At 70.5% G+C, this 45,670-nt stretch carries 40 protein-coding genes and 2 pseudogenes; 28 read left to right on the forward strand and 14 right to left on the reverse strand.

Annotated elements, in window-relative coordinates:
• From ABZX85_RS02075 to pglZ, 7 genes are all read left to right on the forward strand, one after another.
• On the forward strand, window positions 1-476 hold a 476-nt coding region (locus ABZX85_RS02075), incomplete at its 5' end, for a DUF5753 domain-containing protein (protein WP_355861675.1).
• On the forward strand, window positions 473-676 hold the full coding sequence (locus ABZX85_RS02080; RefSeq protein WP_355861677.1) for a DUF397 domain-containing protein: 204 nt from the start codon (window positions 473-475) through the stop codon (window positions 674-676). The genes ABZX85_RS02075 and ABZX85_RS02080, both read left to right, overlap by 4 nt.
• 66 nt (window positions 677-742) lie before the next feature.
• Complete coding sequence (locus ABZX85_RS02085) at window positions 743-946, forward strand: DUF397 domain-containing protein (RefSeq protein WP_355861679.1); 204 nt, start codon at window positions 743-745, stop codon at window positions 944-946.
• Between the two features lie 128 nt (window positions 947-1,074).
• Entirely contained in the window at window positions 1,075-1,731 is a 657-nt protein-coding gene (locus ABZX85_RS02090) for a DUF433 domain-containing protein (protein WP_355861682.1), read from the forward strand.
• The gene (locus ABZX85_RS02095) at window positions 1,721-2,107 is read left to right on the forward strand and encodes a toxin-antitoxin system, toxin component, PIN family protein (protein WP_355861684.1); all 387 of its coding nucleotides are present in this window, start codon (window positions 1,721-1,723) and stop codon (window positions 2,105-2,107) included. Before ABZX85_RS02090 ends, ABZX85_RS02095 begins: the two co-directional genes overlap by 11 nt.
• A 189-nt stretch (window positions 2,108-2,296) precedes the next feature.
• Window positions 2,297-6,199 carry a phage resistance protein gene (locus ABZX85_RS02100; protein WP_355861686.1) on the forward strand — a complete coding sequence of 1,301 codons (3,903 nt, stop codon included), beginning with the start codon at window positions 2,297-2,299 and terminating at the stop codon, window positions 6,197-6,199.
• Window positions 6,196-9,093: a BREX-2 system phosphatase PglZ gene (pglZ, locus tag ABZX85_RS02105; protein WP_355861688.1), complete on the forward strand. Its 2,898-nt coding sequence runs from the start codon at window positions 6,196-6,198 to the stop codon at window positions 9,091-9,093. Before ABZX85_RS02100 ends, pglZ begins: the two co-directional genes overlap by 4 nt.
• Before the next feature lie 40 nt (window positions 9,094-9,133).
• On the opposite strand, the gene ABZX85_RS02110 is transcribed toward pglZ, so the two are convergent.
• Both ABZX85_RS02110 and ABZX85_RS02115 read right to left on the reverse strand, forming a co-directional pair.
• On the reverse strand, window positions 9,134-10,186 hold the full coding sequence (locus ABZX85_RS02110) for a CBS domain-containing protein (RefSeq protein WP_355861690.1): 1,053 nt from the start codon (window positions 10,184-10,186) through the stop codon (window positions 9,134-9,136).
• A 7-nt stretch (window positions 10,187-10,193) separates the two neighbouring features.
• Window positions 10,194-12,011, reverse strand: a complete 1,818-nt coding sequence (locus tag ABZX85_RS02115) for a DUF262 domain-containing protein (protein ID WP_355861692.1) — start codon at window positions 12,009-12,011, stop codon at window positions 10,194-10,196.
• 168 nt (window positions 12,012-12,179) lie between these two features.
• On the opposite strand from ABZX85_RS02115, the gene brxD reads away from it, so the two are divergent.
• The 3 genes from brxD (at window position 12,180) to ABZX85_RS02130 (ending at window position 16,325) form a co-directional block, all read left to right on the forward strand.
• Entirely contained in the window at window positions 12,180-13,514 is a 1,335-nt protein-coding gene (gene brxD / locus ABZX85_RS02120) for a BREX system ATP-binding protein BrxD (protein ID WP_355861694.1), read from the forward strand.
• The gene (locus tag ABZX85_RS02125; protein WP_355861696.1) at window positions 13,511-15,646 is read left to right on the forward strand and encodes a DEAD/DEAH box helicase; all 2,136 of its coding nucleotides are present in this window, start codon (window positions 13,511-13,513) and stop codon (window positions 15,644-15,646) included. The genes brxD and ABZX85_RS02125 overlap by 4 nt, the downstream gene beginning before the upstream one ends.
• A gap of 232 nt (window positions 15,647-15,878) precedes the next feature.
• Window positions 15,879-16,325, forward strand: a complete 447-nt coding sequence (locus tag ABZX85_RS02130) for a hypothetical protein (protein ID WP_355861698.1) — start codon at window positions 15,879-15,881, stop codon at window positions 16,323-16,325.
• A 317-nt stretch (window positions 16,326-16,642) separates the two neighbouring features.
• Here the strand turns inward: ABZX85_RS02130 and ABZX85_RS02135 are convergent, their stop codons facing one another.
• On the reverse strand, window positions 16,643-17,590 hold the full coding sequence (locus tag ABZX85_RS02135) for a Ku protein (RefSeq protein ID WP_355861700.1): 948 nt from the start codon (window positions 17,588-17,590) through the stop codon (window positions 16,643-16,645).
• Window positions 17,591-17,642: 52 nt separating this feature from the next.
• Here ABZX85_RS02135 and ligD point away from each other — a divergent pair, with 52 nt between their 5' ends.
• Window positions 17,643-18,524, forward strand: a complete 882-nt coding sequence (ligD, locus tag ABZX85_RS02140; RefSeq protein WP_355861702.1) for a non-homologous end-joining DNA ligase — start codon at window positions 17,643-17,645, stop codon at window positions 18,522-18,524.
• A 50-nt stretch (window positions 18,525-18,574) separates the two neighbouring features.
• Here ligD and ABZX85_RS02145 read toward each other — a convergent pair whose 3' ends face one another.
• On the reverse strand, window positions 18,575-19,378 hold the full coding sequence (locus tag ABZX85_RS02145) for a nuclease-related domain-containing protein (RefSeq protein ID WP_355861704.1): 804 nt from the start codon (window positions 19,376-19,378) through the stop codon (window positions 18,575-18,577).
• A gap of 160 nt (window positions 19,379-19,538) precedes the next feature.
• Between ABZX85_RS02145 and ABZX85_RS02150 the strand changes: the two genes are divergently transcribed.
• From ABZX85_RS02150 to ABZX85_RS02185, 8 genes are all read left to right on the forward strand, one after another.
• Window positions 19,539-20,045 carry a dual specificity protein phosphatase family protein gene (locus tag ABZX85_RS02150; protein ID WP_355861706.1) on the forward strand — a complete coding sequence of 169 codons (507 nt, stop codon included), beginning with the start codon at window positions 19,539-19,541 and terminating at the stop codon, window positions 20,043-20,045.
• 156 nt (window positions 20,046-20,201) lie between these two features.
• On the forward strand, window positions 20,202-20,726 hold the full coding sequence (locus ABZX85_RS02155; protein WP_355861708.1) for a hypothetical protein: 525 nt from the start codon (window positions 20,202-20,204) through the stop codon (window positions 20,724-20,726).
• A gap of 150 nt (window positions 20,727-20,876) precedes the next feature.
• A complete protein-coding gene (locus ABZX85_RS02160; RefSeq protein WP_355861710.1) occupies window positions 20,877-21,767 on the forward strand; it encodes a hypothetical protein in 891 nt (296 codons plus the stop codon).
• Window positions 21,764-23,026, forward strand: coding sequence for a HAMP domain-containing sensor histidine kinase (locus tag ABZX85_RS02165; protein WP_355861712.1), 1,263 nt, complete (start codon window positions 21,764-21,766; stop codon window positions 23,024-23,026). The genes ABZX85_RS02160 and ABZX85_RS02165 overlap by 4 nt, the downstream gene beginning before the upstream one ends.
• Before the next feature lie 139 nt (window positions 23,027-23,165).
• Window positions 23,166-23,564: an SH3 domain-containing protein gene (locus ABZX85_RS02170; RefSeq protein WP_355861714.1), complete on the forward strand. Its 399-nt coding sequence runs from the start codon at window positions 23,166-23,168 to the stop codon at window positions 23,562-23,564.
• Between the two features lie 41 nt (window positions 23,565-23,605).
• Complete coding sequence (locus ABZX85_RS02175) at window positions 23,606-24,943, forward strand: FtsW/RodA/SpoVE family cell cycle protein (protein WP_355861716.1); 1,338 nt, start codon at window positions 23,606-23,608, stop codon at window positions 24,941-24,943.
• 35 nt (window positions 24,944-24,978) lie between these two features.
• The gene (locus tag ABZX85_RS02180; protein WP_355861718.1) at window positions 24,979-26,436 is read left to right on the forward strand and encodes a penicillin-binding protein 2; all 1,458 of its coding nucleotides are present in this window, start codon (window positions 24,979-24,981) and stop codon (window positions 26,434-26,436) included.
• Between the two features lie 44 nt (window positions 26,437-26,480).
• A complete protein-coding gene (locus ABZX85_RS02185) occupies window positions 26,481-26,978 on the forward strand; it encodes a DUF3291 domain-containing protein (protein ID WP_355861720.1) in 498 nt (165 codons plus the stop codon).
• A gap of 43 nt (window positions 26,979-27,021) precedes the next feature.
• Here the strand turns inward: ABZX85_RS02185 and ABZX85_RS02190 are convergent, their stop codons facing one another.
• Complete coding sequence (locus ABZX85_RS02190) at window positions 27,022-27,921, reverse strand: proline-rich domain-containing protein (protein ID WP_355861722.1); 900 nt, start codon at window positions 27,919-27,921, stop codon at window positions 27,022-27,024.
• A gap of 87 nt (window positions 27,922-28,008) precedes the next feature.
• Here ABZX85_RS02190 and ABZX85_RS02195 point away from each other — a divergent pair, with 87 nt between their 5' ends.
• The 5 genes from ABZX85_RS02195 (at window position 28,009) to ABZX85_RS02215 (ending at window position 31,686) form a co-directional block, all read left to right on the forward strand.
• On the forward strand, window positions 28,009-28,947 hold the full coding sequence (locus ABZX85_RS02195) for a diiron oxygenase (RefSeq protein ID WP_355861724.1): 939 nt from the start codon (window positions 28,009-28,011) through the stop codon (window positions 28,945-28,947).
• A 57-nt stretch (window positions 28,948-29,004) separates the two neighbouring features.
• Complete coding sequence (locus tag ABZX85_RS02200) at window positions 29,005-29,655, forward strand: TetR/AcrR family transcriptional regulator (protein ID WP_355861726.1); 651 nt, start codon at window positions 29,005-29,007, stop codon at window positions 29,653-29,655.
• 27 nt (window positions 29,656-29,682) lie between these two features.
• Window positions 29,683-30,042: a hypothetical protein gene (locus ABZX85_RS02205; RefSeq protein ID WP_355861728.1), complete on the forward strand. Its 360-nt coding sequence runs from the start codon at window positions 29,683-29,685 to the stop codon at window positions 30,040-30,042.
• A gap of 36 nt (window positions 30,043-30,078) precedes the next feature.
• Window positions 30,079-30,513, forward strand: coding sequence for a VOC family protein (locus ABZX85_RS02210; protein ID WP_355861730.1), 435 nt, complete (start codon window positions 30,079-30,081; stop codon window positions 30,511-30,513).
• Between the two features lie 150 nt (window positions 30,514-30,663).
• Window positions 30,664-31,686, forward strand: coding sequence for an NlpC/P60 family protein (locus ABZX85_RS02215; protein WP_355861732.1), 1,023 nt, complete (start codon window positions 30,664-30,666; stop codon window positions 31,684-31,686).
• Window positions 31,687-31,788: 102 nt separating this feature from the next.
• Here the strand turns inward: ABZX85_RS02215 and ABZX85_RS02220 are convergent, their stop codons facing one another.
• Window positions 31,789-32,148: a MerR family transcriptional regulator gene (locus ABZX85_RS02220; RefSeq protein WP_355861734.1), complete on the reverse strand. Its 360-nt coding sequence runs from the start codon at window positions 32,146-32,148 to the stop codon at window positions 31,789-31,791.
• Window positions 32,149-32,209: 61 nt separating this feature from the next.
• On the opposite strand from ABZX85_RS02220, the gene ABZX85_RS02225 reads away from it, so the two are divergent.
• Window positions 32,210-33,346, forward strand: a complete 1,137-nt coding sequence (locus ABZX85_RS02225) for an alkene reductase (protein WP_355861736.1) — start codon at window positions 32,210-32,212, stop codon at window positions 33,344-33,346.
• Here the strand turns inward: ABZX85_RS02225 and ABZX85_RS02230 are convergent.
• From ABZX85_RS02230 to ABZX85_RS02250, 5 genes and pseudogenes are all read right to left on the reverse strand, one after another.
• Complete coding sequence (locus ABZX85_RS02230; protein ID WP_355861738.1) at window positions 33,301-34,548, reverse strand: styrene monooxygenase/indole monooxygenase family protein; 1,248 nt, start codon at window positions 34,546-34,548, stop codon at window positions 33,301-33,303. The genes ABZX85_RS02225 and ABZX85_RS02230 overlap by 46 nt on opposite strands.
• 15 nt (window positions 34,549-34,563) lie before the next feature.
• Complete coding sequence (locus ABZX85_RS02235; protein WP_355861740.1) at window positions 34,564-35,205, reverse strand: ATP/GTP-binding protein; 642 nt, start codon at window positions 35,203-35,205, stop codon at window positions 34,564-34,566.
• On the reverse strand, window positions 35,186-35,599 hold the full coding sequence (locus ABZX85_RS02240) for a DUF742 domain-containing protein (protein ID WP_355861742.1): 414 nt from the start codon (window positions 35,597-35,599) through the stop codon (window positions 35,186-35,188). Before ABZX85_RS02240 ends, ABZX85_RS02235 begins: the two co-directional genes overlap by 20 nt.
• Window positions 35,596-36,093, reverse strand: a complete 498-nt coding sequence (locus ABZX85_RS02245) for a roadblock/LC7 domain-containing protein (protein WP_355861744.1) — start codon at window positions 36,091-36,093, stop codon at window positions 35,596-35,598. The genes ABZX85_RS02240 and ABZX85_RS02245 overlap by 4 nt, the downstream gene beginning before the upstream one ends.
• A gap of 1,591 nt (window positions 36,094-37,684) precedes the next feature.
• Window positions 37,685-39,877, reverse strand: a pseudogene (locus ABZX85_RS02250) (nitrate- and nitrite sensing domain-containing protein); the annotation flags it as partial.
• A gap of 370 nt (window positions 39,878-40,247) precedes the next feature.
• On the opposite strand from ABZX85_RS02250, the gene ABZX85_RS02255 reads away from it, so the two are divergent.
• The gene (locus tag ABZX85_RS02255; RefSeq protein ID WP_355861746.1) at window positions 40,248-41,036 is read left to right on the forward strand and encodes a protein phosphatase 2C domain-containing protein; all 789 of its coding nucleotides are present in this window, start codon (window positions 40,248-40,250) and stop codon (window positions 41,034-41,036) included.
• A gap of 5 nt (window positions 41,037-41,041) precedes the next feature.
• Here ABZX85_RS02255 and ABZX85_RS02260 read toward each other — a convergent pair whose 3' ends face one another.
• Window positions 41,042-41,509: a MarR family transcriptional regulator gene (locus ABZX85_RS02260; RefSeq protein WP_355861748.1), complete on the reverse strand. Its 468-nt coding sequence runs from the start codon at window positions 41,507-41,509 to the stop codon at window positions 41,042-41,044.
• Between the two features lie 210 nt (window positions 41,510-41,719).
• Entirely contained in the window at window positions 41,720-44,143 is a 2,424-nt protein-coding gene (gene lon / locus ABZX85_RS02265) for an endopeptidase La (RefSeq protein WP_355861750.1), read from the reverse strand.
• A 170-nt stretch (window positions 44,144-44,313) separates the two neighbouring features.
• Here lon and ABZX85_RS02270 point away from each other — a divergent pair.
• Window positions 44,314-44,364 (forward strand): annotated as a pseudogene (locus ABZX85_RS02270) (DUF4259 domain-containing protein); the annotation flags it as partial.
• Window positions 44,365-44,547: 183 nt separating this feature from the next.
• On the opposite strand, the gene ABZX85_RS02275 reads toward ABZX85_RS02270, so the two are convergent.
• On the reverse strand, window positions 44,548-44,808 hold the full coding sequence (locus ABZX85_RS02275) for a hypothetical protein (RefSeq protein ID WP_355862337.1): 261 nt from the start codon (window positions 44,806-44,808) through the stop codon (window positions 44,548-44,550).
• Window positions 44,809-44,990: 182 nt separating this feature from the next.
• Between ABZX85_RS02275 and ABZX85_RS02280 the strand changes: the two genes are divergently transcribed.
• The gene (locus ABZX85_RS02280) at window positions 44,991-45,644 is read left to right on the forward strand and encodes a GNAT family N-acetyltransferase (protein WP_355861752.1); all 654 of its coding nucleotides are present in this window, start codon (window positions 44,991-44,993) and stop codon (window positions 45,642-45,644) included.
• Window positions 45,645-45,670: the final 26 nt, after the last annotated feature.

The raw sequence follows: 45,670 nt of genomic DNA on the forward strand, positions 1-45,670 counted from the left end.
GTACGCGAGCGGTAACGGTGGCCTCAAGGGCCTGGAAGACAGCCGATGAAGTCGATCAGTTCGTCCAGGTACGACTTGCTCGACAGCGACGGCTAACCGACGAGGACCCCATGTCGCTCTGGGCTGTGCTGGCGGAAGGAGTACTCCGCCAGCACGTAGGCGGCCCCGCGGTGATGCACGCCCAGCTGGAACACCTCGCGACTATGGCAGAGCGGCCCAACGTCACCGTCCAGGTGCTGCCGTTCTCGCGTGGCGCGCACTCAGGTATGTTCGGCCCGTACCTGCTGCTGAGCTTTCCCCAAGTGGCTTCACTGGACCTCGTGTTGACGGAGACCCCGACCGGCAATATCTGGATGGAGCAAGAACCGGAAGTCGCGTACTACCGCGCCCTCTTCGACGATGCCCGGACTACAGCACTGCCGCCGACGGAATCGCTCACCCTGATCCGCCGCATCGCCAAGGAGTACAGAGCATGACCCAGGACCACCCGATACGTCCCATTCTCGCGGATGCCGTATGGCGTGCCAGCAGCTACAGCGGCGGGCAAGGGAACTGCGTCGAGGTCGTCAACCAATTCCCCGACCTCGTCCCCGTCCGCGACAGCAAGCGCTCCACCGGCCCTGTAGTCGTCTTCGCCTCCCACGCGTGGCGCAACTTCATCGCCCACCTGAGCTGACCTCCGATTCCACCGTCACATGGAATCCCGCGCCATCATCCGACGCCGCCCCAAGGAGCACAGAGCATGAGCGACACACGCCACGGCACACCGGACTTGTCGGGCGCAATATGGCGCAGCAGTAGCTATAGCGGCGGACAGGGCGATTGCGTAGAAGTCGCTACCAATCTCCCCGCCCTCACCCCCATCCGCGACAGTAAAACCCCCACCGGCCCCCACCTCACCTTCACCCCCCGCGCCTGGCGCACCTTCATCACCCACCTGAGCTGACCCCACCCCGCCCTCGCCCCCCTCACACGCCGTCGAGTGAACCTCCGTTCCCCCAGACCCGATGGCATGCTGAACAGGGAACCACTCACAAGACGCGCACCCCACCCCACCGAAGGGAGGCAAGGATCATGATCGACAGATTCAGTGAAGGTCTGCTGACCCCCACCGAAACCTCCCAGTACCTCCAGATCCCCCGGTCCACTCTGGACACCTGGCTGCACGGAAAAGCCGCCGGCGCTCCGTTGGTCCACCACATCGCCCCCACACGGCGCAGCCAGCCCTCGGTCCCCTTCGTTGCGGTCGCCGAGGCGTACGTCCTGCGCTCTCTGCGTGAACTGGGCCTGCGGATGACCGAGATCCGGGAAGCCGCGGCAGCCGTACGTCGGGCCTTCAACACCCCGTACGGCCTGGTGTCGAAGCGCATCGCGACGGACGGGGTCGACATCTTCATCGACCACGGTCTGGGTGACCTACGCCGAGCCCGTGATGGCCAGGCGCCTATCCATGAGGTCGTGGCGGACTATCTGCGGTACCTCTCCTGGAACAGCGGCGATGAGTTTCCCTCCAGCCTCCGGCTCCGCCAGTACCCGGCGTCCGTTCCCGTGGTCATCGACCCACGCTTCGGCCATGGACTTCCCGTCGTGGCGGCCAACCGCGTCCCCGTAAGAGCCGTAGCCGATCTGTGGGACGCGGGCGAGTCGATCGAAGACATCGCCTACGAGTACGACATGGCCATCGAAGAGGTGGAAGAGCTCTGCCGAGCCGTGGTGCGCCTTGTCGCCTGAGTTCTTCCTCGACCGGAATCTCGGCCGGAGAGTCGCCGAGGAGTTGAGGCAGCGGGGGTGGGTCGTCCACCGTATCGCCGATGCATTTCCCACCGATGCCCAGGATGTTCCTGATGAGGACTGGATCAGGCACGGTCTCGGTCATGGCTGGGTCCCCCTCTCCAAGGACGGCCGGATCAAGACCCGGGACCGGGAGATCGAGCCGATCCGGGAGAGTTCGGCCGTCCTGTTCTATCTCGACAACCAGCAACTGCGGACCATGGACATGGTCGAGCGTCTGCATGCCAACCAGCACCGTATTCAGTCAGCTGTAGCTCGCGGCGGTCCCGCCGCGTATGCCGTCCGGGCGGACCGCATCGAGCGCACCTGGCCTTGACCCAGGGCTGCCCAACAACACCACCCCACCCCCACCCCTCCCCTCACGTTACGATCAGAGACTGGCCGTAGCCATGTGCGTGGCGGCGAACGATGCTTCCAGGTAGCCCCGGACCCGCATCCGCCCCGCCAAAGACCGCACGCGCCGCAGAGACGCAGACGCAGTGACTGAGGGAGACGCGAGACAGAGATGGCCCCGACCGCCGCCACGGCCCCCCTTCTTCGCGATGTCATCGACATCAAGACGTCGATCTCCACGTCCGACTTCGTCCTGAAGCTCGCCGAGGCAGTCACCAGTAAGGGCGCCGAGCGGGCGCTGCGTGACTACGTCGTCACCGAGCGCCTGCTCGAGAACTTCGACGAGGCGCTGAGCCTGATCAAGACGGGGCTGGACGGGCAGACGTCGAAGGCCGCGTACCTGCACGGCTCGTTCGGTTCGGGTAAGTCGCACTTCATGGCCGTACTGCACGCGCTACTGCACGGGGACGAGGCGGCCCGCGGCCGGTCGGACTTCGACCCGGTGCTGGCCAAGCACGAGTGGCTGAGCACGGAGGGCAAGCGGTTTCTGCTCGTGCCGTACCACATGCTCGGGGCGAAGTCCCTGGAGCAGCGGGTGCTCGGTGGGTACGTCAGTCATGTCAAGGCACTGCGCCCGGAGGCGTCCACGCCGCAGGTCTACCGGACCGACTCCCTCTTCGCGGACATCCAAGCGCTGCGGGAGCGCATGGGGGACGATCAGTTCATCGAGGGGCTAGCCGGGGCCGCGTCCGACGAGGCCGACGCCGTCGAGGGCGACGAGTGGGGTGACTCCTTCGCCTGGACGCCGGCGCTCCTGGAGACCGCTCTCGCCGCCGAGGAGCTGGACGGCGGCGAGGTGAACCTGAACCTCGTCAACCCGACCACCCCGGCCGAGCTGCGCGCCAAGCTGGTGCACGACGCGAGCAGCACCTGGTTCCCGGGGTTCGCGAAGAACGCGGCCGAGGACGAGCACGGGTTCATCTCGCTCGACGCCGGTCTGGCGGTGATCGCCGAGCACGCGAAGTCGCTGAAGTACGACGGACTGATCCTATTCCTGGACGAGCTGATCCTCTGGCTCGCGAACCGCATCCATGACCAGAAGTTCATCTCCCGCGAGACCGACAAGATCACCAACTTCGTGGAGGGTTCCGACTCGCGTCGCGCCATCCCGATCGTGTCGTTCATCGCCCGGCAGCGCGACCTGCGTGAGCTGGTGGGCCAGGAGGTCTCGGGAGCGGCCGAGACGGCGATTCAGGACAGCCTCAACCTGGCCTCCGGGCGCTTCGACCAGATCACCCTGGAGGACAGAAACCTCCCGCAGATCGCGCACGCACGTCTCCTGAAGCCGAAGGACACGGAGGCCGCCGCCAAGCTGGACGAGGCGTTCAAGAAGATCAAGCGGGTCGGGCCGCAGGTGTGGGACGTCCTGCTGGGGTCCGAGGAGGGGACGACCGGTGCCGACGAGGCGTCGTTCCGGCTGACGTACCCCTTCTCCCCCGCCTTCATGGACACCCTGGTCCACATCTCCTCGGCGCTGCAGCGCTCCCGTACGGGTCTGAAGCTGATGGGCCAGCTCCTCGCCGACCACCGCGACGACGCGACGCTGGAGCAGCTCATCCCACTCGGCGACCTGTACCCGGTCATCGCGGACGGCGGCGACAGACCCTTCGTCGACCGTCTGAAGGTGGAGTTCCAGGTCGCGGACAAGCTGTACAACACCAAGCTGCGGCCCTACCTCCTCGCGATGTACGACGTGACCGAGGAGGACATCGAGCGCTACCGCCGCCGTCCCGAAACCATCACCGACCAGGGGCTCCGTCAGCGGTGCAAGGCGTTCGTCGGTGACAACCGGCTGATGTGCACGCTCCTGCTGTCCGCGCTGGCTCCGAGCGTTCCCGCGCTGCGGGACCTGACGATCCGGCGACTCGCCGCGCTCAACCACGGCTCGGTCGTCTCCCCCATCCCCGGCGCCGAGGTCGGGGTGATCCAGTCGAAGGTCGACGAGTGGGCGGCACGGTTCCCGGAGATCAAGCCCACGGGTACCAAGGCCAACCCCGGTGTACGGCTCGAACTGGCCGGTGTGGACGTGGACTCCGTCCTCGCCAACGCCAACGTCAACAACAGCCGTTCCAACCGTCGTGCTCTCGCCAAGCGGCTGCTGGCCGAGGAGCTGGGCCTCGACCTCCAGGAGCGGCTCACGGCCGACGAGCTGAAGTTCGTGTGGCGTGGCTCGCACCGCACGGTGGAGGTCGTCTTCGGCAGCATCGCGGACAGCGACGACCTGCAGGACCACGAGTTCGCTCCCAGCCAGGAGGGGCTGTGGAGGATGATCGTCGCCCTGCCGTACGAAGAGGGCGAGTACGGTCCCCGCGACAACGCCAACCGTCTGGCCGGATTCCGCGACCTTCCCGGAGCTCGTCCCCGGACCGTCGGGTGGATCCCCACCCACCTCTCCGCCGCACGGTTCCAGGACTTCCAGCGGCTCGTCGTCATCCACTACGCCCTCGCCGACCAGCGGCGTTTCGACACCAGCTACGCCCAGCACCTCAACGCCGACAACCGGGCGCGGGCCAAGGCACTGCTGGAAAACCAACATGAAGCGCTAAGTAAAACCGTGAAGGCGGCCTTCAAGCAGGCGTACGGACTCGCGGCGAAGAAGCCCGGTGACGTCAACCCGGACTTCAACGAACACCTGGAACCACTGCCCGACGTACCGGACCTGCGTTTCTCCATCGGACAGTCCCTGCACGACGCCGCACGGAACGCAGCGGGCAAGCTGCTGGCCTACCAATTCCCCGCGCACCCAGACTTCGACCCGGACAGCACAGGAAGCGTCATCAAGCTCTCGGACGCGAAGACCGTGTTCGGGCACATCCGGACCGCCGCCGAAGCCAGTGACCGGCAGGCCGAGATCCCCGCCAAGGAGCGCGGACTCATGCGGCGGATCGCCGCGCCGCTCGGCCTGGGCCAGCAGAAGGAGGCGTACTTCCGGCTCTCCGCCCGCTGGCCGGAGCACTTCGCTCTCGAGGCGCGCAGTGAAGCCGGTATCGGCGACCTGAGCGTCGTCCATCTGAACGAGTGGATCGACCGACCCGTGCCGATGGGTCTTGAGCCGTTCCTAGCGAACCTCGTCATCGCGTCGTACGCGGAGATGGACGACCGAGTGTGGATGCGGGCCGGAGCGCTGCTCGATCCGTCCCCGGAGCTCTCGGCGATCAAGCCGCAGGACGCGCTGCGCTCCCAGCCGCTGCCGGAGGAGCGGGTCTGGGAGGAGGCGGGACGGCGGTTCTGGGAGATCTTCGGTGCCAATCCGCCCACATTGCGCCGAGGACGGATGGTCGGACAGTTCGCACGACGGATCAGCGAGCAGGTCCGGGAGTACCAGCCGCACGCCGTCGATCTGGTGGAGCAGTTGGAGAAGCGTGCGACGCTGCTCGGTCTGGACGGTACCGACGAGTCCGGTCGGCTGGCGATCGCCCGCCGGTCTCGGGACCTGCTGGACGAGTTGCGCGGCCTGGACCGGGGGGCTGCGGGTGGGTCCGCCGCCGCCAAGCAGATCATCTCCGCGTTCGCCGATTTCGACCTCGGCGAGGTGCCTACCAGCCGATACGGGGCATCGGTCAAGCAAGCCGAGGCCGTCGCCGCCGCCTTGGCGACCGCCGCCTGGGACATGCTCAAGCTCGCGCCCAAGTACGGGCCCGAGGGTGAGGCGGTGCTGGAGGAGCTGCGGGGTGCGGCGCGGGTCGACCAGCGCACCAAGGATCTCAAGGACGCACTGGCCGATGCGCGGCAGGCCATCGTCGCCGTCGTGGGCAATCAGGCTCCCCCGGCACCGCCTGTCGCACCGGAGCAGCCTCGCCTCACCCAGCCCGACGGGGTGCGTCTGGGCACGGACATCGGCCGGCCGCCGATCCCCTCGACCCACCCCGGTTCTGAGAGCGGCAAGGCACGTCGGGAGGGCGGGGGTCGGACCAAGGCGTCCCAGGCCCTGGCCGAGTTGCGGGCCGAGCTGGCGGAACTCGCGGCCAGCGAGCCCGACGCGACGATCGAGTTCACCTGGCGGGTCGTGGAATGAGTGTGAGTACAACGACGACGGGGTCGGTCACCGGAAGCGGCATCGGCGCGGCGCATCTCAACGCCGCGACCGTCACTCAGTACCTGGCGTCGGAGCAGGGTCTCGGGCCGGGCAAACGACGGGTCGTGCTGCTGCGTGCGGCGCCTTCCTGGAACGGTCCCGAAGAGGTGTCGTGGGGTGAGCACCGGCGGGCCAGGGTGGCCGCCGCGCCGTCCCCGCTCGGTGTGTACGAGTTGCTCCTCGCGCACCTGAAGCCGTCGGCGGCCGGTCCTGACGTACTGGTGGTGCTGACCGACCGGGAGGAAGCGGAGCTCGGGCCCGACCTGCTGGCCAAGGCGCACCGGCAGCGGGTCAACGCCGTCGACGCCTGGGACGTCGTACGGGAGTCGTTCGGTGCGGGTGCCTGCGACCACCGGCTGTTCGAGGAGAACTGGGCGGCCGAGGCGTTGCTGGACGCGGCTCCGCCGCGCGGAGGCTGGCAGAAGCTGGCGCGCGGTGTCCTGACCCGGCAGAAGGCGCTGACCGCGCTCGCCCAGCGCAGGCTGGGGATCGGCCGCTACGCTCCGGACGCGGAACCCGCCGAAGTCGGCGATGAGTTGGACATCCACACCTTGCTGCGCTGGTCCCTGGCATCCGGCGGACCGGAGAGGCTCCTGGCACTGCGGGTGCCTGAGCGGGCCGGGCTCGTACGGTTCCTCGGCGAGGAGGAGCAGGGGGGGTGGGCCGGACAGGCTCTGCTCGCGCTCGTGATGGCGGAACACGGGTCGGACGCCGTGGCGTTCGGACTGGTCTGCGCCGCGCTGTGGGGGCACACCGGTGCCGAGGCCGACGCGGACGACTACCGGTCCAGGGGGCGGGCCGAGCGCTGGTTCGGGGAGGAGCCGCCGGCTCGAGGCGAGCAACTGGACGCGCTCGCCGCCGCTTTCGGACGGGCGAGCGAGGAATTCGTCTCCGCTCTGCTGCTGGCAGAACGGTCGGAGAGCGACGAGGCGGTGGAGGCCGGGCGGCTGAGCGGTTTCGTGCTGGACCGGGCAGCGGCTCTGGTGCGTCAGTTGGGTGCGGAGCGGGCAGCGGGGACAAGTCCCTTGCTGGCGGCGGGTCTTGAAGCACGGTTCACGGCCGCCGGAGAGGCGCTGCTGAGTGGCGACGCCGAGCGGACCACAGTCGCCGTAGAGGCGCTCGGCGAACACCGGCTGGCCCGGGACCCGGACAACACCGTCCGTATCGGACGCGTGCGGATGGCCGAGCGGCTGGCACGGTGGCTCGCGACCGACCCGCCGGTGGAGACCGGCACGGTGTCGGACGCCGTCACCCGTCACATCGCCGAGACGGGCTGGGTGGACCTGGCGCTGGAGCATATCAAGGCCGGGGGTGATCCCGATGCGGTGCTGCGGTCCGCGTACGACGCCTTGTGCGCCTCGGTACATGAGCGCCGGCGCGCGATCGACCGGCACTTCGCCGGGGTGCTGGCCGCGCGGTCGGCGAGTGATCGTGGTCCGGGTTCGATGCTGACCGTGGAGACGTTCCTCCCTGAGATCGTCGCCCCCGTGGTGCGGGCCGGGGAGCGCCGGGTGCTGCTGCTCGTCCTCGACGGGATGAGCGCCGCCGTCGCCGCCGAGCTGGGCGAGCAACTGCGCGACCACTGGGTCGAGTACGACCCACAGCCCGGAACGAAGGACGCGCCGCAACGGCGCGCGATGGCGGCGGCGCTCCCCACGGTCACCGCCGTGTCCCGGACCTCGCTGTTCGCCGCGCAGTTGATGAAGGGGACGCAGGCCGACGAGAAGCGGCTGTTCCCCGGTCACCGGTTCTGGGGAGGCCAGGCCGTAGCGGTCTTCCACAAGGACGACCTGCGATCCGAGAGCAGTGGTGAGCAGTTCGGGACCGAGCTGCACGACGCTCTCGTCGGTGACCGTACACATGTCGCGGTGGTCCTCAACACCGTGGACGACCGGCTGGCCTCCGAGCGGAAACTCGGGGACGGCGCCTGGCGGCTGTCCGACATAGGGGGGCTGCGGGCGTTGCTGCGTGCCGCCGCCGATCAGGGTCGGGCGGTGATCCTGACCAGCGACCACGGCCATGTCGTGGATCGGCGTGCGATGCGGGTCGACGCTCAGGATGTACGGTCCGCCCGGCACCGGGGGCCCGGTGGTCCGCTCGCCGTGCAGGAGGTCGCGCTGAGCGGTCCGCGTGTCCTCGATCCCGAGCCGGAGAGTGAGATCGTCGCCCTCTGGGATGCCGATGCCCGCTATGTCTCCCGCAGGGCGGGGTATCACGGTGGAGCGGCGCTCGCGGAGTTCGCAATTCCGGTGCTGGCCTTCCTGCCTTTCGGTGCGAGGCCGCCGAGCGGCTGGCGGGAGCTGGCGAGCCAGCAACCGCCGTGGTGGTCGGCGACGTCGCAGGCGCAGGCGCCATGGGTTCCTGCCGCTGTGCCGCTTCCCGCTCCGACTCCCCAGAAACCACCCAAGCGGTCCAAGAACCAGACGGAACTCGCCAAGAGCCACGAGTCGTTGTTCGACGTGGCATTCGTTCCCTCCGACTCGGGGGACGGGACTCTGCTCTCCGCGACCCCCGTATCACCGGACGATGCCTTGGTCGAGGCCCTGCTCAGGTCCGAGGTCATGGCGGATCAGGTGCAACTGCTCGCCCGTAAGCCGGACATGGCACGGGTGGAGAAGGCCGTACGGGCCTTGGTGGACGCGGGAGGAACGCTGCCGGTGACCGCGTTGGCGCAGCGCATCGGACTGCCGGCCAGTCGTCCGGCCGATGGATTCGCGGCTGTGCTGCGGCAGTTGCTCAACTATGACGGTGTGCAGGTGCTGGAGACGTTGCCGGACGGGCGGACGTTGCGGCTGCATGTCGTGCGATTGCGGGATCAGTTCGGGGTGGGGTGACGGGGAGCCGGTCGCTTCGAGGGGACCGGCTCCCGCCCTCTCAGGTCAACTGACGCAACAGCCCGACGAACTGACGCAGTTCCTCGCAGCGCTGCGGTGACAGCGGCTCGGTGTCGAAGTGCGCGATCTGGTTGCGGATGTTGCGCACACGGTCAAGCTGATGGACGAACTGGCTCTGGTTCGCGACAGTCCAGTTGAGGGCCTGCCAGTTCTGGTTCGCCGCCGCGCACCTCGCTTCCAGCCGCTGCCCGTTCTTGTCGCGCTGATCACCGTTGAGCAGCCTCACGTACTGTCCGAACGTCAGGTCCGAGATCTTCCCCGTCTTCTGGTCGTGGCGCTGTACGTCTCGGATGGCGTCCTCGCCGATCTTCGCTCCGAGGCATTTCCGCAGACGGAGCTCGATCTCGCCGACGATGAAGAAGGGCCATGCCGTTGCGTCGAAGCGCTCGGTGACGTCCGCGGCCGTGACGATGCCGCTGATAGCGCCACTGTTGGCTCTGACCAGCACGTAGCCGTGCTCACAGATGGTGGCGAGCATCGCGAAGAAGTTGTCGTGGGCGTGCACGATCGGAGGGTCCGCCACGATCGCGTTGGCCAGGACAGCCTCCTTGCCCGTGCCGTACATCCTGGCCACCGAATGCCAGGTGACGACACCGACCACCGTGTACTGATCTTCCAGCACCGGAATCTGGGAGTAGTTATTCGTGTACATGGCATGCGTCGCCGCGGTGAGGTTCGAGGCGGGCGTGATGGAGTCGAGACCCTCGTTGGCACACGGAAGGTCGCCGATCGTGAAGGGTCGCTGCGGCAGCGTGCCCGGTGGCAGGTCCGACTCGTCTTCCTGCTCCTCGTCGGCTCCCTCGGACTGCTGCTCGGCGACGGTTTCTCGCGCCACGATGTGGATCTCGGAATGCCTGGCGCAGCTGGCGAAGTACGGCTCGGTCGCCAGACCGGCGTCCTTCAGTATCTGGTCGATGTGCAACTCGGCCGGTGTGTCACGCACTCGGGCACCGAAGTACGTCAGCAGCTTTACAAGCGGAATGCGCTGCCCTTTGAGCGCGAGCAGCTCTTCTTCGGAAGGTGTGAGGAACACGGCGGTGTTACCAGCCCTTCGCGTCGGAGTCGCCGCGGAAGACGGTCCGCTTGCCCATGGTGGACACCACAAGCTCCACCAACTGCTTGGCCCGGTTGACGTAGAACGCCTCGAAGTCCTGCGCGTGCAGCGCGACCGGGTCGACGAGGTGAGTGGCGACGATGTCGTCGAACCACTCGGCACGCACACCCGATTCGAGCGCCAGCGTCTTCAGATATCCACCGGGTGATCCGGCCATGCTCTTCGAAGCCCGCAACGACAGCGGCGTCTTGTTGACGATCGAGCTCGCCTTGGAGCTGTACTCACGGCAGTTCTTGTCGATCCACGCCTTGGGGAAGATCTGCCGTACGTCGACGCTGTACTCGTCGAGACGCGCGGCGTTCAGCGGTGCCTCGGTGAAGTACCAGTCCACCGCTCCCTGCTTGACCAGGAGCGCGTAGATCCCCTTGTAGGCGGCGCTGTTGCGCGTGGAGAGGGTGTCGAGCCGGTCCTCGGCAAACGTCGCCTCGGTGATCGTGTCGGGGACCACCTCGGTGTTGCCCTGCAACCGCTCGACGAGCTGCTCGACGTCACGGGTGAAGCGGCTCTCCGTCGATCCTCCGTACATCTCGCCGAGCACTCCGCACCAGTACCACCGGGTGATCAGCTCGTCGGCCATGTCCGTGTCCGTCCCCGCGTCGAGGATGGTCCGGACGGCGGCCAGGGGTACGAGCTGGGTGCGGTAGGGCAGATCGGCGGCGCGCACAATGCACTGCCGCTCCAGGAAGGTCCCCACCCACACGAGCGCCTCGGCCACTCGGGGTGCCAGCCGGACGAAGTCGGCGAGCGGCAGGTCCAGCAGGTCACGGCGTTTGCAGGACACAGCGCTGCGGGGGTTCGACTGCTTGAGTTCCCAGGTACGGACCAGGGCGACGGCCTGGAGGAAGTCGCTGCTGCTCAGTCCGTCCTCGACACCGGCCTCCATGCGGCCGAACACCGGGTAGGAGGAGGTCAGTTTCTTCTTGATGTCGGACCAGACGTCCGGCAGCTTGTAGTAGTCGCCGTTCGCGGCCACGTACTCCCGGTTGCCGGCGTAGGTGGCCGTCAGCAATTCGAAGACGTTGAGCGGCACACCGCCGGTGTTAACCCGCTCGAAGACCGCGCAAACGGCGTCCATGGTGGTGGAGGCGGCAAGTTTGATCATCGGTACCTGGAAGGACCGCATGCGGTCGAGGACATGCTCCTGGAACTCTCCCCACCGGTCCCAGTTGGCGTTGTCGACCCTCACGAACGCCTGGTGCCAGGCGTTCACCCGCTGGATGTCGAAGACGTAGTGCAGCGGGAAGTACCCGGCCGCGCACTCCCCCTCAACAGTGCTCAGGTCGATGGTGTCCCTACGGTTGAAGCCGGTCTTGAGAATCCGGTCCTCGGGCACGGAGACGATGGCCTCGTCACGGTCGGCCGGTGATCCGACGGCCTTGGCGATGTCGACGTAGTACCAGCGGCTGAGCGGCTTGTTGCGGGCGTCCACCGTCTCCACCGGACTGTCGCGGTGAAGCGCCTGGAACAGCGATGTCATGCGCTGCTGTCCATCCAGCAGAAGCAGGTCGGGCACCCGGTTCTCCGCGCTCTCGGCGCCTCGCAACGTCCGCGTCCGGAAGATGGAGGTGCCGTTGGTCTGCAAAGCCATCACCACGCCGAGCGGGTAGTCGAGGGTGACGGTCGCGATGAGCGCCCTGATGCGCTCGTCGTCCCACTTCCATTCACGCTGGAAATCGGGGAGTTGCAGAGTGCCGGTAGCGACGTCCGCGAGAACGTCACTGAGTTTCAGGCTGTCGAGTGCCACGCTGTGTCTTCCCGGGTCAGGTCCGAACGGTGAATCGCCACCGGTCACCGGCGGTGAACAGACAATTGCATCAATCCACTTGTGGGACGTCAAGGAGTAATTCTCTGATCGTCTACCAGGTTCCCTGCGGCGGAGCGTGGCTGTCCGGTCTGATGGGAAACTGTCGAAGTGAGCAAAGACAGCCCCGGTCGAAACGGACCCGTCAGCGCGGCCCGGCGCCGTGACGTGATCGACGCGTTGCGCCGGGGAGCCGTACCCGAAAGAGGGCTGGACCTGCTGGCGACCGGACTGGACCGGTTCCAGGCCGCGCTCGACGCGGAACTCGACGCCGTGGCCTCGGGCGCATCCGTGTTCAAGGCGGTACGCGGCGAGTACGGCTCGGGCAAGACGTTCTTCGCGCGCTGGCTCGGTGAGCGCGCCAAGCGGCGCGGCTTCGCTGTGGCCGAGATCCAGGTCTCGGAGACCGAGACGCCACTGCACAAGCTGGAGACCGTCTACCGCCGCCTCACCGAGCGGCTGACCACCCCCGGCTTTCCGCCCAGCGCGCTGCGGCCGGTCGTGGACGCCTGGTTCTACGAACTGGAGGAGGACGCGTTGGCGGCCGGAGCGTCCGAGGAGGAGCTTCCCCGCGAGGTCGAACGGCTGATGGAGGCCCGGCTCGCTGAAGTGTCCCGGCACGCACCGTCGTTCGCGACGGCGTTGCGGGGTTATCGCGCCGCACTGGCCGGCAGGGACGAAGCCACCGCCTCGGCGGTGATGGCCTGGCTGGGTGGTCAGCCTCATGTGGCAGCCGCCGCCCGCAGGGCGGCCGGAGTGCGCGGCGACCTCGACCACTTCGGAGCTCTCGGCTTCCTCCAAGGGTTGCTGACCGTCCTCCACGACTCCGGACACAAGGGCCTTCTCGTCGTCCTTGACGAGGTCGAGACCCTGCAGCGGGTCCGCTCCGACGCACGGGACAAGGCACTCAACGCACTGCGTCAGCTCATCGACGAGGTGCACTCCGGACGCTTCCCCCGCCTCTACCTGCTGATCACGGGGACTCCAGCGTTCTACGACGGCCGCCAAGGCGTCCAACGGCTGGCACCGTTGGCCCAGCGGCTGGCGACCGACTTCACCACAGACTCCCGCTTCGACAACCCTCGTGCCGTACAGCTACGGCTCCCCGGGTTCACTCTCGATTCGCTGATCGGTCTGGGACTGACCATCCGGGACCTGTACGCGACCGGTGCCGCTGTCCCGGAGCGGGTGAGGCAGGTCGTGGACGATGCGTACGTCGCGGATCTGGCCCAGGCCGTCGGCGGAGCGCTCGGAGGCAAGGTAGGGGTCGCACCCCGGCTGTTCCTCAAGAAACTCGTCGGTGACGTCCTGGACCGGGTCGATCAGTTCGAGGACTTCGATCCCCGCAAGGACTACGCTTTGACGGTCGACGCGGCCGAACTGAACGAGGTCGAGCGCAACGCCGCGGCCGAGAATGCCGACGACATCGACCTGGACCTTCCGTGAGTGAAGGCACGCCCGATCCTCTGGAACAGCTTCATCCCGGGTTGGTCCATCACGTCGTAAACACCCTCGGGTGGCCCGGTCTACGTCCGCTCCAGGCGGAGGCCATCGCACCGCTCACAGCAGGATCAGACGCCATCCTGCTAGCTCCCACCGCCGGCGGGAAGACCGAGGCCGCGTGCTTCCCCCTGCTGTCCCGCATGGCCCAGGAGAAATGGGACGGCACCTCAATCCTCTACGTTTGCCCCCTCAAGGCGCTTCTGAACAACCTGCTGCCACGCCTCGAGATGTACGCCTCCTGGCTCGGGCGTACAGCGGCTCTCTGGCACGGCGACGTCACAGCCGTCCGCCGCAAGCGGATCCTCCGTGAGCGGCCCGATGTCCTGCTGACCACGCCCGAGTCTCTCGAGGCGATGCTGGTCAGCGCGAACGTGGATCATCGCGCGTTCTTCTCCGGGTTGCGTGCGATCGTCGTGGACGAAGTGCACGCGTTCGCCGGTGACGACCGGGGGTGGCATCTGCTGGCTGTGCTCGAGCGGCTGGAGCGGGTGGCCGGACAGGCGGTCCAGCGGGTGGGGCTGTCCGCGACCGTCGGCAATCCCGATGAGTTGCTGACGTGGCTGCAGGGTTCAGCGGCCGGACGGCGTGAAGCGCGGGTGGTCGCTCCCCACCTCCGTGAGAAGACCCCGGAACTTCCTCCTCCCGGTGACATTCAGCTCGACTACGTGGGCTCCCTCGCCAATGCCGCGACCGTGATCGCCGCGCTCCACAGGGGTGAGAAGCGGCTGGTGTTCTGCGAATCGCGCAAGCAGGTCGAGGAATTGGGTTCGGCACTACGCGTCAAGGGCATCACGACATTCCTTTCCCACGCGTCCCTGTCCATGGACGAGCGGCGCCGGGCAGAAGAAGCTTTCGCGGAGGCACGCGACTGTGTGATCGTTTCCACGAGCACGCTGGAACTGGGCATCGACGTCGGTGATCTCGACAGAGTGATCCAGATCGACGCTCCGGGCACTGTCGCCTCCTTCCTGCAGCGACTCGGGCGAACAGGTCGACGGCCGGGCTCTGAGCGCAACTGTCTGTTCCTCACCACGGACGACGCCGGTCTGCTGTCGGCCGCCGCGCTCCTTCTCCTGTGGTCGCGTGGCTGGGTCGAACCGGTCGTCGCTCCTCCGGAACCCCGGCACATCGTCGCTCAACAAGTGCTGGCGCTCTGTCTGCAGGAACATCAGGTGGGCGAGCACCTGTGGCAGGAGTGGTGGGGAGGGCTCGGTCCGTTCGGCCACCCCGCCGAACCGGTAGTGCGCCACCTCGTCACCGAGGGTTACCTGGACCGGGACAACGGAATGCTGTTCATCGGCCCCGAAGCCGAACAGCGCTTCGGATACCGGCACTTCATGGATCTGACCGCCGTGTTCACCGCCGCTCCAGAGTTCACTGTGCTGTCGGGCCGGACGGAGATCGGCACCACGGATCCGGCTCTCCTCACGGACGAGGTCGTGGGACCGCGTCGGCTGTTGCTCGCCGGACGCAGTTGGCAGGTGACCTACATCGACTGGTCTCGCCGCCGCTGTTTCGTGGAGTCCGTCGAGAGGGGTGGCCGGGCCCGGTGGGGTGGCTTCGGCGTCGCCCGAACGGCCTCCTACGAACTCAGTCGGGCCGCACGCGAGGTCCTGCTCGGCGCCACGCCTCCGGTCCGGTGTACGCGGCGCGCGGAAAGCATGCTCACTCAGGTACGCGCGGCCAGCTCCGAACTGGTGTGGCACGAAGGCAACGTCATCGTCCGCGGCGGACGCGACACCAATGTGAGGTGGTGGACGTGGGCGGGGCAGCGCGCTAATACCACGCTGGCCGCGTCGCTCACCTCGATCGCCGACCCTCTGCAACGCCCCACAGACACGTACGTGCGGCTACGGGAGGACGTGACTCCTCAGGAGTGGGGGAAGGCAGTCTCTGATGCGCAGGAGCACCTCTCTTTGCCAATGGTCAATCCCCGCGCCCTCGGTGGGCTGAAATTCGGTGTGGCTCTGCCTCACCGTCTGGCCGAGGCGACACTCGCTGCTCGCTTGGCAGACCTGCACGGTGCTACGGCTGCACTCGGACAATCCGTCAGATTCACGAACTGCGCCGACTGATCCGGACAGGCCGCGCGCTGCCGCGCGCCTCGCCGTCAGCGGGCGGCGTGGTTCTGTCAACTTCTGAACTCCCCTAGGGCGAGACGTCGTTGATGGGTCCGCGCTCACTCGGTTCAGTGACTTCAGTGCCGTTCGGGTAACTGGCTCAGCCTGTCGGGGTTGTCCAGGTGACTGCTCGGGAAATGCGGGTGGAATATTCGGTTGGAGGGATGTAGTGGCAAGGAAGCGTGTGATGCGGATCGTCGCCGGGATCGCCGCAGGGGGTGCGATCGCGTTGGGCATGCCGGGGTCGGCGCATGCCACTGCCGTTGGGGCGACTCCGGTGCGGACGTTCGAGTACAGCGTCGGCGGGATGACCGTGAAGGTGCCGACGGGGTGCATGTTCACGCATGCGATCAAGGGGAGCGGGCGGAGAATCACGTACCAGAACGCCGGGGTGGACTGTGCGTTCGTGGCGGCGCTCAGCAGTGGGTTCTGCAACTGGCGGATCGACTTCACGTACTCCGACACGAACAACAAGGTTTATCGGACGTCACGCGGTGTGACGCACAGTGAGTGCAAGATCGACCCTATGCGGAACAACTCCCCTCAGACACTGCCGCGTTATGGCAAAGCGTGCGCGCATCTGTATGTCAGCGGGGTGCGGAGGGTGAGTCAGTGTCATCACGTGACGAAGTGAGGGGTGTTGTGGGCGAGGGGCAGGAGGGCTGGTTGCGGCGGGTCGGAGTGGCGGGCTTTGTCGCGGGAGTTGTGGTGGGGCTCGTCTTCTTCGCGTTCTTCCCGGGGTTGCCGCATGTCATCGACTGGGGTGCGGTGATCGTGTCGTTGGGGGTGGGGGGTGTGGCCCGGTGGGGGTGTCTGGCGTGGGGGCGTAGGAAGGTTTCCGGTGGGGAGGGGGGTGGGGGGTGATCCCCTCGGGAGGGGGGCCGCTCGAGAGGGGGCCGCTCAGGAGGGGTGGTCGTTCGGGAGGGGTAGCCCGAAGTGACCCTCCGTTGATCACGCCGGCCGCTTCCGGGGCGTCGTCTTCTTCGCGGGTGCCGCCTTCTTCGCTGCCGCCGTCTTCGGGGGCGCTGCCTTCGCGGGCGTCGCCTTCTTCGCCGATGTCCTTCTGCGGGCCGGGAGTTGCTTGACCTCCGCGTCCGCCTCCGCCTCCGTCCCCGCCTCCTCTCCCCTCGACGCCTTCGCCGCGTTCACGCTCTTCTCCAGTGCCGCCATGAGGTCGAGGACCTTGGCGGAGGAGGGGGCCGCGGGGGTCTCGGTGGGGGTCTCGCCGGAGGACTTTGTGGCGATCAACTCCTCCAGCGCCTCCCGGTATTCGTCGTGGAGGTCGGAGAGGTCGACCTCGCCCAGCGTGTCCATCAAAACGTCCGCGAGGTCCAACTCCTCGGGGCGGATGGTGACTTCTGTCTCGGGGGCGACGCCTTCGGGGACGCGGACCTCGTCCGGCCAGAGGAGGCCGTGCATCGCTATCGCGTCACCGACCACGCGGAGCATGCCGAGGCGTTCGCGGCCACGGAGGGCGTATTTCGCGACGGCGACTCTGTTGCTGCGCTTCAGGGCCTCGCGAAGGAGCGTGTACGGCTTCGCCGCGGGGACGCCGGCCGCCGCGAGGTAGTACGCCGTGTCCATCTGAAGGGGGTCGATCCGGTCGGCCGGGACGAAGGCGACGATCTCGATGGTGCGGGCGGTGGGGAGGGGCAGGTGGGAGAGGTCGTCGTCGGTGATGGGGACGATCGTGCCGTCGGCCTCCTCGTACCCCTTGCCGATCTCCGCCGTCGCGACCTCACGGTCCTCCAGCTCACAGACCTTGCGGTAGCGGATACGGCCGCCGTCCTCGGTGTGGATCTGCCGGAAGGAGACGGAGTGGCTCTCGGTGGCGTTGACCAGCTTGATCGGGATGCTGACCAAACCGAAGGAGATGGCGCCGTTCCATATGGATCGCACGGTTGACGTCCCTTCCATCCCGATAGTCACCGTTTTGCGTGATTCTTATCGTATGACGCCTATCATCTCCGTGGACGGGCGGCGGCTCGCGCTCAGCAATCTGGAGAAGGTGCTGTACCCGGCGGACGGGTTCACCAAGGGGGAGGTGCTGCACTACTACGCGACCGTCGCGGACGTCCTGCTGCCGCACCTGCGGGACCGGGCCGTGTCGTTCCTGCGCTATCCGGACGGGCCCGACGGCCAGGTCTTCTTCACCAAGAACGTGCCGCCCGGCACCCCCGAGTGGGTCACGAAAGCGCAGGTCACACGGTCGGACGGGGTCGCGCGGATGGTCGTCGTACAGGATCTCGCGAGCCTGATGTGGGCGGCCAACCTGGTCGCCGAGTTCCACACCCACCAGTGGACGCTCACCCACCCCGACCACGCCGACCGCCTCGTCCTCGACCTCGACCCCGGCCCGCCCGCCGGCGTCGCCGAGTGCTGCCGGGTCGCGCTGTGGCTGCGGGAGCGGCTCGCGGCGGACGGGATCGAGGCGTTCGTGAAGACGTCCGGCGCGAAGGGGCTGCACCTCCTCGCGCCGGTCCGCGACGCGTCACCCGAACAGGTGAGCGAGTACGCCAGGCGGCTCGCCGTCGAGGCGGAGACGGCGCTGCCCGCTCTCGTCGTCCACCGCATGAACCGGGGCCTGCGCCCCGGCAAGGTCTTCCTCGACTGGAGCCAGAACGCCGCCCGCAAGACGACCGCCACCCCCTACACCCTCCGCGCCCGCCCGGAGGCCACGGCTTCCACGCCGGTGCGGTGGGAGGAGATCGCGGAGTGCCGGGACGGCCTCGTGTTCCGCGCGGGGGACGTCGTACCCCGCATCCAGAAGTACGGGGACCTGCTCGCGCCACTGTTCGAGGCGGACCGGGCGGGACGGCTACCTCAGGGGTAGCTCCTGAGCCGTACGACGGCCAGGGCCCCGAGTCGTACCGCTCAGGTACGTCATACCCTCCCCCAGGTCCCCCGGTCCCGGGCCATCGCGTGCAGCGCCTCCACGTCCGCCGGTTTCAGCACCCCGCCCTGCCGTCCCAGCTCCGGCAGCGCGTCGTCCCGTAGTACCCGTACCTCTCGCAGGGGAGCCGTCACCCGTACCTCGCTCGCGCCGACGACCGCGAGGACGGGCCGTACCTCGGCGGTCAGCGCGTACGACGCCCGCGCCGCTTCCGCGCGGAGCCGGTGCAGGAGCGGGCGGCCCTCGCGGCGGCCCAGCGTGACCATCGGGTCGGCGACGAGGACGCGCAGCTTGCGGGCGTACAGCGTGTGGACGGCGTAGAGGCCGGCGGGGCCGATCGCGAGGTGGTGGAGGCGGTCGCCGCCGGGCAGCGGGACGGAGTGGAGGGTGTGCCAGCCGGCGCCGTCGAGTGCGTCCAGCGCGTCGCCGACCGTCTGCTCGGCGGTCAGGGCGCGGCGCCGGGGGTCCGGGCGAAGGCGTGAGCCGGTGGGCGGGGTGCGGTCGAGGGCGACGAGGAGGGCCTCGCCGGGGCGGTTGGGGGCGAGGTCGTCGTCCGGGTGGAGGGCGAGGAGCGCCAGTTCGGCGGGGGTGGGGACGGGGGGCGGGCCGACCGTGACCGGGCCGGTGAGGAAGGGGGCGAGCGCCGTCATGACGTCGGCTCTGCTGTCGTCGCTCAGCAGGTTGACCCTGGCCGCCTCACGGTCGTACCAGGCGATGTTCCGTCCGTCGGTCAGGCAGACGTAGAGCCGTTCCTGGCCGTGGCGCCAGGTCGGTACGACGCGCAGTCCCGTCATGCACCATCACCCCACGGACCATGGGAACAGGAGCGGTACGCCAGGGGCAAGAAGGCGGTTACCTTTGGCGCGAGTTGGGCAGGCCACTGGCAGATCCCTTGCACACGTCCCGTAATACCTCCGAGGCAGATTCCGGTGAGCGCGCGTTCGGGAGGCGTTGTTGCGGACCCGCAGGAAACAGCCCGATGTACCGGCCCCCGACAGCCCGTGGAACGAGATCGTGCCCGGTCTGTGGATGGGCGGTCACGAGTTCCGGGGCCGTTCCGGACATGTGGAACGGGCCGTCGTACGCGATCAGTTCGACCTGGTGCAGACGCTGCTGCGATTACCGGGGTACGGGCCCGACTCCGGCGTCGAGCATCACATCTGGGACATTCCCGACGGGCCGCTCGACGGGACCCAGCTCGCGGGGGTCATCCGGCTCGCCCGCGCGGCGAGCGAGGCGCTCGACGAGGGACGGCGGGTGCTGGTCCGCTGCTTCCACGGCTACAACCGGTCCGGGCTGGTCGTCGCCCACGCGCTGGGACTTCGGGGGTACGGGGCGGAGGAGGCGATCCGGCTGATCCGCGGGCGGCGCTCGCCGTGGGCGCTGCACAACGAGCTGTTCGTCGAGTACCTGCGGGCGGGGCTGCCGACGGCCCGGTTACTGGAGGAGCTGGCCGAGTGAAGGGGTGAGTAATCGTTTCGCCTCGGGGGCGGCGAGGAGCGCTTCGCGGTGGGCAGGGCGAGGAGCGCCTCGCGGTGGGCGGAAAAATGCCGGGCGGGTCACCCCCGGCCCCTCCTACCCTGGCGTCGAACATTCGATCGACCTGGCGGCGGTGGCGTGACAAGGGCGTACAAGGCTTTGCGGGATGCGGAGTTGAGGAAGGCGTTCGACGTGTGGGGCGGGTATCTGGCCGCCCGCACCGGGGAGGACCCGCTGGTCCTGGACCGCCTGAGGTCCCTGCTGGAGTCGGCTCGCGAGAACGCCGCCGAGCAGGATCTCACCTGGGCGCGCGAGCTGGTGGACCGGATGTACGAGGAGGCCCGGGAGGGCGGTCTGCGCTGGGCACCCACGCGACCCCGGCCGCGCGAGGCGGACGCACAGGCACGGGACTACGCCAAGGACGTGCTCCCGGAGATGCTTTCGCGTCAGTTGCGGGATCGGATCGACTCCGTACGCTCCTCGGTGAGCTTCCTGGAACGGCGCTTCCGGGATGCGCCCGGTCTCGACGAGGCCGTCCGGCAGGACGCCCTCTACCTCGCCATCCGGGCCGAGACAGCGCTCGACCTCGTACATCTCCGGCCCGCGGAACGGGAGTTGGAGCGGCTCAGGGCGCTGGCCCGGTGGTGGGGGTTGGTGGACTGAGGGGGGTTGCGGGTGCTGCCCGCTGCGAGGCCGTCTCCGCAGCCCGTACCCCCCTCTTGCCCATCCCTTGGTCCAGTCCGGTACGCAAAAAGGACTTCCGCACGAATAAGGTGAGCGGGATCAGTGTTCCGTGCGGCATGCAGGAGTCCCTTGAGTCCCACCCGGCGTCTTCGTCTCGCGCTCGTCGTCCTGCTGTTGGCGGCGGCGGGGGTGGGGTGCGGTGACGCGGGCGGGCTGAGGGGGGCGGGGCCGACCTCGACGGCGAACAGTCCGGAGCGGCTGTGGCCGCAGATCACGCCGGCGTCGAGCCCGGCGTGGGATCTGGACGAGGCGGAGACGCAGGTGATGCAGGGCATCACCGTCCCGGGGGACGACATCCGCCGGGTGGACCCGGTCGCGGTGGTCCGCGCGGAGATCGCCTCCGACCCGAGCGACTACGCGGGCACGAAGGCGCCGTACCGGGACACCAACCGCCTGATGGACAAGTGCGGGACGGCCGGGAAGGGCGAGTGCCCCGTACTCCAGCCGTACTACCGGGACCTGACCGGCGACGGCAGGCCCGACCTCACGCTCGGGTTCCGGCTGCGCCCCGGCGACCTCACCGCCGTCCGCGTCTACACCGTCGAATCGCACCGGCTCGTGCAGGTCATGGCCTGGGAGGACGCGGTCAGCGCGGTGGAGCTGGCCGGGCGGTCGGTGATCATCCGCTCGCCCTCGGACCTCGCGGACTACGAGTACCGGCTCCAGTGGACCTGGGACCCGGAGCAGAAGGCGATGCTCCTCACCCACGACGAGATGCTCCGCACGGACGGCCGCCGCGAGCCCAGCGGAAAGCGCCGCAGCGCCCCGTCCACCACCCCGAAGCCCTTCCCCTCCGCGACGGCCTCCCCCGCGACGGGCACGTCGTACGTAGTACCCGAGGCGTACGACGAGGAGGCCGCCGCCGCTCCCCCGACGCCCGCCCGGTACGACCCCGAGGTCACCCCCTACACCCCGTACGACCCCGGCCTCACCCCCCACTCCCCCACAGGCCCCGCATGAGCCCTCCGCGTCTCATCCGCAACCCCCGCTGGACCCGCACCCTCGCCTTCAAGGCCGCCGCGTTCATCACGGTGATGTGCTGCGCGCTGGCGACGATGCTCGGCGTCCTCGTGCACGTCCAGGTGACGAACCAGACGGTCGGCCAGTCGAGGGACGTGGCCCTGTCGAGGCTGGCGGAGGCGACGGACGCGTACGAGGCGGGCGACGCGCTGTCGCCGAACGCGGGGGTGGACCCGGCCGGACTCCCCCGGGAGCTGAAGGCGCTGGCGGCGGCGGGCGAGCGCGGCACGATGGTCGCCGACTACCGGGGCCGCCCCCTGATGTGGGCGGCGGGCCCCGCGGCCGGCGGCAAGGCGCTGGCCGTCGCCGTCGAGTACGGCCAGCAGGCCCGCACGATCGAGGCGCTGGACAACGCGATCCTGTGGTCGTCGGGCCTCGCGATCGGCGTGACGCTGCTGGTCGGCGCGGTGGCCGTGGCCCGGGTGACCCGCCGGCTCCAGGCGACCGCGCAGGTCGCCCGCCGGATCAGCGCGGGCGATCTGGACGCCCGGGTGGACGACCCCCTCGCGAAGGAGTCCCGGCAGGACGAGGTCGCCGCGGTGGCGTCGGCACTGGACCGGATGGCGGCGTCGCTCCAGGGCAAGCTGCTGAGCGAGCAGCGCTTCACGGCGGACGTCGCGCACGAGCTGCGCACCCCCCTCACGGGCCTGCACGCGGCGGCGGAACTGCTGCCCCCGGGCCGCCCGACGGAGCTGGTCCGCGACCGGGTAGCCGCCCTCAGGACGCTCACGGAGGACCTGCTGGAGATCTCCCGGCTGGACACCGGCAAGGAGCAACTGGACATCGGCGCCGTGGAGCTGGGCGCACTGGCGCACCGGGTCGTGGCGGCGTCGGGCGCGGCGGCGGACGTCGTCGTCAAGGAGGACCGCGTCGTGGAGACGGACCGACGGCGGCTGGAGCGGGTGCTCGGGAACCTGGTGTCGAACGCGCACCGGCACGGGTCGGAGCCGGTGGTGGTGACGGTGGACGGTCCGGTGGTGTCGGTCCGGGACCACGGCGGGGGGTACCCGGAGTACCTGGTGCTGCACGGGCCGCAGCGGTTCCGTACGGAGGGCGGGGCGCGCGGGCACGGGCTGGGGCTGACGATCGCGGTGGGCCAGGCGGAGGCGCTGGGCGCGCGGCTGGCGTTCGGCAACGCGCTGGAGGGCGGGGCGGTCGCGACCCTGACGCTGCCCTCGGGGTCGTCCCCTAGTACCTGAGAGCTCCGGTACCTGAGAGCTCCGGCACCTCCCCTTGAGGGCATCCCCTAGTGGCGCAACTTAAGGGGCATACCTCACCTTTTCACCCCTAGCGTGGCGGTTAGTCAGTTCCGCACCCCTCTCCCCCGGAGGAACCGCCATGCGCTCCACCCTCGCCCGCCTCGGCATAGCCGGCGCCACCGCCGCCCTCGCGCTCGCCGCCGCCGTCGTACCGGCCGCCGCGAACGACGACTGGGACGGCGGCGACTCCCGGGACAACTGGGGCCAAGGACAAGGTGGTCACCACCACCACGACAACCCCCGCCTCTACAAGGGCGTCGTGACGGCGAACGGCGGTCTCGTGCTGCGCAGCGCGCCGAACCGGGGCAGCCAGGTCATCCGGGTGGCTCCCCAGGGTGAGGTCGTCTCGATCTACTGCAAGACCTCCGGGCAGCCGGTCCAGGGCAACCCCCTCTGGTACCTGCTCACCGACGGCACCTGGGCCTGGGGCGCCGCCCGGTACATCGACAACATCGGTCCGGCGCCGCGCTGGTGCTAGCACCGGGCTCACAAGGAGCACTATTTGGGTAGGTTCCGGACATGACGAGCGCCGGTATCGGAATCGCCGCGGCCGACGCGGCCGTACGGCTTCCCCGGCGCCGTGGCATCGAACTCGCCCTGCTCGTCGTCGCCGTCCTGCTCTGTGTCTCGGGCTACTGCGCCGTGGGGCTCGCGAAGAGCGGTTCCGTCCCGCCCGGCGCCGCCGGTTACGGCGCCGGGCTCGGGGTGCTCGCGCTCTGCGCGCACCTCGCGGTCCGGCTGCGGGCGCCGTACGCGGACCCGCTGCTGCTGCCGATCGGCGTCCTGCTCAACGGCATCGGCCTCGTCCTGATCTACCGGCTGGACCTGGAGACCCCGGGCGACCGCGCGGCGCCCACCCAACTCGTCTGGTCCGCCTTGGGAGTGACCCTCTTCGCGTTCGTGGTCCTGGCCCTGCGCGACCACCGCGTCCTGAAGCGGTACGCGTACGTCAGTGTCGCCGCCGCCCTCGTGCTGCTGACGCTGCCGGTGCTGTTCCCGGCCGTCAACGGCGCCCGGATCTGGATCAGGATCGCCGGATTCTCCATCCAGCCGGGGGAGTTCGCGAAGGTGCTGCTCGCGGTGTTCTTCGCGGCCTACCTCGCGGACAACCGCACGGCGCTCGCCTACGCGGGCCGCCGGATCTGGTTCATGCAGCTCCCGACGGGCCGTGTCCTGGGGCCCATTGTCGCGATCTGGCTGATCAGCGTCGGCGTCCTGATCCTCGAACGCGACCTGGGCACCTCGCTGTTGTTCTTCGGCCTGTTCGTCGTGATGCTGTACGTCGCCACCGGGCGCACCGGCTGGATCGCCGTCGGCCTGCTGCTCGCGGCGTTCGGCGCGGTCGCCGTCAGCGCGCTCGAACCGCACGTCCACAGCCGGGTCGAGGACTGGCTGCACCCGTTCGCGTCGATCGACGCGGGCCTCGGACCGAACCAACTCGCCCAGTCCCTCTTCGCGTTCTCGGCGGGCGGCGTCCTCGGCACCGGCCTCGGCCTCGGCCACTCCGTCCTGATCGGCTTCGCCGCCAAGTCCGACTTCATCCTCGCGACGGCCGGCGAGGAGCTGGGCCTCGCGGGCCTGTCGGCGCTCTTCATCCTCTACGGCCTGCTGGTGGAGCGCGGTTACCGCGCGGGCCTCGCGCTGCGCGACCCGTTCGGGCGGCTGCTGGCGGTCGGCCTGTCGGCGATCGTCGCGCTCCAGGTGTTCGTGATCGCGGGCGGCGTGACCGGGCTGATCCCGCTGACGGGCATGGCGATGCCGTTCCTCGCGCAGGGCGGCTCCTCGGTGGTGACCAACTGGGCGATCGTCGCGCTGCTGATCCGGCTGAGCCACGTGGCGAGAAAAGGGGAACGGTGAAGGGGAACCAGCCGTCGGTGAAGAGCGACCAGCGCATGACCCGGTACATCCGGCACGCCGCCGTCTTCTCCTGCCTCCTCCTGCTGGCCCTGCTGGTCAACGCGGCCCGCGTACAGGTCGTGCAGTCCCCGTCGTACGACGACAACCCCGCCAACCGCCGTGCCGTCATCGCCCGTTACGCCGGCCCGCGCGGCGACATCCTCGTCGGCGGCGCCCCCGTCACCGGCTCCCGGGACAGCGGGGAGCAGCTCCGCTACGAACGGACGTACCGGGACGGCCCGTTGTACGCGCCGGTGACGGGGTTCTCCTCGCAGCAGTACGGCACGACGCTCCTGGAGCACAGCGAGGACCCCGTGCTCTCCGGCACCGAACCGTCGCTGTCGGCGTTCCCGATCCTCAACGACGTGACGCGGGCCCGCCCGCCCGGCGGCCAGGTCGTGACGACCCTGAACCGCCGTGCGCAGCGCGCCGCTTACGAGGGCCTGGGCAACCGGAAGGGCGCGGTCGCGGCCGTCGAGCCGTCCACGGGGCGGGTGTTGGCGCTCGTGTCGACCCCGTCGTACGACCCGGCGGCGCTCTCCGGGAACGGGGCCGGGGTGCGGCGGGCGTGGGCGCGGCTGAACGCCGATCCCGACCAGCCGATGCTCAACAGGGCGGTACGGCAGACGTATCCGCCGGGGTCGACCTTCAAAGTGGTGACCGCGGCTGCCGCGTTGGACGCCGGGGTGATCAACGACCTTGACGCGCCCACGGATTCGCCCGCGCCCTACACGCTGCCGGGGACGACGACGAGTCTCACGAACGAGGGGTCGGGGTGCGAGGACGCGCCGCTGCGGGCCGCCTTCGAGTGGTCCTGCAACACGGTGTTCGCGAAACTCGGGGTGAGGGTGGGGGTGCGGGACATGGTGGCGACGGCGGAGGCGTTCGGGTTCAACGACCCGGGGGTGCGGATTCCGTTCGCGGTGGCGCCGAGCACGTTCGACCGGACCGTGGACCAGGCGCAGTTGGCGCTGTCGTCCATCGGGCAGTACAACACGCGGGCGACGCCGCTCCAGATGGCAACGGTCGCGGCGGCGGTCGCGAACGGGGGGCAGGTGCGGACGCCGTACCTCGTCGAGCGGACGACGCGCAAGGGCGGGGCGACGGTGTCGACGGCCGGGTCGCGTCCGGTGCGGCAGGCGATGCATCCGTCAACCGCCTTGAGAATGCGGGAACTCATGCAGGACGTCGTCCGCGAGGGGACCGGGACCAACGCGGCGATCCCGGGGGCCGTCGTCGGCGGGAAGACCGGGACCGCACAGCACGGCGTGGGCAACTCCGGTACGCCGTACGCCTGGTTCGTGTCCTGGGCGCAGGGGGAACGGGACGTCGAGCCCCGGGTGGCGGTCGCGGTGGTCGTCGAGGACGGGTCGGCCGACCGGGGCGACATCACCGGCGGGGGCGTCGCGGCGCCGATCGCGCGGGCCGTGATGGAGGCCGTGCTCACTCCGTGAGACGGGGGCTGGCCGGGGCCGGGCTCCCGACCTAACGTTCGGTCATGACCTCCTACGAACTCGCCCAGGTGAACCTCGCCCGCCTCAAATTCCCCCTGGACTCACCGGAGTTGAAGGACTTCGTGGACGCGCTGGACCCGGTCAACGCGGACGCGGACGGTGCGCGGGGGTTCGTCTGGAGGCTCCAGTCCGACGCCGGGGACGCCACCGGTATCGAGGTCTTCGGGGACCGCTGGCTCATCATCAACATGTCGGTCTGGCGGGACACGGACGCGCTGACCGCGTTCATGTACCAAGGGCGGCACCGGGAGTTGCTCCAGCGGCGGCGCGAGTGGTTCGAGAAGGTCGCGGAGGCGATGACCGCGCTGTGGTGGGTGCCGGCGGGGCACCGGCCGACCGTCGCGGAGGCGGAGTCGCGGCTGCTGCATCTGCGGACCAACGGGCCGACGCCGTACGCGTTCACGCTGCGGACGTCGTTCGCGCCAGGGGTGCATGAGGCGGTGGCGGGGGAGGTGCCGGAGGGGTTGGGGTGCGGGGTGTGAGGGGCGGCGCCCTGAGAGAGGTACGGGGTCGGAGGGGCGGCGCTCAGATCGGCTGCCGCATCTCCTCCCGCACCTTCAGCGTCGTCCGCGCCGCCGCCTCCATGTCGACGTCCTCCGCCTTCTGGGTGACCGTCTGCGCCGATACCTCGGCGACGGACGCGCCCGTGTTGCCGTCGGCCCAGGCGCAGATGGGGTAGGTCAGCTTGTTGCCGAGCTGCTCCTGGACGACGACCTCGCAGGTGATCGTGGTGTCGGCGCCGGGCAGGTCGTAGTCCTTGGGGGCTACCGCGACGGACGCGCTCTCGGCCTCGCCCGCACCCTTCATCATGCCCTCGCGCGAGGCGGCGGTGTCCTTGAAGCGCCCGTACATCCCGGAGATGATCAGGCTGCCCTTGGTCTGGCCGCCGCCCACGTCGTACCGGCCGACCGTCGCCTTGAGGTCACGCGCGTTCCAGGCGCCGCTCTCGGCCTCGATCTGCTTGCCGAGGGTGCCGGACATGTCCTGGGCGAACCGGTACTTCCCGTCGAGCAGCGTCTTCGGCAGCGTCAGCTTGTACCTGGCCTCGGGGAACCCCTTGTCGGAGCCGCCGATGACGGCCAGCGAGACGACGGCGACGACGAGCAGGACGAGGACGGAGCCGACGATCCCGAGGACGAGCCCGAGGCGCCGCTTGGGCGGGGGCGGCGGGAGAGGGGCACCCCAGGGCTGGCCGTAAGGGGGCTGCCCGTAAGGGGGCTGCCCGTAAGGGGGTTGGCCGTATGGAGGCTGGCCCTGCGGGGGCGGGCCGTAGGGCGCCTGCGCCCCGTAGGGGGTCTGCTGCGGCTGCCCGTAGGGGGCGCCTCCGTAGGCGGGCGGCTGCCCGTAGGGTCCCGGAGCGGCGGGCTGCTGCCCGTAGGGGTTCGGCGGCCCATAGGGACCCTGGGGCGACGGAGGCGTGGACACCCCGGAACCGTACTCCAGACGGGGGACGACGACGAAGTTCCGCCCAGGGGATTGACGGCCTTGCTGACAGGCAGTCTCATAAGTGCCATGACGACCCTGACCGATACCGACGCCGTTGACGGTCTGCGGGACGCGCTCGGCCTGCTCAAGGACCGCGAGCAGGTGGCCGAACGGCTCCTGGCCTCCTCCGCGAAGCACTCGTTCGACCCGGACAAGGAGCTGGACTGGGACGCGCCCTTCGAGGACGGCAAGTGGTTCTGGCCGCCGGAGCTGCTGTCCCTGTACGACACCCCGATGTGGCGGCGGATGAGCGAGGAGCAGCGCATCCTGCTCTCCCGGCACGAGGCCGCCGCCCTCGCCTCGCTCGGCATCTGGTTCGAGCTGATCCTCATGCAGCTGCTGGTCCGGCACATCTACGACAAGGCGGCGACGAGCGCGCACGTGCGGTACGCGCTCACCGAGATCGAGGACGAGTGCCGGCACTCCAAGATGTTCGCCCGCCTCGTCACCCGGGGGGACACCCCCTGGTACCCGGTGAGCCGCGCGCACCACAACCTGGGGCGGGTCTTCAAGACGATCTCGACGACGCCGGGCTCGTTCACGGCGACGCTCCTCGGTGAGGAGGTCCTCGACTGGATGCAGCGCCTCACGTTCCCGGACGAGCGCGTCCAGCCGCTGGTCCGCGGGGTGACGCGCATCCACGTCGTCGAGGAGGCCCGGCATGTGCGGTACGCCCGCGAGGAGCTGCGCCGCCAGATGCTCACCGCGCCGCGCTGGTCGCAGGAGTTCACACGCGTGACGTCCGGGGAGTTCGCGCGGGTGTTCTCCGTCGCCTTCGTCAACCCCGAGGTGTACACGAACGTCGGTCTCGACCGGCGGGAGGCGGTGGCGCAGGTCCAGGCGAGCGGGCACCGGCGGGAGGTCATGCAGAAGGGCGCCGGTCGGCTGACCGAGTTCCTCGACGACATCGGGGTACTACGGGGTGTGGGCCGCCGGCTGTGGAAGTCGTCGGGGCTGCTGGCCTGAGGGATACCCGTAGTACCGGAGGGCCACCGCCCCGTCCGAGCGGTTACGCTGCACGTCATGCCGCCCCCCGCCGTCCCCGCGTACCGCCGTCTCAGTGTCGAGGAGCGGCGCAGTCAGCTCCTCGACTCCGCGCTCGGTCTCTTCGCGCACCGCGCCCCCGAGGACGTCTCGCTCGACGACGTCGCGGAGGCGGCGGGGGTCTCCCGGCCGCTGGTCTACCGGTACTTCCCGGGCGGGAAGCAGCAACTGTACGAGGCGGCGCTGCGGTCGGCCGCGGAGGAGCTGCGGCACTGCTTCGACGAGCCGCGCGACGGCCCGCTCCTGACCCGCCTCGGCCGCGCCCTGGACCGCTACCTCCGCTTCGTCGACGAGCACGACGCCGGGTTCAGCGCGCTGCTCCAGGGCGGCAGCGTCGTCGAGACGTCCCGGACGACGGCGACGGTCGACGGGGTGCGCCGGGCCGCCGCCGAGCACATCTACAGCCATCTCGACGTCGCCGACCCGGGCCCCCGGCTGCGGATGACCGTCCGGATGTGGATCACCGCCGTCGAGGCGTCCTCCCTGATCTGGCTCGACGAGGGGAAGCAGCCGCCCGCCGAGGAGCTGCGGGACTGGCTGATCGAGCAGTTCGCGGCGATCCTCACCGTCACCGCGGGCCGTGACCCCCAGACGGCGGGCCTGCTCAGCGCGCTGGCGGCGCGTGCCTGAGTCCGGCGCGTGCCCGAGACTGGTCCCGTGAAGAGCCAGCAGACCCCCTTCGAGGGCGGCCCCATGGACGGCCGCACCCTCCCCGTCCTCCTCGGCCCGACCGGGCATCCCCCGAAGACGTACCGCATCCCCGTCCCCGACGGCGCGGGCGGCCCGCCGACGGTCCTCGTCTACCGGCGGGTCCCGCGCGGCCACAGCAAGCGGCTCGGCGTCCCGACGGGCTGGAAGTACGAATTCGACCCCGACGGCAAGGGCGGCCCGGCGAAACCGCGCTGGCCCTGGTCGAAGCCGCAGCCTTCGCAGCCCGAGTCGTCGTCGCAGCCCGAGTCGTCGTCGCAGCCCGAGTCGTCGCCGCGGCCCCGTGCGGACGGCGGCCCGGAAAACTAGCTGATCATCGGCGCGGCCCCTTGCTAGGGTGCGCCGGTGTCAACGATCAGACAGTTCCAGGTGACCTTCGACTGCGCGGACCCCGAGCGCGTCGCCCGCTTCTGGTGCGAGGTACTGGGGTATGTCGTACCGCCCCCACCTGAGGGCCACGCCTCCTGGACCGACTACGACCGGACGCTCCCGGCCGACCGCCAGGGCGCCTCGTTCGCCTGCTCCGACCCCACCGGGGTGGGCCCCAGGATGTACTTCCAGCGGGTCCCCGAGGGCAAGGTCGTCAAGAACCGGGTCCATCTCGACGTCCGGGTCGGCACCGGTCTCGTCGGCGAGGAGCGCCTCGCCGCGCTCACTGCGGAGCGCGACCGGCTGACGGCGCTCGGCGCGGTGTGCGACCGCGTGCTGGTCGCCGACGAGTTCAACGAGTCGTGCATCGGGATGCGGGACGTCGAGGGCAACGAGTTCTGCCTCGACTGAACACCAGCCGCCACGCCGACGCCCACCCCGTGTGACGCGCACGAGTGACGCCGTTGCGCCGGACCGCCCACGCCCGGCGCGCGCGCCGCTCCCCCGCCCCTGATGCTCGCCCTGCGGGACGGACCCACCGTCCCCGGCGGAGGTGATGGCATGTCAGGACGGTTGCTGCGGCTGGTGTGCACGACGGCCCTGGCGGCGCAGGTGGCACTGGCGCCGTCGGCCGCGGTGGGCGTCCCCGAGCCCACCGAACGGCCCGTCGCCGAGCTGCTGACGGAGCTTCAGCGGCTGTACCGGGAGGCGGAGTCGGCCACCGAGGCGTACAACGCGACCGAGGAACGCCTCAAGGCGAAACGCGGGGAAGTCGCCCGCCTCGACACCGAGTTGACGCGGGCCCGGCTCGCGCTCGACGACAGCCGGGACACCGCCGGACGGCTCGCCCGCCAGCAGTACCAGTCCCACACCGACATCTCCCCCTACGTCCGGCTGCTCCTCGCCAAGGACCCCCAACACGCCCTGGACGAGGGCCACGTGATCGGACAGCTCGCCCGCGACCGTGCCTCCGTGACGACCCGGCTCGCCCAGGACGAGCACCGCCGCGACACCCTGACGCGCGGCGCCCGTACCGCGCTCGACGCCCAACTCGCCCTCACCGCCCGTAAGAAGAAGGCCCTGGACGACGTACGGCGCCGCCTCGACGACGTCCAGAAGCTCCTCGTCTCCCTCACCCCGGAGCAGCTCGCCCGGCTCGCCCTCCTGGAACGCGACCAAGTCGACCGGCGCCAGCGGGAGTTCCTCGACTCCGACGCCCTCCCCGCCACCGACCTCCCCGCCTCCCCGGCGGGCGAACAGGCGGTGCGCTACGCCCTGGACCAGGTGGGCAAGCCGTACGAGACGGGGGCGGCCGGGCCGGCGTCGTACGACAACTCGGGGCTGGCGGCGGGGGCTTGGCGGCGGACCGTCCCGCGCACGGCGAAGGAGCAGTGGGCGCGGCTGCCGAAGGTGCCGCTGGGTCGGCTGCGCCCGGGGGACCTCGTGCTGTACCGCCCGGACGCGACGCACGTGGCGGTGTACGTGGGGAAGGGGAAGGTGGTGCAGGCGCCGGGGCCGGGGGGCCGGGTGAAGGTCACGCCGATCGCGGCGGACCCGGTGCTGGGGGCCGTGCGACCGGCCTAGGGGCGCGGGGCCGTCAATCGGCGGCCACCGCCGCGCGGGCGCGGCAAGCCGCATCGACGCCGCACCCGCCCACAGCCCCGCAACCCTGCGGCGCGTATCCCCTCACTCCCCCGAAGCCGCCCCGATCGCCTCGTCCAACACCTCGCGGGTCAGGGCGAGTTCGGCGATCAGGCGGTCGATCCTCGCCCGCTCCGCGACGAGTTCCTCGACCAGCTTGCCGTCCGCCGCCGCGCTCGGGCCGCCGTCCGTGTCCCGGATGCAGGGGAGCAGGCGGGCGATGGTCGTACTGTTCAGCCCGGCGGCGTACAGGGCCTGTACGCGGATCACCCGGTCCACGGTCCACTCGCCGAACTCCCGGTGCCCGCCCGGGGTCCGGTCGGCGACGAGCAGGCCCTGCTGTTCGTAGTAGCGCAGCGAACGCTCGCTCACCCCGCTGCGCCGGGCCAGTTCCCCGATCCGCATCCGCACCCGCCTCCTCGGCGCACTTGAACCTCACATCGGTGTCAGGTTCTACGGTACCCGCATGACGCCGACCTCACCTCTCCTCACCCCGTCCCACCTGGGAAAACTCCCCCTCCCCCACCGTCTGGTCATGGCCCCGCTGACCCGTAACCGCGCGGAGCCCGACGGCACCCCGTCCGCGATGATGGCCACGTACTATGCGCAGCGCGCCTCCGCCGGGCTGATCATCGCGGAGGCGACGACGCCGAACGCGACCGGGCAGACGTACCCGAACATCCCCGGCATCCACACCCGCCGCCAGATCGAGGGCTGGCGGAGGGTGACGGACGCGGTCCGCGCGGCGGGCGGCCGGATGATCCTGCAACTCCAGCACGGCGGCCGGGTCGGCCACCCGGACACCAGCGGACACGTCCCCGTGGCCCCCTCGCCGATCCCCCTCCCGGACACCGTCCACACCCCCACCGGCCGCCAACCGTCCCTCACCCCGAGGGAGTTGACGGCCGACGGCATCCGCTCCACGGTCGCCGACTTCGCCCGGGCCGCCCGCAACGCGCGGGAGGCCGGCTTCTCCGGCGTCGAGGTCCACTCCGCCAACGGCCACCTCCTCCACCAGTTCCTGGCCGCCAACACCAACCACCGCACGGACTCGTACGGCGGCCCGGTCGCGGGCCGTATCCGGTTCACGGTGGAGGTCACCCGGGCGGTCGCCGAGGCGATCGGCCCGGAGCGGGTGGGCCTGCGGATCTCCCCGGGGAACACCGTCAACGGCATCGAGGAGCACGACACCGACGCCCTCTACCCGGCGCTGATCGAGGCCCTCGCCGGGGACGGTCTCGGCTACCTCCACCTCACGATGATGAACCACGACCACCCCTTCCTCCCCCGGCTGCGCGCCCTGTGGCCGGGCACGCTGATCGGGAACCCGGCGCTCGGCACACCGCTCCCCGCCGACGGGGGCCGGGCGGCGGCTGAGCAACTCCTCGCCGCCGGAGCCGACTTGGTGGCCCTCGGCCGGGCCTTCCTCGCCAACCCCGATCTGGTCGCCCGGATACGGGAGGGCGCCCCGCTCAACGAGGTGCGGGACGCCCTGATGATGTACACGGGCGGCGAGAAGGGGTATCTCGACTACCCGACAATGGATCTGACGGACACTCAGGCCAGCGACGCCAGGTACGCGGCCGTCCGTTCCGGCTCGTAGAAGAAGTTCTCGAAGTCGGCGGGGTTGTCGAAGCCGTTGGCGAACCGGTCGGCGGCCGGCTGCAACTGGCCTGCCGCGCCGAGCAGGTCGACGATGTGCTCCGGCGGCGGCGCGAGCATCGCGTTGGTCCACTTCGTGACGTGCCGGGCGGTGTCCCAGTACAGCTCGAAGGTGGCCCGCATCCACTCCTCGTCGAACTCCTTCTCGCCGTGGTCGAGGATGGAGGTGAGGTACGAAGCGGCGCATTTCGCGGCGGAGTTGGAGCCCTGGCCGGTGATCGGGTCGTTCGCGACGACGACGTCGGCGACCCCGAGGACCAGCCCGCCGCCCGGGAGCCGGCCGACGGGGTTGCGGACGGTCGGGGCGTAGCGGCCGGCCAACGTGGCGCCCGCGTCGGTGAGTTCGGCGCCCTTGGCGCGGTCGTACTCCCAGGGCAGGAACCTCTTCATCAACTCCAGGGTGAGGGCGAGGTGTTCGGCGGGGTCCTTGACGCCGGTGAAGGCGTCGACGGGGCCGCCGGGGAGGCCCTCCCAGAAGAGGATGTCCGCGCGGCCGGACGTGGTGAGCGTCGGCATGACGAACAACTCCCCCACGCCGGGCACCAGGTTGCAGCGGACGGCCTCCGTCCCGGGGTGCTCGGGGCGGGGGCCCAGGCCGTGGACGTAGGAGACGGCGAGGGCGCGCTGCGGGGCGTCGTACGGGGAGCGTTCGGGGTCGCGGGCGAACATCGACACCAGTTCGCCCTTGCCGGCGGCGACCAGGACGAGGTCGTACGTACGGGAGAAGTAGTCGAGGTCGCCCACCGCCGCGCCGTGGATGACGAGTTGGCCGCCGCGCTGGGCGAACGTCTCCATCCAGCCGGCCATCTTGACGCGCTGGTCCACCGACTGGGCGTGGCCGTCGAGGCGGCCGAGCCAGTCGATCGCGCGCTGGGAGGGGCCGGGGTCGAAGGAGCCGGGGGCAGCGAGGGAGACGCCGAGGCCCTCGATCCTGGGAGCCTGACTCTCCCAGAAGTTGATCCCGAGGTCGCGTTCGTGCTGAAGGGCCGTGTGGAACATGCACTGCGTGGACATCACGCGGCCCGAACGGATCTCGTCCGCCGTCCGGTTGGACATCAGGGTGACCTCGTAGCCGTGCTTCTGGAGGCCGAGGGCGAGCTGGAGGCCGGACTGGCCGGCTCCCACGACGAGTATCTTCCGCATGCTGAAGTCAGGCTCCTATTCGGGGGTTTCGTCGAGCGCGTGCGCCACCAGGGAGAGCAGGGTGTCGATGACCGCGATACGGCGGCGGGCGTCCATGACGACGACGGGGACCCGCTGAGGGATCGTCAGGGCCTCGCGCACGTCGTCGGGTTCGTAGCGTTCGGTGCCGTCGAAGTGGTTCACGGCGACGACGTACGGCAGTCCGCAGCTCTCGAAGTAGTCCAGGGCCGGGAAGCAGTCCTTCAGGCGGCGGGTGTCGGCGAGGACGACGGCACCGATCGCGCCGCGCACCAGGTCGTCCCACATGAACCAGAAGCGCTGCTGGCCAGGGGTGCCGAAGAGGTACAGCACGAGGTCGTCGTCGAGCGTGAGGCGGCCGAAGTCCATCGCGACGGTGGTCGTGAGCTTCTGCGGAGTGGCGCTCAGGTCGTCCGTGGCGGCGGACGCCTGGGCCATCAGGGCCTCCGTCTGGAGGGGGGTGATCTCCGAGACGGCCGTGACCAGCGTGGTCTTGCCGACGCCGAAGCCGCCCGCGACGACGATCTTCGTGGCGACGGGGGCGCGGGTGCGGTCCGTCTGCCAGACTTGCGGGTTCTCGTCCGGATCAACTCCCCAGGCCGTCCCGGGGGTTGTGCGATCAGAGACGGCGGAGTCCACTCAGCACCCTTTCCAGCAGAGCGCGGTCGGGGCGGCCCGTACCGTGGGCGGTACCGGTGCCGTACACCCGGATCTTTCCCTGGTCGGCGAGGTCGCTCAGCAGGACGCGGACCACGCCGAGGGGCATGCGCAGGAGGGCGGCGATCTCGGCGACCGTGCGCATGCGGCGGCAGAGTTCGATGATGGCCGCGAGTTCGGGGAGGCCGCGGAGGTCGCCCTGACGGTTCGTCAACTCCTTGTGTTCCTCCGGCGCTTCGAGGGCGGCGACGAAGGTCTCGACGAGGAGGACATGGCCGAAGCGGGTGCGTCCGCCGGTCAGGGAGTAGGGGCGGACGCGGGCGGGGCGGCGGGGCTCGCGGCGTACCGGGAGCTGTTTCCTGTCGTCGGCGGTCACCGGGTGTTCCCTTCCGCCTCCAGCGACTTCCGTAGTTCTGTGCGGAGTTCGGGGGTCAGGACGTGTCCGACGCGGCCGACGAAGAGGGCCATGTGGTAGGCGACGGTGCTCATGTCGCAGTCGGCGGCGCCGTGGACGCCGAGGAGGGAGCCGTCGCTGATCGACATCACGCAGAGGCTGCCGTCGTCCATCGCGACCATCGTGTTCTTCACGCCGCCGAAGTCCATCAGGCCGGCCGCGCCGAGGGTGAGGCTGCCGATGCCGGAGACGATCGTGGCGAGGTCGGCGGCGGAGCCTCGGGGGCCGCTGGGTTTGCTCGAACTCACCTCCTTCGCCTGGGCGTTGAGCCCTGGGTCGGAGGAGAGGAGCAACAGGCCGTCGGAGGAGACGACGGCCACCGACTGGATGCCGGGGACCTCCTCCACCAGGTTGTTCAACAGCCAGTGCAGGTTACGGGCTTCACTGCTCAGGCCGAAGGTACTGGGCGCGGTCAACTGCTTGCCTCCTCGACTGTGCCCCCGTGTCTTCCCCGGCGGTTCCGTGCTGCTCGCGCCGCCCTCGCTGCACGGGCAACTCGGGTTGCCGTGCGGGCAGTTCCGTTTCGCCGGTCCCCTCGGCGAGCTCCGACTCGGCGTCCCGGTAGCCGGCCACGGCCCCCCGCCGGAACCCCCCGAGCCGCTTCCTGAGCGCCTCCGCGTCGACCCCGCCGGCTCTCGGCCGCACCACCTGCTCCGGCGCGCTCACCTTCGGCGTCCGCTTCGGCAGCCCCTTCGCGGTGACCGGCTCCCCGCTCTCGGCGCGGGCGTGCTCCGGGGAGTCGCCGTCGCCCCCGGAGTCCGGACCGGAGACGACGAAGTCATCAGCACCGGCACGCGAGGCGAGACCGGCACGCGGATCGGCACCGGTCCGGCAACCGAGCCCGGGGCCCTCGTCCACGCCGGGACCGTGATCCGGGTCCACAGCCCTCTCGCCCACCTCGTCCCCCCGGCCCGCACGCGGGACCGTTTCCTCTCGCGGGGCGGGCGGGAGGAGGAGGGCCATGGTCGTCTCGGAGGAGACGGGAGGGGCGGTGGGGGCGACAGGGTCGGTGAGGTCGAGGTCACCCTCGCCCTCGCCCTCGTCCGAGGTGTCGGCGGCACGCTCGCCGGTGACGGCCGACGCGGCGCGTACGTCGACGCCGACGGACTCGGCAACGGCGTGCTCGGAGCGGTCCGACCGCGCGTCGGAGCCGAGGGCCCCGGCAACAACGGACGGCCCCGGAGACACCACCGTCGCGGCCACCTCCGGCACCCCCGCCCCGCCGTATTCAGCGCCTTCGAGCAGCGCCCCGGCCTCGGCATCGTCCGCAGACGCAGCGCCCTCGGCCAGTTCCCCACCCGGGGCTTCCGCGCCGACACCACGAGCCACACCCTCAGCGTCGTCCATGGACACAGCCTCGGCCGCCGCCCCGGACTCGGACGCGGACTCGACGGCAGCGTCGCCGGTGGGCGCAGCCTCAGCTCTGTTCCCGGCTCCGGCCTCAACCCGCGACTCGGCCTCGGCCCCGACCTCGGCCACGCCCTTGGACTCGCCGACGGTGTCAGCGCGGGACGCGGTCTCAACCCCGGTCTCGCCCCAGGCCCCGGCCCCGAACTCAGCCTCAGCCCCGGACCCGGCTTCGGTGTCGTCCACGGCCGCAGCCCCGGCCTCAACCCGGAGCTCGGCTTCAGTCTCAGCCCCGGACCGGGCCTCGGGCCCGGACTCAGCAGCCGCCCCGGCCCCGGACTCGACGACGGCGTCAGCGCGGGACGCAGTCTCAGCCCCGGCCTCGGCGTCAGTCTCGGTGCTGGAGGCAGCCTCAACCCGAGACTCGGCCCCGGCACCGGACTCAACGCCGGCCTCGACCCCGGACCCGGCGTCGGCGTCGGTCCTGGAGGCAGCCTCAACCCGAGACTCGGTTTCAGCCCCGGCCCCGGACTCGACGTCGGCCTCGGCCCGGGACACGGCTTCAGCCCCGGACTCGGACTCGGCCTCGCTCCCGGCGGCAGCCTTCTGCTCGGTCTCGTCCCCGGTGTCGGCCCCCGTAGGGACCCCGCCGCCGGCCCGGCGTATCGCTCGTTCCGCCAGTTCGACCGCGAGGTCGCGGCCTCGGGGGCGGCCGGGGAGGACGTGGGAGTTGGCCTCGGCGTCGGCGCCGGGGAGGGAGACCGTGTCGGAGGGGGCGGGGGCGGGGGTGGGGACCGCGCCGGCGGGGGCCGGGGAGAGGATCGCCGTGGGGACGACGACGACCGCCGCCGTACCGGAGGAGTTCTTCTGGCCGCGCAGGCGGACGCGGACGGCGTGCCGGTGGGCGAGGCGGGAGACGACGTAGAGGCCGAGTCCGTCCGCGTCCTCGCCGCCCCCCTCCCCCTCTCCCGCGAACGGCGTCTCCGGATCGGGTTCCGCCAGACGGGAGTTGAGGGTGTCGCGGCGGGCCGGTTCGATGCCGAGCCCTTCGTCCTGGACGGAGAGCATGACGTCCCCGTTCTCCAGGAGCCAGCCGGAGACTTCGACGGGAAGGTCCGGCGGCGAGAAACTGGTCGCGTTCTCCATCAACTCGGCGAGGAGATGCGAGAGATCGTCCGCCGCGAACCCGGCGATGTGCGCGTGCGCCGGCAACGACGAGATCCGCACCCGGTCGTAGCGCTCGATCTCGGAGACGGCGGCCCGCACGACGTCCACCAGCGGTACGGGACCGGGGTGTTGCTGGACATGCTCCGCCCCGGCGAGGACGAGCAGGTTCTCGCTGTGCCGCCGCATGACCGTCGCGAAGTGGTCCAGCTTGAACAGCGTCGCGAGCCGCTCGGGGTCCTGCTCCCGTTCCTCCAGCCCCTCGATGACGGCGAGTTGCCGCTCGACGAGCCCCAGGGTGCGCAGCGAGAGGTTGACGAAGGTCGACCCGATGGACGCCCGCAGCCGCTCCAACTGCCCGCTCACAGAGGAGAGTTCCGCCCGCAGCTCCTCCCGCGCGTCGGCCATCTTCTGCCGCTGCCCGACGAGGTGCTTACGGTCCGCCTCCAGCGTGCCGATCCGCTCGTGCAGCCCGGCCGCGTGCGCGTGCAGCGCGTTCACGGACCGGACGACCTGCGCGAACTCGTCGTTGCGCCCGGTGAACTTGACGGGTTCCTCGGCGCCCGGCTCCTCCGCCTCGGCGAGCCGCGCGGCCCCCCGGCGGACGGCGGACAGCGGCCGGGTGAGGCTGCGGGCCATGCCCGTGGCGACCCCGACGGCGACCAGCATGAGCGCGCCGAGCAGCGCGACCCGCAGCTCCAGCGAGGTCACGTCGTCGTCGCGCAGCGCCTCCAGCTCCTTGGTGCGCCGGTCGAAGAGGGACGCCTCGACGCCGCGCATCAGCTCGATACGGGCGGACAGCGCGGCCTCGACCTTCGCCGGGTCGGCGTCCAGGTCGTCGCCGTCCAGCACCGGCTGGTCGGTGAGCCCCGTCAGGTACTTCTCGGCGGCGTCGTTCTCGCCCCCGGTCACCGTCGAGTCGTACGCGCCGGTCATGCCCGCCGGCGCGGTCTCCTGGAAGTCCGCGAGCGCCGAGTCCGAGCGGACGCGGGCCTGTTGGGCGGCGGCGCTGAGGGAGTCGCGCAACTCGGCGGCGCCGGAGGTGTCGTACCCGTCGCCGACCGGGACGTCGAGCGCGGCGACCAGCAACCCGCGTGCGGCGGCGGCCTGTTGGACGGCGGAGTCGAGCTCGGCGAGGGCGTAGGCCCCGGCGCCCGCGCGCGGCGGGGTCTGCTGGGCGAGGCGTTCCGCGAGCCGGTGCAGCTCGGTGATGGTCTTGGTGTAGGACTCGTGGGCCTGGAGCGGGGTGCTCTTGCCGGCGAGCGCGTTCGTGCGGACGGCGGCGATGCCGTCGACGGCGGCGGGGAGGTTCCCGGCGGCGCGCAGGTCGGTGATCTGCCGGTCGACGCGGGTGGTGATCTGCGTGTCCGGGAGGCTCTTCTTGTCGCGGCCGGTCGCGAGGTAGGCCGTGATCTGGTCGCGCTCGTCGGCGAGGGAGTGCGCGAGGACCAGCGCCTCCTGGGTCTGCCCGGCGAGCGTCACCAGCTCCTGGGAGTCCTTGAGTTCGGCGGAGAGCGCGAGCACGGACGGGGTCCCGGCGGCGCCGATCGCGGCGGCGACGACCGCCACGGCGATGATCAGCCGGTTGCGCACATGGGTCGGCCGGCCCTTGCCTACGGGAGGCCGCTGCTCCGGACCGGAAGCACCGGAGGCCGACTGTTCTGTGCGCCGAGGCCGCGTCTTCTGCACCGGTGCTCGCATTCCTGACTCGTGTACCCATGGGACCGGATGACGCTCGGTCAACAACAGCGCACAACCGGTACGGTCCCCGACCCTCCCAGTGCCGGTGGGCGGGAAGCGCTCATCACCTGACCCGCCACCCGAAGGAGTGAACATCGGAGGGGAGTTGGCGGGCAAGTTCCACCGGCGCGCTCCGGTCCGCTTTCCGGCCCGCCGGTTGGACGCGGGCGCCGGGCTTTGGCAGGATGCACCGCCACGCCTTCCCGGAGCGCGCGATTCCCGCCCAAATCACCCGTCTGACCTGCAATGAAGCGTCAACGGGACGATCATCGCGAGCCGTTCGCCCCCCCGTACACCGGTATCTGTGCAGACTGTCCGGATGCGTACGGAACTTGTGTCCGAGCCGGGCGATCCGGCCCGCCCCAACGAGGACTTCGCCGCGGTCGGCGTTCCCGCAGCCGGGCAAGGGGGTGTGCTCGTCGTCCTGGACGGGGTGACGCCGCCGCGCGGCGCGACCGGCTGCCGGCATTCGGTCCCCTGGTACACGGCGCGGCTCGGCGGGGCGCTGACCGAACTGACCGTTTCCCTCCCGGATGTTCCGCTGACGGAGGCGTTGTCCCGCGCGATCCACCGAACCGCGACCTCCCATTCACAAACCTGTGACCTTTCTCACCCGCGTACCCCGCAGGCGACGGTCGCCCTGGCACGCTGGGACGGCGAGGCCGTGGAGTACCTGGTCCTGTCCGACGCGGCGCTCCTCCTGGAGTCCTCGGACGGCGCGGTCACCCCGGTCCTCGACGACCGGCTCGCCCGTCTTCCCCGCGCGCTCCTCGTCTCCGACGAGGTCGCCGACGCCCGCGCCCGCAACAAGGAGGGTGGCTTCTTCACGGCCGCCGCCGACCCGTCCGTGGCCGCGCGGGCGGTGACGGGGCGGGCGGTGCGCGCCGAGGTGCGGTCGCTGACCGGCCTGTCCGACGGGGCGTCCCGCTGGGTGGAGACGTTCCGCGAGGGCGGCTGGGGCGATCTGCCGTCCTACCTCCGCAAGGAGGGCGCCGACGGACTCGTCCGCCGGGTACGGGAGTTGGAGTCGGCCGACGCCGAGGCGCGGGAGTTCCTGGGCCGCGGCAAGACGCACGACGACGCCAGCGTCGTCCATGTCGAGCTCTAGGCCCGCTACTTCTGCATGACCTGGTTCAACTCGGCGAGCAGCCGGGCGAGTTCGGAGACCTCCTGGCGGTCCCAGTGGGCGAGCTGGCTGACGTAGATCGCGCGGCGGGCCTCGCGGACCCGGCGGACGCGGCTGCGGCCCTCCTCGGTGAGGTCGACGAGCCAGGCCCGGCCGTCCGCCGGGTCGGGTTCGCGGGCGATGAGGCCCAGCTCCTCCAGCGCGCGCAGCTGCCGGGACATCGTCGCCTTCCCGACGCCGATGTACGCGGCCAGTTCGGTCGCCCGGCGCCGGCCCGTCTCCTCCAGCCGTACGAGCAGGCCGTACGCGGCCGGTTCCAGGTCGGGGTGGACCTCCCGGGCCATCTCCCCCTGGTTCGCCCGGGCCCGCCGCAGCAACACGGTCAGCTCCCGTTCCAGCGAGAGGAACTCCCGGTCGGCCCCTCCCACCACGCCGCCGATGCCGTCGTCACTCACTTCGGTGCTCCCTGTCCGTCCGCCCGGCCCATCGCCGCAGTTCGGACAGTATTTCGCAGGTCGGCGTAGGGAGCTTGTCAGAGGGACGGGGCAATTGTTTCGGTGGTACGACGACGGTGTGCAGGTTCTGCGCGGGCCGCCTGGACACGGGCGGAGGCCCGAGCGCCCCGAGAGGGGAACCCGAGCCTCCGCACGAACCGATGGCACCCGTCACGCCGCCACCGGAACCTCCGTGCCGGCCCCGTTCGTCGCGGGGGTCAGCGCCAGTTCCAGGACCTGGCGGACGTCGGTGACGGCGTGGACGTCGAGCTTGTCCAGCACCTCCGCCGGGACGTCGTCCAGATCGGCCTCGTTGCGCTTGGGGATGATGACGGTCTTCACCCCGGCCCGGTGGGCGGCCAGCAGCTTCTGCTTGACGCCACCGATGGGCAGCACGCGCCCGGTCAGGGACACCTCGCCGGTCATCGCCACGTCCGTGCGGACCAGGCGGCCGGAGAGCAGCGAGGCCAGCGCGGTCGTCATGGTGATACCGGCGCTCGGGCCGTCCTTGGGGACCGCGCCCGCCGGGAAGTGGATGTGCACACCCCGGTCCTTGAGGTCACCGACCGGCAGCTCCAGTTCGGCGCCGCGCGAGCGCAGGAAGCTGAGCGCGATCTGCGCGGACTCCTTCATCACGTCGCCGAGCTGTCCGGTCAGGGTGAGGCCCGCCGCGCCCGTCTCCGGGTCGGCCAGGGACGCCTCGACGAACAGGACGTCACCGCCCGCGCCGGTCACCGCGAGGCCGGTCGCGACGCCCGGGACGGCCGTCCGGCGCTCGGCGGGGTCCTGGGCGGACTCCGGGACGTGGTGCGGGCGCCCGATGAGCGCGCGCAGGTCCTCGTCCCTGATGGTGAACGGCAGCTCCCGCTCGCCCAGTTCGTGCTGGGCTGCGACCTTGCGGAGCAGGCGTGCGACGGACCGCTCCAGGGTGCGGACGCCCGCCTCGCGGGTGTACTCGCCGGCGAGCTTGCGCAGGGCGCTCTCGTCGAGCGTGACCTCGTCCGCGTTCAGGCCCGCGCGCTCCAGCTGGCGCGGGAGCAGGTGGTCGCGGGCGATGACGACCTTCTCGTCCTCCGTGTAGCCGTCGAGGCGGACCAGCTCCATACGGTCGAGCAGGGCCTCCGGGATGGCCTCCAGGACGTTCGCCGTGGCGAGGAACACCACGTCGGACAGGTCGAGTTCGACCTCCAGGTAGTGGTCGCGGAAGGTGTGGTTCTGGGCCGGGTCGAGGACTTCGAGGAGGGCCGCGGCCGGGTCGCCCCGGAAGTCGGAGCCGACCTTGTCGATCTCGTCGAGCAGGACGACCGGGTTCATCGAGCCGGCCTCCTTGATCGCCCGCACGATCCGGCCGGGCAGCGCGCCGACGTACGTCCGCCGGTGGCCCCGGATCTCCGCCTCGTCCCGCACGCCGCCGAGGGCGACGCGGACAAACTTGCGGCCCATCGCGTGCGCGACGGACTCACCGAGGCTGGTCTTGCCGACACCGGGCGGCCCGACGAGAGCGAGTACGGCGCCCCCGCGCCGGCCGCCGATGACGCCGAGGCCCCGGTCGCCGCGGCGCTTGCGGACGGCGAGGTACTCGGTGATGCGCTCCTTCACGTCCGCCAGGCCCGCGTGCTCGGCGTCCAGGACGGACTTCGCGCCCTGTATGTCGTACACGTCCTCCGTGCGGTCGTTCCACGGGAGTTCGAGGACCGTGTCGAGCCAGGTGCGAATCCAGGAGCCCTCGGGGGACTGGTCGCTGGAGCGCTCCAGCTTGTCGACCTCCTTGAGGGCGGCCTCGCGGACCTTCTCGGGGAGGTCGGCGGCCTCGACGCGGGCGCGGTAGTCGTCGGACTCCTCGGCGGAGTCCTTGGAGCCGTCGCCGTTCAGCTCGCGGAGTTCCTTGCGGACGGCGTCGAGCTGGCGGCGGAGCAGGAACTCGCGCTGCTGCTTGTCGACGCCCTCCTGGACGTCCTTCGCGATGGTCTCGGCGACGTCCTGTTCCGCGAGGTGGTCGCGGAGCTGCTGGGTGGCGAGCTTGAGGCGGGCGACCGGGTCGCCGGTCTCCAGGAGTTCGATCTTCTGGTCGAGGGTCAGGAACGGGGAGTACCCGGAGTTGTCGGCCAGGGACGAGACGTCGTCGATGGCCTGGACGCGGTCGACGACCTGCCAGGCGCCGCGCTTGCGCAGCCAGGCGGTGGCCAGGGCCTTGTACTCCTTGACGAGTTCCGTGACGCTGCCGGGCAGCGGCTCGGGGACCTCCTCGTCGATCCGGTTGCCCTCCACCCACAGCGCGGCGCCGGGTCCGGTCGTACCGGCTCCGATCCGCACCCGGGCGCGGCCCCTGATCAGGGCGCCCGGGTCGCCGTCCGCGAGCCGTCCGACCTGCTCGACGGTGCCCAGTACGCCCGTCCCCGTGTAGTTGCCGTCCACCCGGGGCACCAGCAGCACCCTCGGCTTTCCGGCCGCACCGCGCGCGGCGGCCTGCGCGGCTTCCACCGCGGCCCGCACGTCGGCGTCATTCAGATCCAGCGGAACCACCATGCCCGGCAGCACGACCTCGCCGTCGAGCGGCAGCACCGGCAGAGTGAGCGTTGAGGACGACGAAGCCATGATCTCCCCTTCGGCAGTCAAGTTGAGCTATGTCGACTCAATGCATCTGAGCCACCGAATGTTCCCGGCTGCCTGTTCGCCGTGAGCGATCAGGGGGAGTTCGCAGGTCAGGTGGGTTGTCAGTGGGGGGTGCGAAGGTGGGGACCAGGGAGACGGCAGGGGAGGCGGACATGAGGACGTGGGGCACCGGCCCTTTCGACAACGACGCGGCGGCCGATTTCGGTGGCGACTTGGACGAGGCAGTTTCGGAGAGACGGGCGGGCGTGATCTGCGGGCGCTGGAGCGGGTGGTGTCCGCGGACTCCGAACTGGCGGAGTTGTGGGACGAGTCGGACGGCGGCGTGTGGCGTGCGGGCGTTCCGCGTCTGCGGTCCGTCCTTGAGCCTGCCGGCCCCGTCCGTCGGGTCAGTTGCGGCGGAACAGGCAGATCAGGGCCGTGCGGTCGCCGGTGAACGCCTTGCCTTCGGCGGCGGTCAGGTTGGTGAGGGTCCAGCCCTGGGATTCGATGGCCTCGATCTGCTCGCCGACGCCGGGCATGAGGCCGGTGTTCCGGGAGGAGGAGCTGGATTCGATGATCTTGTAGGTGAGGATCTGGCGGCCTTCGGTGTATGCCTGGGCGGCGGTGCGGGTCGCTTCGTTGGCCTTGGCGTTGTTGATGAAGCCCATGGTTTCCTCGCAGGTCGGTGGGGTCGGGGGGACATCATCTTGCGGGCGTCCGGGGGGCGGGTAGGGGTGTGACGGGACTGTGACGAGGTGGTGGCCGTGTGACGCCGGGGGGCTCTTGACCCTGAGGGCGGGAGAGGTCATCGTAATAGTCGATCAGCGCTAGAGACCATTACGGAGTCGTCGTGAACGAGATCGTGCGGGCCTGGGTCGAGGGATGGGTCGTCTCCCGGGGTGCCGCCCCGCCCGTGCCCGAGCCGTGGGGGGTGACGATCGACGTGGGGCGGCCCGGCCATGTCCACCGGCATGTGTTCGGCGCGGTCGGGGCAGACGTCGAGGAGGCCGTCGTACGGAAGGTCGCGGAGGGGGTGACGGGGGCCGGGGTGTGGCTGAAGGTGTTCCACGACCCGGAGACGGTGGGGTCCTGGCTGGGCCCGGACTGGTGGATCGACCCCGAACCGGGCTGCCTGATGACGACCCCGCTCCCCCCGGCCCGCCGCCCCGCACCCCCCGCCGGCTACACGACCCGCACCTGGACCCGCTCCGGCGTCACCCGCGCCCTCGTCGCCGCCTCCGACGGCTCCTTCGCCGCCGGCGGCCAGATCGCGGTCACCGGCACCACCGCCGTCTTCGACCAGATAGAGACCTCCCCCGCCCACCGCCGACGCGGCCTCGGCACCACGGTCATGCGCACCCTCCACTCCGCCGCCACCGCCCAGGGCGCCCACACCGGCGTCCTCGCCGGCACACCGGCCGGCCACGCCCTGTACACAACCTTGGGCTGGCGAACCGAGGCGACACTGACCAGCGCGAGGTTCGGGGGCAGAGAAGCGGGGTGAGCGGGCCGGGGCGAGCGGGCCGGGGT

It is taken from the genome of Streptomyces sp. NPDC004539, assembly GCF_040610055.1.
Classification (GTDB): domain Bacteria; phylum Actinomycetota; class Actinomycetes; order Streptomycetales; family Streptomycetaceae; genus Streptomyces.

Bases quoted from the DNA above. Each gene is read 5' to 3' on its own strand.
- ABZX85_RS02130 (WP_355861698.1), top strand. From the start codon at position 15,879: ATGCGGATCGTCGCCGGGATCGCCGCAGGGGGTGCGATCGCGTTGGGC.
- ABZX85_RS02180 (WP_355861718.1), top strand. From the start codon at position 24,979: ATGACCCGGTACATCCGGCACGCCGCCGTCTTCTCCTGCCTCCTCCTG.
- pglZ (WP_355861688.1), top strand. From the start codon at position 6,196: ATGAGTGTGAGTACAACGACGACGGGGTCGGTCACCGGAAGCGGCATC.
- ABZX85_RS02185 (WP_355861720.1), top strand. From the start codon at position 26,481: ATGACCTCCTACGAACTCGCCCAGGTGAACCTCGCCCGCCTCAAATTC.
- ABZX85_RS02085 (WP_355861679.1), top strand. From the start codon at position 743: ATGAGCGACACACGCCACGGCACACCGGACTTGTCGGGCGCAATATGG.
- ABZX85_RS02080 (WP_355861677.1), top strand. From the start codon at position 473: ATGACCCAGGACCACCCGATACGTCCCATTCTCGCGGATGCCGTATGG.
- ABZX85_RS02225 (WP_355861736.1), top strand. From the start codon at position 32,210: ATGACGCCGACCTCACCTCTCCTCACCCCGTCCCACCTGGGAAAACTC.
- ABZX85_RS02230 (WP_355861738.1), bottom strand. From the start codon at position 34,548: ATGCGGAAGATACTCGTCGTGGGAGCCGGCCAGTCCGGCCTCCAGCTC.
- ABZX85_RS02275 (WP_355862337.1), bottom strand. From the start codon at position 44,808: ATGGGCTTCATCAACAACGCCAAGGCCAACGAAGCGACCCGCACCGCC.
- ABZX85_RS02090 (WP_355861682.1), top strand. From the start codon at position 1,075: ATGATCGACAGATTCAGTGAAGGTCTGCTGACCCCCACCGAAACCTCC.
- ABZX85_RS02170 (WP_355861714.1), top strand. From the start codon at position 23,166: ATGCGCTCCACCCTCGCCCGCCTCGGCATAGCCGGCGCCACCGCCGCC.
- ABZX85_RS02215 (WP_355861732.1), top strand. From the start codon at position 30,664: ATGTCAGGACGGTTGCTGCGGCTGGTGTGCACGACGGCCCTGGCGGCG.
- ABZX85_RS02145 (WP_355861704.1), bottom strand. From the start codon at position 19,378: ATGACGGGACTGCGCGTCGTACCGACCTGGCGCCACGGCCAGGAACGG.
- lon (WP_355861750.1), bottom strand. From the start codon at position 44,143: ATGGCTTCGTCGTCCTCAACGCTCACTCTGCCGGTGCTGCCGCTCGAC.
- ABZX85_RS02220 (WP_355861734.1), bottom strand. From the start codon at position 32,148: ATGCGGATCGGGGAACTGGCCCGGCGCAGCGGGGTGAGCGAGCGTTCG.
- ligD (WP_355861702.1), top strand. From the start codon at position 17,643: ATGACGCCTATCATCTCCGTGGACGGGCGGCGGCTCGCGCTCAGCAAT.
- ABZX85_RS02165 (WP_355861712.1), top strand. From the start codon at position 21,764: ATGAGCCCTCCGCGTCTCATCCGCAACCCCCGCTGGACCCGCACCCTC.
- ABZX85_RS02100 (WP_355861686.1), top strand. From the start codon at position 2,297: ATGGCCCCGACCGCCGCCACGGCCCCCCTTCTTCGCGATGTCATCGAC.
- ABZX85_RS02200 (WP_355861726.1), top strand. From the start codon at position 29,005: ATGCCGCCCCCCGCCGTCCCCGCGTACCGCCGTCTCAGTGTCGAGGAG.
- ABZX85_RS02195 (WP_355861724.1), top strand. From the start codon at position 28,009: ATGACGACCCTGACCGATACCGACGCCGTTGACGGTCTGCGGGACGCG.
- ABZX85_RS02255 (WP_355861746.1), top strand. From the start codon at position 40,248: ATGCGTACGGAACTTGTGTCCGAGCCGGGCGATCCGGCCCGCCCCAAC.
- ABZX85_RS02175 (WP_355861716.1), top strand. From the start codon at position 23,606: ATGACGAGCGCCGGTATCGGAATCGCCGCGGCCGACGCGGCCGTACGG.